This window comes from Streptomyces sp. NPDC087263 (assembly GCF_044744645.1).
Taxonomy (GTDB): Bacteria; Actinomycetota; Actinomycetes; order Streptomycetales; family Streptomycetaceae; genus Streptomyces.
On record NZ_JBIUYT010000007.1, the window covers coordinates 56,179 to 113,580 of the forward strand.

Annotated in this window: 49 protein-coding genes and 1 riboswitch (2 of these 50 cut by a window edge); of the genes, 26 read left to right on the forward strand and 23 right to left on the reverse strand. The window is 70.5% G+C overall.

Annotated features, from left to right (window positions below; all coding sequences use genetic code 11):
- The 4 genes from mmpA to ACIPC1_RS22965 form a co-directional block, all read right to left on the reverse strand.
- Positions 1-133, reverse strand: partial view of a morphogenic membrane protein MmpA gene (gene mmpA, locus ACIPC1_RS22950; RefSeq protein ID WP_402519714.1) — the 5' portion only. 14 nt of this gene lie to the left of the window's left edge; 133 of the gene's 147 nt are visible here — the first part of the coding sequence; it begins with the start codon at positions 131-133; its stop codon lies off the left edge, out of view.
- Positions 134-216: 83 nt separating this feature from the next.
- Positions 217-906, reverse strand: a complete 690-nt coding sequence (locus ACIPC1_RS22955) for an endonuclease V (protein WP_402519717.1) — start codon at positions 904-906, stop codon at positions 217-219.
- A gap of 135 nt (positions 907-1,041) precedes the next feature.
- Entirely contained in the window at positions 1,042-1,371 is a 330-nt protein-coding gene (locus tag ACIPC1_RS22960) for a plasmid stabilization protein (protein ID WP_402519719.1), read from the reverse strand.
- A gap of 91 nt (positions 1,372-1,462) precedes the next feature.
- A complete protein-coding gene (locus ACIPC1_RS22965) occupies positions 1,463-2,587 on the reverse strand; it encodes a WD40/YVTN/BNR-like repeat-containing protein (RefSeq protein ID WP_402519721.1) in 1,125 nt (374 codons plus the stop codon).
- A gap of 250 nt (positions 2,588-2,837) precedes the next feature.
- Here ACIPC1_RS22965 and ACIPC1_RS22970 point away from each other — a divergent pair, with 250 nt between their 5' ends.
- On the forward strand, positions 2,838-3,254 hold the full coding sequence (locus ACIPC1_RS22970) for an SsgA family sporulation/cell division regulator (protein ID WP_402519724.1): 417 nt from the start codon (positions 2,838-2,840) through the stop codon (positions 3,252-3,254).
- A 273-nt stretch (positions 3,255-3,527) separates the two neighbouring features.
- On the opposite strand, the gene ACIPC1_RS22975 is transcribed toward ACIPC1_RS22970, so the two are convergent.
- Entirely contained in the window at positions 3,528-4,208 is a 681-nt protein-coding gene (locus ACIPC1_RS22975; protein WP_402519726.1) for a GPP34 family phosphoprotein, read from the reverse strand.
- A 356-nt stretch (positions 4,209-4,564) separates the two neighbouring features.
- On the opposite strand from ACIPC1_RS22975, the gene ACIPC1_RS22980 reads away from it, so the two are divergent.
- The 3 genes from ACIPC1_RS22980 (at position 4,565) to ACIPC1_RS22990 (ending at position 8,352) form a co-directional block, all read left to right on the forward strand.
- A complete protein-coding gene (locus ACIPC1_RS22980) occupies positions 4,565-6,199 on the forward strand; it encodes an ABC-F family ATP-binding cassette domain-containing protein (RefSeq protein WP_402519729.1) in 1,635 nt (544 codons plus the stop codon).
- A 151-nt stretch (positions 6,200-6,350) separates the two neighbouring features.
- Positions 6,351-7,127: a dimethylargininase gene (gene ddaH, locus ACIPC1_RS22985; RefSeq protein ID WP_402519732.1), complete on the forward strand. Its 777-nt coding sequence runs from the start codon at positions 6,351-6,353 to the stop codon at positions 7,125-7,127.
- A gap of 247 nt (positions 7,128-7,374) precedes the next feature.
- Positions 7,375-8,352, forward strand: a complete 978-nt coding sequence (locus ACIPC1_RS22990) for an acyl-ACP desaturase (RefSeq protein WP_402519735.1) — start codon at positions 7,375-7,377, stop codon at positions 8,350-8,352.
- Positions 8,353-8,395: 43 nt separating this feature from the next.
- On the opposite strand, the gene ACIPC1_RS22995 is transcribed toward ACIPC1_RS22990, so the two are convergent.
- The 5 genes from ACIPC1_RS22995 to ACIPC1_RS23015 form a co-directional block, all read right to left on the reverse strand.
- Positions 8,396-8,524, reverse strand: a complete 129-nt coding sequence (locus ACIPC1_RS22995; protein ID WP_402519737.1) for a hypothetical protein — start codon at positions 8,522-8,524, stop codon at positions 8,396-8,398.
- A 140-nt stretch (positions 8,525-8,664) separates the two neighbouring features.
- Entirely contained in the window at positions 8,665-8,925 is a 261-nt protein-coding gene (locus tag ACIPC1_RS23000) for a WhiB family transcriptional regulator (protein ID WP_402519740.1), read from the reverse strand.
- A gap of 207 nt (positions 8,926-9,132) precedes the next feature.
- Complete coding sequence (locus tag ACIPC1_RS23005; protein WP_402519742.1) at positions 9,133-9,924, reverse strand: VOC family protein; 792 nt, start codon at positions 9,922-9,924, stop codon at positions 9,133-9,135.
- A 287-nt stretch (positions 9,925-10,211) separates the two neighbouring features.
- Positions 10,212-11,258: a LacI family DNA-binding transcriptional regulator gene (locus ACIPC1_RS23010; RefSeq protein WP_402519745.1), complete on the reverse strand. Its 1,047-nt coding sequence runs from the start codon at positions 11,256-11,258 to the stop codon at positions 10,212-10,214.
- A 258-nt stretch (positions 11,259-11,516) separates the two neighbouring features.
- Complete coding sequence (locus tag ACIPC1_RS23015; protein WP_402519748.1) at positions 11,517-12,470, reverse strand: multicopper oxidase domain-containing protein; 954 nt, start codon at positions 12,468-12,470, stop codon at positions 11,517-11,519.
- Positions 12,471-12,654: 184 nt separating this feature from the next.
- Between ACIPC1_RS23015 and ACIPC1_RS23020 the strand changes: the two genes are divergently transcribed.
- Complete coding sequence (locus ACIPC1_RS23020) at positions 12,655-15,174, forward strand: ThuA domain-containing protein (RefSeq protein ID WP_402519751.1); 2,520 nt, start codon at positions 12,655-12,657, stop codon at positions 15,172-15,174.
- Positions 15,174-17,390 (forward strand): OmpL47-type beta-barrel domain-containing protein, encoded by a 2,217-nt coding sequence (locus tag ACIPC1_RS23025; protein ID WP_402519754.1) that lies wholly within the window; start codon positions 15,174-15,176, stop codon positions 17,388-17,390. The genes ACIPC1_RS23020 and ACIPC1_RS23025 overlap by 1 nt, the downstream gene beginning before the upstream one ends.
- A 39-nt stretch (positions 17,391-17,429) precedes the next feature.
- Here the strand turns inward: ACIPC1_RS23025 and ligD are convergent, their stop codons facing one another.
- The gene (gene ligD, locus ACIPC1_RS23030) at positions 17,430-18,446 is read right to left on the reverse strand and encodes a non-homologous end-joining DNA ligase (protein ID WP_402519757.1); all 1,017 of its coding nucleotides are present in this window, start codon (positions 18,444-18,446) and stop codon (positions 17,430-17,432) included.
- 74 nt (positions 18,447-18,520) lie between these two features.
- On the opposite strand from ligD, the gene ACIPC1_RS23035 reads away from it, so the two are divergent.
- Both ACIPC1_RS23035 and ACIPC1_RS23040 read left to right on the forward strand, forming a co-directional pair.
- Positions 18,521-19,591: an ATP-dependent DNA ligase gene (locus ACIPC1_RS23035; RefSeq protein WP_402519760.1), complete on the forward strand. Its 1,071-nt coding sequence runs from the start codon at positions 18,521-18,523 to the stop codon at positions 19,589-19,591.
- A gap of 191 nt (positions 19,592-19,782) precedes the next feature.
- Positions 19,783-20,790 (forward strand): DUF3048 domain-containing protein, encoded by a 1,008-nt coding sequence (locus tag ACIPC1_RS23040; RefSeq protein WP_402519763.1) that lies wholly within the window; start codon positions 19,783-19,785, stop codon positions 20,788-20,790.
- A gap of 72 nt (positions 20,791-20,862) precedes the next feature.
- On the opposite strand, the gene ACIPC1_RS23045 is transcribed toward ACIPC1_RS23040, so the two are convergent.
- Positions 20,863-21,327: a MarR family winged helix-turn-helix transcriptional regulator gene (locus ACIPC1_RS23045; protein WP_402519766.1), complete on the reverse strand. Its 465-nt coding sequence runs from the start codon at positions 21,325-21,327 to the stop codon at positions 20,863-20,865.
- Between the two features lie 266 nt (positions 21,328-21,593).
- Here ACIPC1_RS23045 and ACIPC1_RS23050 point away from each other — a divergent pair, with 266 nt between their 5' ends.
- The 8 genes from ACIPC1_RS23050 to ACIPC1_RS23085 all read left to right on the forward strand — a co-directional run bounded on the left by ACIPC1_RS23050 (position 21,594) and on the right by ACIPC1_RS23085 (position 29,018).
- Positions 21,594-22,376, forward strand: coding sequence for a CoA transferase subunit A (locus ACIPC1_RS23050; protein ID WP_384387900.1), 783 nt, complete (start codon positions 21,594-21,596; stop codon positions 22,374-22,376).
- Positions 22,376-23,023, forward strand: coding sequence for a CoA transferase subunit B (locus ACIPC1_RS23055; protein ID WP_402519770.1), 648 nt, complete (start codon positions 22,376-22,378; stop codon positions 23,021-23,023). Before ACIPC1_RS23050 ends, ACIPC1_RS23055 begins: the two co-directional genes overlap by 1 nt.
- A 2-nt stretch (positions 23,024-23,025) precedes the next feature.
- Complete coding sequence (locus ACIPC1_RS23060; protein ID WP_402520569.1) at positions 23,026-24,228, forward strand: thiolase family protein; 1,203 nt, start codon at positions 23,026-23,028, stop codon at positions 24,226-24,228.
- A 10-nt stretch (positions 24,229-24,238) separates the two neighbouring features.
- Complete coding sequence (gene pcaH / locus ACIPC1_RS23065) at positions 24,239-25,009, forward strand: protocatechuate 3,4-dioxygenase subunit beta (protein ID WP_402519773.1); 771 nt, start codon at positions 24,239-24,241, stop codon at positions 25,007-25,009.
- Positions 25,010-25,011: 2 nt separating this feature from the next.
- Positions 25,012-25,575 (forward strand): protocatechuate 3,4-dioxygenase subunit alpha, encoded by a 564-nt coding sequence (pcaG, locus tag ACIPC1_RS23070; protein WP_402519775.1) that lies wholly within the window; start codon positions 25,012-25,014, stop codon positions 25,573-25,575.
- Complete coding sequence (gene pcaB / locus ACIPC1_RS23075) at positions 25,572-26,900, forward strand: 3-carboxy-cis,cis-muconate cycloisomerase (RefSeq protein ID WP_402519778.1); 1,329 nt, start codon at positions 25,572-25,574, stop codon at positions 26,898-26,900. The genes pcaG and pcaB overlap by 4 nt, the downstream gene beginning before the upstream one ends.
- Positions 26,897-28,036, forward strand: a complete 1,140-nt coding sequence (pcaD, locus tag ACIPC1_RS23080) for a 3-oxoadipate enol-lactonase (protein WP_402519781.1) — start codon at positions 26,897-26,899, stop codon at positions 28,034-28,036. The genes pcaB and pcaD overlap by 4 nt, the downstream gene beginning before the upstream one ends.
- Before the next feature lie 187 nt (positions 28,037-28,223).
- Entirely contained in the window at positions 28,224-29,018 is a 795-nt protein-coding gene (locus ACIPC1_RS23085) for an SDR family NAD(P)-dependent oxidoreductase (RefSeq protein WP_402519784.1), read from the forward strand.
- A gap of 182 nt (positions 29,019-29,200) precedes the next feature.
- Here the strand turns inward: ACIPC1_RS23085 and ACIPC1_RS23090 are convergent, their stop codons facing one another.
- On the reverse strand, positions 29,201-31,873 hold the full coding sequence (locus ACIPC1_RS23090; RefSeq protein WP_402519787.1) for an ATP-binding protein: 2,673 nt from the start codon (positions 31,871-31,873) through the stop codon (positions 29,201-29,203).
- Positions 31,874-32,133: 260 nt separating this feature from the next.
- Here ACIPC1_RS23090 and ACIPC1_RS23095 point away from each other — a divergent pair, with 260 nt between their 5' ends.
- Genes ACIPC1_RS23095 through ACIPC1_RS23105 form a run of 3 tightly spaced genes read left to right on the forward strand, consistent with a single transcriptional unit; the run spans position 32,134 to position 35,615 of the window.
- Complete coding sequence (locus ACIPC1_RS23095; protein WP_402519790.1) at positions 32,134-33,429, forward strand: MFS transporter; 1,296 nt, start codon at positions 32,134-32,136, stop codon at positions 33,427-33,429.
- A gap of 4 nt (positions 33,430-33,433) precedes the next feature.
- Positions 33,434-34,588 carry an anhydro-N-acetylmuramic acid kinase gene (locus ACIPC1_RS23100; protein WP_402519793.1) on the forward strand — a complete coding sequence of 385 codons (1,155 nt, stop codon included), beginning with the start codon at positions 33,434-33,436 and terminating at the stop codon, positions 34,586-34,588.
- A 55-nt stretch (positions 34,589-34,643) separates the two neighbouring features.
- A complete protein-coding gene (locus ACIPC1_RS23105) occupies positions 34,644-35,615 on the forward strand; it encodes a DUF2510 domain-containing protein (protein WP_402519796.1) in 972 nt (323 codons plus the stop codon).
- Between the two features lie 185 nt (positions 35,616-35,800).
- Here the strand turns inward: ACIPC1_RS23105 and ACIPC1_RS23110 are convergent, their stop codons facing one another.
- Positions 35,801-36,415 carry a TetR/AcrR family transcriptional regulator C-terminal ligand-binding domain-containing protein gene (locus tag ACIPC1_RS23110; RefSeq protein ID WP_402519798.1) on the reverse strand — a complete coding sequence of 205 codons (615 nt, stop codon included), beginning with the start codon at positions 36,413-36,415 and terminating at the stop codon, positions 35,801-35,803.
- 244 nt (positions 36,416-36,659) lie between these two features.
- Here ACIPC1_RS23110 and ACIPC1_RS23115 point away from each other — a divergent pair, with 244 nt between their 5' ends.
- Both ACIPC1_RS23115 and ACIPC1_RS23120 read left to right on the forward strand, forming a co-directional pair.
- Positions 36,660-37,532 (forward strand): phosphatase PAP2 family protein, encoded by an 873-nt coding sequence (locus tag ACIPC1_RS23115; protein WP_402519801.1) that lies wholly within the window; start codon positions 36,660-36,662, stop codon positions 37,530-37,532.
- The gene (locus tag ACIPC1_RS23120) at positions 37,529-38,470 is read left to right on the forward strand and encodes a DMT family transporter (protein ID WP_402519804.1); all 942 of its coding nucleotides are present in this window, start codon (positions 37,529-37,531) and stop codon (positions 38,468-38,470) included. Before ACIPC1_RS23115 ends, ACIPC1_RS23120 begins: the two co-directional genes overlap by 4 nt.
- 54 nt (positions 38,471-38,524) lie before the next feature.
- On the opposite strand, the gene ACIPC1_RS23125 is transcribed toward ACIPC1_RS23120, so the two are convergent.
- Complete coding sequence (locus ACIPC1_RS23125) at positions 38,525-40,576, reverse strand: phosphocholine-specific phospholipase C (RefSeq protein ID WP_402519807.1); 2,052 nt, start codon at positions 40,574-40,576, stop codon at positions 38,525-38,527.
- Positions 40,577-40,914: 338 nt separating this feature from the next.
- Positions 40,915-41,134: riboswitch (cobalamin riboswitch) on the forward strand.
- Between the two features lie 165 nt (positions 41,135-41,299).
- Between ACIPC1_RS23125 and metE the strand changes: the two genes are divergently transcribed.
- The 3 genes from metE to ACIPC1_RS23140 all read left to right on the forward strand — a co-directional run bounded on the left by metE (position 41,300) and on the right by ACIPC1_RS23140 (position 45,246).
- The gene (gene metE, locus ACIPC1_RS23130) at positions 41,300-43,618 is read left to right on the forward strand and encodes a 5-methyltetrahydropteroyltriglutamate--homocysteine S-methyltransferase (protein WP_402519810.1); all 2,319 of its coding nucleotides are present in this window, start codon (positions 41,300-41,302) and stop codon (positions 43,616-43,618) included.
- Positions 43,619-43,762: 144 nt separating this feature from the next.
- Entirely contained in the window at positions 43,763-44,353 is a 591-nt protein-coding gene (locus ACIPC1_RS23135) for a histidine phosphatase family protein (RefSeq protein ID WP_402519813.1), read from the forward strand.
- A 170-nt stretch (positions 44,354-44,523) separates the two neighbouring features.
- A complete protein-coding gene (locus ACIPC1_RS23140) occupies positions 44,524-45,246 on the forward strand; it encodes an FAD binding domain-containing protein (RefSeq protein WP_402519816.1) in 723 nt (240 codons plus the stop codon).
- A 60-nt stretch (positions 45,247-45,306) separates the two neighbouring features.
- On the opposite strand, the gene ACIPC1_RS23145 is transcribed toward ACIPC1_RS23140, so the two are convergent.
- On the reverse strand, positions 45,307-46,161 hold the full coding sequence (locus ACIPC1_RS23145; RefSeq protein WP_402519819.1) for an NAD(P)H-binding protein: 855 nt from the start codon (positions 46,159-46,161) through the stop codon (positions 45,307-45,309).
- Positions 46,158-46,583: a nuclear transport factor 2 family protein gene (locus ACIPC1_RS23150; protein WP_402519822.1), complete on the reverse strand. Its 426-nt coding sequence runs from the start codon at positions 46,581-46,583 to the stop codon at positions 46,158-46,160. The genes ACIPC1_RS23145 and ACIPC1_RS23150 overlap by 4 nt, the downstream gene beginning before the upstream one ends.
- A 94-nt stretch (positions 46,584-46,677) precedes the next feature.
- Here ACIPC1_RS23150 and ACIPC1_RS23155 point away from each other — a divergent pair, with 94 nt between their 5' ends.
- Entirely contained in the window at positions 46,678-47,274 is a 597-nt protein-coding gene (locus tag ACIPC1_RS23155) for a TetR/AcrR family transcriptional regulator (RefSeq protein ID WP_402519825.1), read from the forward strand.
- A 132-nt stretch (positions 47,275-47,406) separates the two neighbouring features.
- Here the strand turns inward: ACIPC1_RS23155 and ACIPC1_RS23160 are convergent, their stop codons facing one another.
- From ACIPC1_RS23160 to ACIPC1_RS23185, 6 genes are all read right to left on the reverse strand, one after another.
- Positions 47,407-48,264, reverse strand: a complete 858-nt coding sequence (locus ACIPC1_RS23160) for an isocitrate lyase/phosphoenolpyruvate mutase family protein (protein WP_402519828.1) — start codon at positions 48,262-48,264, stop codon at positions 47,407-47,409.
- A 48-nt stretch (positions 48,265-48,312) separates the two neighbouring features.
- Positions 48,313-48,591, reverse strand: a complete 279-nt coding sequence (locus ACIPC1_RS23165; RefSeq protein ID WP_402519831.1) for a hypothetical protein — start codon at positions 48,589-48,591, stop codon at positions 48,313-48,315.
- A 771-nt stretch (positions 48,592-49,362) separates the two neighbouring features.
- Positions 49,363-52,302: a hypothetical protein gene (locus tag ACIPC1_RS23170; RefSeq protein WP_402519833.1), complete on the reverse strand. Its 2,940-nt coding sequence runs from the start codon at positions 52,300-52,302 to the stop codon at positions 49,363-49,365.
- A gap of 2 nt (positions 52,303-52,304) precedes the next feature.
- Positions 52,305-54,152 (reverse strand): HSP90 family protein, encoded by a 1,848-nt coding sequence (locus ACIPC1_RS23175; RefSeq protein WP_402519835.1) that lies wholly within the window; start codon positions 54,150-54,152, stop codon positions 52,305-52,307.
- 46 nt (positions 54,153-54,198) lie between these two features.
- Positions 54,199-55,185, reverse strand: a complete 987-nt coding sequence (locus ACIPC1_RS23180; protein WP_402519838.1) for a hypothetical protein — start codon at positions 55,183-55,185, stop codon at positions 54,199-54,201.
- Between the two features lie 335 nt (positions 55,186-55,520).
- A complete protein-coding gene (locus ACIPC1_RS23185) occupies positions 55,521-56,096 on the reverse strand; it encodes a hypothetical protein (protein WP_402519841.1) in 576 nt (191 codons plus the stop codon).
- A gap of 538 nt (positions 56,097-56,634) precedes the next feature.
- Between ACIPC1_RS23185 and ACIPC1_RS23190 the strand changes: the two genes are divergently transcribed.
- On the forward strand, positions 56,635-57,402 hold the 5' portion of the coding sequence (locus tag ACIPC1_RS23190; protein ID WP_402519843.1) for a hypothetical protein. The gene runs 3,036 nt beyond the window's last position; only the first 768 of its 3,804 coding nucleotides appear in the window; it begins with the start codon at positions 56,635-56,637; the stop codon falls past the right edge of the window.

The following is a 57,402-nucleotide window of genomic DNA, read 5'->3' on the forward strand; positions in this document are numbered from 1 at the left end:
CGGTGACCGTGTAGACCATCCCGCCTATCCAGGCGACCCCGGCGATCACCGCGAGGAACAGCGCGGCCAGCACGGCGCGCTCGACGGACTGGGTGGGGTTGGCTGCGGGCTTCGGGGCGCGGTGCGTCGTCATGGTGCCCAGCCTGCCGATCGTGACGGTGCGCCCACATCCGTACTCGTACTCAGGAGACGTACTCAGTCATCGGTAAGCAGCTCTCAGGCAGTTGCCTCTTGGAGGGCTCGTCTACAGAGGGAGTCCGCGCGTCGAGTGGACTCCGGGAGGCGGTACTTCGGGGTGAGCGCGAGCGTGTGCGCGCACGCGTTGTCGAGGCTCACCCGGTGGCCGACGGACACGAACACCGGCTTCACGCCGTCCTGGGTGCGCAGCGCACGGCCCACCTCGTCCCCGCCCGCGACGAGCGGGGACGCGCTGCCGCGCCGGGCGCCGGGCTCCTCGTAACCGAAGGTGAAGGGGTTCTTGGCGACGCCGATCGTGGGCAGCCCGGTCAGCACGCCGAGGTGGCTGGCGAGGCCGAAGCGGCGCGGGTGGGCCAGACCGTAGCCGTCGCAGACGACGAGTCCCGGTGCGCAGGGCAGGGCGTCGAGTGCGGCCAGGACGGTCGGGATCTCGCGGAAGGCGAGGAGCCCGGGAACGTACGGGAAGGAGACCTGGCCGACGGCGGTGGCCTCGGCGACGACGTCCAGCGTCGCCGCGTCGAGCACGACGGCCGCGGCCACGACCACGTCCCGCGCGTCGTCGTACGCCACGTCGACGCCCGTCACCCGGCCCGTGCCGGGCGGCGGTCCCGCGTCTCCGAGGACCACCCGCCCCCGCAACTCGTCCTGCACGGCGCGTGCTTGCTCTTCGGTGGCGGGCCAGCCCGCGGGGATCCTCACGGTCGTCATGGTGGGCACGAGCGTACGACGAGCGAGCGAGCGGGTCGGCAGGCCGGGGGTGAGTACGTCCGGTCGGGCCGCCGTCAGTCCTCCTGGAAACGGCCCGACCGGGCAGGCGTGGACACGTCCGGTCCGACCGCCCCGTCAGTCCTTGTCGCCCAGTGCGCGGCGCAGCTGCTGCTTGTTCATGTCCGAGCGGCCGTGGACGCCGCGCCGCCTGGCCTCCTCGTACAGCTGGTCGTACGTGGGCCCCTGGGCGCCCTTGTGCGAGCGCTGACCGCCGCGCTTGGCGGACGACATGTCCTCGACAGAAGTCCGGCTCGCGGTCTTCGACTCGCCGGCGCGGGCGCGTTCCTTGTTGACGGTGCGGGCGGCGATCTCCTCTGCGCGCTTCTCGCTGTCGCCCCGGTCGCGGGCGCTCTCCTTGATGTGTTCGTACTGGCGTTCCCGCTTGGGGCTCGAACCGCGTGGCATCTCTGATCACTCGCTTTCGGGCTTCGGGGGGGGTCCGTGTCACTTCCGTTCGTGACACGGGTACCCCGCTTCCCGACGGACACCGCACAGGTCAACGCTCCAGGCGTGCCACCCGGCCCTTCTCGCCGGACGCCCAGCAACCGAGGTCGGGGGCGCAGTCCACGGTGTCGTACGAGCCGGTGTCCAGCGTGTGCCAGGTGCGGCCGCCGTCGGTCGTCAGGTCGGTGCCGGTCGGCCCCACCGCGAGCGCGGACGTACGGCTGTGCGGGAACCACGTGACGCCGGAGCGGTACGCGGGCGGCGGCTGTGCCGTAGGCGTCCAGGTGCGGCCGCCGTCGGGGGTGACCGCCGCCGCCTGCGGGGAGGGCTGGTCGGGGTTGTAGTCACCACCGACCGCGAGGCCGTGGGTACGGTCCCGGAAGGCGAGGGCGAAGACACCGCGTGCCGAGTCGCCCGCCGGTATGGGTGTGTCGGTGGCCGTCCAGGTCAGGCCCCGGTCGGCGGAGTGCAGCACACGCGCGCGTGCGCCCCCACCGGTGGCCAGCCACACGTCACGCGGCCCCGAGCTCACCAGACACTGCCCGCCCGCCGCGAAGCCCGCCTCGCCGGCCAGGGCCGCGGGCATGCCCTCGTCGGGCAGTACCGTCCAGGAGCGGCCGCCGTCGCCGGTGGACAGGATGCGGAACCTGCCGTCCACCGGGTCGCTCATCGCCAGGCCGTGGCGGCTGTCGAAGAAGGTGATGCAGTCGTAGAAAGCCCTGGCGTCGGTGTTGCGGAACGACTCGGTCCAGGTCGCGCCGCCGTCCTCGGTCCTGAACACGCGGGAGGCCTCGCCCTCACCGATGGCCAGGACCACGGCACGCCTGGCGTCGAAGGCCTCGATGTCGCGGAACTGCAGGTCCTGGGCGCCGGGTGGCGAGACGTTCCGCCAGCTCGCGCCACCGTCGCCGGTACGCAGCACGGTGCCACCGGAACCGGCCACCCAGGCGGTGTTCCTGCTGACGGCCGACAGTCCACGGAAGCGTACGTCCGTGCCGCTGTCCTTCAGCTCCCAATGGGGCGCCCTGGCCGCCACCTGTGCCGTCCCTTGTGCCTGTGCCGCCCCCTGCGCCTGTGCGGGTGCTGTCAGCGCGGCGGCGAGCGCTCCCGCGCACAGCCCCACGGTGACCATCCGGCTCGTACGTCTCGTGCGTCGCGTCTTTCCCAAGCCCCTCATGGCGGGCGAAGCTAGCCCACTCCCCCAGTGGCGTCCAGATGGCCTCTTCCGGGAACCCCGGGACCCCCACCGAGTGTCCTCTCGGTTGTCCGGAGAGCACAGGACGAGAAAAAGGATCACCACAGCGAATGAAAGCGGTGACACAGGTCACTCAGGTCTCATGTGCACGGATTGGCCTGTTCCTTCGTCTCTTCTATTGACCGGCCTCATCCGACCCGAGTTCGTTCAGCTGTCACAAGGGAGCAAGGCGTTGTCCATCGTCATCGAGCAGCCCGTAGAGGCCCGCCTCGTCGCCGCCGCGCCGAGGATGCCGAGTATTCCCGCAACCCTCCACTACGACCGAAGCGATCCCTTCGCCGTCCGCATGACCTTCCCCGCCCCCGCCACGCTCGAAGGCGTGGAGGTGTGCTGGACCTTCGCCCGCGAGCTGCTCGTGTCCGGGCTGGAGGGCGAGGTGGGCTGTGGGGACGTACGAGTGCGGCCGTACGGCTACGACCGCACCGTTCTGGAATTCCACGCCCCCGAGGGCACCGCGGTGGTGCATGTGCGCTCGGGTGAGGTGCGGAGCTTCCTGTCGCGGACGACGGAACTCGTGCCCACCGGGCTTGAGCACCTCCAGGTGGACCTGGACCACGACCTCGCGGAGCTCATGCGCGGCCCCTGCTGAGCGGCTCCCCGCCCCTCCTCGGCGACCACCACTCTTCAGCGCGTTGAACTCGGCGTGGTCGCGCCTTCGGCCGCCCGGTCGTGGGTTCCCCTGCCCTGCGGCTCCCGCGCGGCGCGAGAGACCGCGGCGTGCGCGACCTGCGCGATGCCCATACCGCGCTGGTACGGGCGCCTCCGCGCGCGGAGGCTCGCGCGATGGACTGCGCCCCTGGTGTCCCGCCCTCACGTTGAGCGCGGGCCCGTTCCGCGGCCCCCTTCGTCTTCTCCGCGCCCCTCAGCCGCCCGCGGCCGCCCCCGTCGCCGCCCCGGTGGTCACCGCCACGATGACCGCGGTACGTACCTCCTGGATGACCTTCTTCAGAGCCGGAGCCGCCGCGCCGCCGCGGTCGGTCAGCTCCTCGATGCGGTCCTTGTGGAGTTTGCGGTCCTTGCCCGGCAGGAGCGTACGCAGTTCGGCCGCGGCCGCGAGGGCGACGAGAGCCGCGTCGCGGTCGGAGACGTCGGCGACGGGCACGGGCCCGAGCAGCACCTGCCGCGCGTCCTCACGCAGTGCGTCCACGGCGGCCACCCGCTCCAGCTCGTACTCCACGGACGGGAACAGCCCGAGCACCCGCTTCTTCTCCGCCCTCAGGTATCCGTCGGCCGCAAGCTGCGCGCGTACGGCGTCCAGGGTGACGCGGGCCCGCAGCGTCACCCAGGCCTTCCACTTCCGCGGCCGGGACTCCTCGACAAGTTCCAGGAGCCCGTCCAGGACCAGGTCCCCCGTATGGGCGTCGGGGTCGACAGGGGTCGCGATGCCCTCCACGTCCGCGAGCAGTCCGCGCTGCGCGAGTTCCGTGAGTGCTCCGGCGCGTACCAGGTGGTGGAGATGGGTCGCGCCGGTGACCTTGAGCCTCGTGGTGTCCCAGGAGAGCAGGTAGAGCCGGGCGGGCAGCGAGAGCGAGCCGTCGGGCACGGGGTCTCCTTTGCGTCGTCTGAGGGCCACGCTAATTCCTTTGACAGGGATCAGGGCAGCTCCTACCGTGTGAAGCGGTCCTGTTGCCGTCGAATGGAGAAGGACGTTGCTCGTCTGAGGTCGGAGACACCGCGTCACACACAGCCAGTACGTCCTGGCTTCCGTGTGCGCAGCGTGCGACCTCGGCGTACGAGCCGTCCCTCCGGTACAGGGCCTTTTCGCTGCCCTCGGAATCGGATCCGCCTTCGGAACCGGATCCGTCCTCGGACCTGATCTGCCTCGTACCTTGATCGTCGCCACCTCGCGGTGTCCCCCACACGTGCCCCCGACCGCACCCGGCAAACCGCGAGGCCATTTTGTCTACCTTCCCCACCTCCATCACCTGCACCTCCCTCTCCTTCGCCTGGCCGGACGGCACCGCCGTCTTCGACGACCTCCAGGTCGCCTTCGGACCCGGCAGGACCGGGCTCGTCGGCGTCAACGGCTCCGGAAAATCGACCCTGTTGAAGCTGATCGCCGGAGAACTCACGCCGGCCGACGGCACCGTCCGACTGGCGGGCGAGGTCGGCTACCTGCCGCAGAGCGTCACGCTTGACACCGGCCTGCGTGTCGACGAGGCGCTCGGCGTCGCCGCCACCCGCGCCGCGCTGCACGCCATCGAGGCGGGGGACGCGACCGAGGAGCACTTCGACGTCGTAGGGGACGACTGGGACGTCGAGGAGCGAACGCTCGCGACGCTCGGCGAACTCGGGCTCGGCCACATCGACCTGGACCGCACCGTCGGCGAGGTCTCGGGCGGCGAGTCGGTGCTGCTGCGTCTGGCCGCGCTGCTGCTGCTCCGCCCCGACGTACTCCTGCTGGACGAGCCGACCAACAACCTCGACCTGTACGCCCGCCGACGGCTCTACGCGGCCGTCGAGGCCTGGTCCGGCGTCATGGTCGTGGTCAGCCACGACCGTGAACTCCTCGACCTGGTCGACCAGATCGCCGATCTGCGCTCGGGAGAGGTCACCTGGTACGGCGGCAACTTCTCCGCGTACGAGGAGGCGCTCGCCGTCGAGCAGGACGCGGCCGAGCGCATGGTGCGGGTCGCCGAGTCCGACATGAAGAAGCAGAAGCGCGAACTGGTCGACGCCCAGGTCACTTTGGCCCGACGCAAGCGGTACGGGCAGAAGATGTTCGACCAGAAGCGCGAACCGAGGGCTGTCATGCGGGTGCGCAAACGCACGGCGCAGGTGTCCGCCGGCAAGTACCGCATCCTGCACGAGGAGAAGCTCGCCGACGCCAAGGAACGCCTCGACGACGCGGTGGACGCCGTACGGGACGACGACGAGATCCGTATCGACCTGCCGTACACGGCCGTACCGCCGGGCCGCAACGTACTCACCCTCCTGGACCTGGAGTTGAAGTACGGCGCGCGCGTGGACGGCGGCTTCGACCTGCGCGGACCCGAGCGGATCGCGCTGATCGGGCGCAACGGCGCGGGTAAGACGACGCTGCTGCGCACAATCTCCGGGGAGCTGGACGCCGTGTCCGGTGAGGCGCGGGCCCATGTGCCGATGCGCTTCCTGCCACAGCGGCTCGACGTCCTCGACGACGAGCTGAGCGTCGTGGCGAACGTGGCCCGCTTCGCGCCCGCCGCCACCAACAACCGGATCCGGGCGCGGCTGGCCCGCTTCCTGTTCAAGGGGGCGAAGGCCGACCAGCTCGCGGCGACGCTCTCCGGCGGCGAACGCTTCCGCGCGGCGCTCGCCGCGCTGATGCTGGCCGAGCCCGCGCCGCAGCTCCTGATGCTCGACGAGCCGACGAACAACCTCGACATGGCGAGCGTCCGGCAGCTCACGTCCGCGCTGGAGTCGTACGAGGGAGCGCTGATCGTCGCCAGCCACGACATGCCGTTCCTGGAATCGCTCGGAATCACGCGCACATTGCTCTTGGAAGGAGGAGAACTGAAAGAAATCGGTCGGGAAGCTGTCGGGTATCCCTCCTAGCGCCAGGCAGGGCGAATCGCATAGTTTCGGTCGGAGGGACCGCCTCGCGCGGCCCCGGGACCGCCTCGCGCGGGCTCTGGGGGCTGTTGTCGGCGCGGATCGGCGCTGCATGATGTGCGCCGACGCCCCCTGCCGATTCGGAGACCCGCACGTGCCCAGCCAGAAAGCTCTCATACGTCGGCCCAGCCCCCGCCTCGCCGAGGGGCTGGTGACCCACGTCGAGCGCCAGACGGTGGATGTCGACCTGGCGGTCGAGCAGTGGGAGGCGTACGCGGAGGCACTGCGTACGCATGGCTGGGAGACCGTCGAGGTGGATCCGGCGGACGACTGCCCGGACTCGGTGTTCGTCGAGGACACCGTGGTCGTCTTCCGCAATGTCGCGCTGATCGCCCGCCCCGGCGCCGAGTCCCGGCGCGGCGAGACCGCCGGGGTCGAGGAGGCCGTGGCGCGCCTGGGCTGCTCGGTGAACTGGGTCTGGGAACCGGGCACGATGGACGGCGGTGACATCCTGAAAGTCGGCGACACCGTGTACGTGGGGCGGGGCGGACGCACCAACGCGGCCGGGGTCGAGCAGGTGCGGGCGGCGTTCGAACCGCTCGGGGCCAAGGTCGTCGCCGTACCCCTGAGCAAGGTCCTGCACCTGAAGTCCGCGGTCACGGCGCTGCCGGACGGGACGGTGGTCGGCCACCTCCCGGACGTGGACACGCCGTCGCTGTTCCCGCGCTTCCTACCCGTGCCGGAGGAGTCCGGCTCGCACGTCGTCCTGCTCGGCGGCGGAAAACTGCTGATGGCGGCGAGCGCCCCGAAGACGGCCGAGCTGTTCGCGGACCTCGGCCATGAGCCCGTCCTCGTGGACATCAGCGAGTTCGAGAAGCTCGAAGGCTGTGTGACATGCCTCTCGGTCCGACTTCGGGAGCTGTACGTCTGAATGGGTGATCACGGCACCCGTTCGGCCCCGGGACCTGGGCCTCCGGAGCGGGTTCGGACAACTGCCGAAGGCACTGGATCCACCTGGGACACCCCTGCTGATCAGGGGGTCTTTACACCGCGCTTAACCTACGGTTTCGTAACCTACGGATACGTAGCCTACGATGCCGTAGGTTGCATCTCCGCTCGCGTCCCCGCTTGCGCCCCTCTCAGTATTCGCGTTCCCGCCCCGTCCCCCTGGAGCACCTGTGACGATCACCTCTCCCCACCTCGCAAGCCCGTCCTCCGACTGGACCGACGCTCGGCTGCTTTTCGCGCTGGAGGAAGTGGTCGAGACGGAGCTCAACCGCCACCTGAAAGTGGCGAAGGACTGGATGCCCCACGAGTACGTGCCGTGGAGCGACGCCCGCAACTTCCCCGGCCTCTTCGAGGACGGCGAGGCCTGGGGCAAGGAGCAGTCCAAAGTCACCGAGCTCGGCCGCATCGCGCTCGTCGTCAACCTGCTGACCGAGGACAACCTCCCCAGCTACCACCACGAGATCGCCTCGCTCTTCGGCCGTGACGGCGCCTGGGGCACCTGGGTGCACCGCTGGACCGCGGAGGAGGGCCGGCACGGCATCGTGATGCGCGACTACCTCCTCGCCTCGCGCGCCGTCGACCCCGACCAGCTCGAAGCGTTCCGCATGATGCACATGAGTGAGGGCTTCGAGTCGGACAACCGTCACTCGATGCTGCACTCCGTCGCGTACGTCGCCTTCCAGGAGCTGGCGACCCGTGTCTCGCACCGCAACACCGGCCACCAGTCGGGCGACCCGGTCTGCGACCGCATGCTGGCCCGCATCGCGACCGACGAGAACCTGCACATGGTCTTCTACCGGAACCTGCTGAAGGCCGCGTTCGAGCTCGCCCCCGACCTGACCATGCAGGCAGTGCGTGACGTCGTCGTCAACTTCCGGATGCCCGGCCACGGCATGCCCGGCTTCGAGCGTGCCGCCGCGCAGATGGCCATCGGCGAGGTCTACAACATGCGCATCCACCACGACGACGTGCTCCAGCCGGTGCTGCGCCACCTCAAGGTCCTCGACATCGACGGCCTCGACCCGCTCGGCCTCCAGGCCCAGGAGGAGCTCGGCCTCTACATGGGCGGCCTCGACGCGGAGGCCTCCAAGTTCGACGAGAAGCTCGCGGCCCGCAAGGCCCGCATGGCGGCCCGCGCCGCCGGCTGACCCCCGGCCCTCCGGACGAGCTCCGGGGACCTGTGGAGTTGCCTCACTCGTACGCCGTCACCTGGTCCAACGCCGCGTCGCGCACGCCGGCCACCGGGTGGCGGCGCAGTGCTGTCAGCGGGCAGGAAAGAATCGGTGAGCCGTACGGCGGCCCACGGGGTGCCGCGTTCACGGGCGACGGAGTACGCCCACCCCGCCAAGGCCTTCCCGTCGAGGGCAGGCCCGGCCAGTGTGAGCCGCCGCCTCAGCAGCCCGCTCGGGTCGGCCGCGCGAACTCGCCTGAGCCGTCGCGGAGTCGAAGCGGCAGGCGGGTCACTCCCGGTCCATACGCCGGAGGCTGAGCCGTTCCTTCTCGGAGAGGCCGCCCCAGACTCCGAAGCGCTCGTCGTTGTTGAGTGCGTAGTCGAGGCAGGCCGAGCGCATCGCGCACATACCGCAGATGCGCTTCGCCTCCCGGACCGAGCTGCCCGGCTCGGGAAAGAAGAACTCGGCCCCGGTCTGCGCGCACAGCGCCTGATCCTGCCAGTCCATGTCGGACGAGGTGTCGGGGTCCGTTTCGGTGTCGGTGTGCATGGCGAAGATCGTGCCGCCTGATGAAAAACGTTCGATCAATGGCCGATCAACGCCGTGTCAATCCGGCGCCATCAGGTCCCCTTCCGGCGTCACGACCTCCGTGATGATGGCCCCCTCGGCACACGGCCCGCACGGCGGCGCGCGGCACGATCGCCGGATTGTTCCAGGCGATCGCGCCTGCCCGCCCCCAAGCCCTGGGGACAGCCGTCAGCTCTGCTGCGGCACGCTCTTGATCACCGCGAAGCGTGCCCCGTACGGGTCGGCGAGCTTGGCGATGCGGCCCACGCCCGCCACGTCCGTGGCCGGCATACGGACCTTGCCGCCCAGCACCTGGGCCTTGCTGACCGTGGCGTCGGCGTCGCTGACCTCGAAGTACGGCAGCCAGTACGCGCCCGACCCGGCCTCGACCGGGTCGTCGGCCAGTGCGACGACACCGCCGAACATGTCCTCCACCTGGGCACCCGCGGGGTTGATACAGGTGTACGTGCCGCCCGGGAACGGCGTGGCCGAGGTCTCCCAGCCGAACACGGTGTAATAGAACGCGGCAGCCGCGGGGATGTCCCGGGTGTAGAGCTCGACCCAGGTCAGCGAGCCGGGGTCGCCGGCCATGTCGATACCCTTGAGGCGGCCCGGCTGCCAGATACCGAAGGGCACCCCGGCCTCGTCGCCGAGGATCGCCATACGGCCCTCGTCCATCACGTCCATGGGCTGCATCAGCACGGAGCCCTTGGCGTGCTCGGCCGCCTTGGCCGTGGACTCCGCGTCGGGGGTCTGGAAGTACACGGTCCAGGAGGGCGGGCCCTGCTCGGGAGTGGTCTGCATGCCGCCCGCGGCGGTCTTTCCGGCGAGCTGGAAGAAGCCGTAGCCGCCGGAGTCGGGCCCCGCGGACTGGAACTGCCAGCCGAAGAGGCCTCCGTAGAAGGAGGTGGCGCCGTCGATGTCGGGTGTGCCGAGATCGATCCAGTTCGGAGCGCCGGTGACAAAACGGGTGGTGAGCATGATGCCCTCCTTTGAGGCGTCACATTGCCTGCACCGCCGAGTCTTGCACCGCCCACTGACAACCGCTGCGGGAGTCGCGACCAGATCTTCCCGGATGTTCGGGGTGCGCGCCGGAGGTGCCACCGGGATCGAGGCGGAGACGGCCGCTTTCACCTTCACTTTCGTCCACGGCTACGTCGTCAAACCGAGGTTCGAGAAGACCGTCCCGGCCCCCCACGCCACAGTGGGTCTCCGCCTCCGTCTCCGTCTCCGTCACCGCTCACCGGTTCCCGCAGAACCGCCGCGTCCTACGCCGAGGCCCGCCGCACCAGCGTCGTCGGCAGCACCACACTGGACGGCGCGCCGCCAAGGCCCTCCTCGCCGCCCCGGCGGTCAAGGCCGCGCAGCAGCAGCCGTGCCATCAACCGGCCCATCTCCTCTATGTCCTGACGGACCGTCGTGAGAGGCGGGTCCGTCTGCTCGGCGAGCGGCAGCATGTCGTCGAAGCCGATCACGGCGACGTCCTCGGGCACTCGCCGCCCGTTCTCGCGCAGGACGCGCAGCGCGCCGGAGGCCGACAGATCGTTCGCGACGAACACCGCGTCGATGTCGGGGCGGCGCTCCAGAAGCTCCCGCATCGCGCGCTCGCCGCCCGCGGGAGTGAAGTCACCCTCCGCGATGAGCCGCGGATCGCCGTCGACCATGACGTCCCGGAACCCGTCGAGCCGGTCGACCGCGGACGTCTGGTCGAGGGCTCCGGTGATGTGGGCGATGCGGGTACGCCCGAGTCCGACGAGGTGACGTACGGCCTCGCGGGCGCCGCCCCGGTTGTCGGAGTCGACGTACACGGCGGACACGGCCTTGCGCGGGCCGTCGCCCCAGCCGGGGCGCCCGCCGAAGACGGTGGGGACGCCCGCGCCGTGGATCAGGCCGGGCAGCGGGTCGTCGAGGTGCAGCGAGAAGACGAGCGCGCCGTCGACGTGGCCGCCGGCGAGATAGCGGCCGACCCGCACATGGTCGTCGCGGCCTTCCGTGAGCAACAGCACGAGCTGTGAATCGTGCGCCGTCAACTCCTTGCTGATGCCGCGGAGTTGGAGACCGAAGAAGGGGTCGGCGAAGACCCTGCTCTCCGGTTCGGCGATCACGACGGCCACCGCGTCATGGCGCCGGGTGACGAGACTGCGCGCAGCCTGGTTGGGGACGTAGCCCAGTTCCTCCACGGCTCGCTTGACGCGCTCGACGAGCGTTTCGCGAACCCCGTCGCCCCCGTTCACGACGCGTGACACGGTGGCCCGGGAGACCCCGGCCCGCGCGGCCACGGCCTCCAACGTGGGGCGGGACGCTGTCTCGGTCACCTCTGGGCACCTCCTCGACGGTTGCGGATCAGAATAGCCGCCGCGCCGCCGCCGGGTGAGAGCGCTCTCGGTTCCCGCGATCCCGTCACAGCGGGAAGCCGGACGGATCAATGACCACCGTATGACTAGGAGTATGACTAGGAGTATGACTAGGAGATAGACCCATGCGGGCCGACGGACCCGTCCCCCGTCTCCTGGGACCCGCGCGTCACGCGAGAATCCGTTCCTGGACCTGGGGCGGTCCGGCGTCGGCGCGACCTAGTGCTCGTGCGGCTCGTACCCCGGAATCGTCCCGTCCGCCTTCTTCACCAGGAACAACCCGACCATCCCCATATCGGAGTGGCTCTGGACGTGGCAGTGGTACATCCACGCCCCGGCTCCGACCCCCTCCCCCGCGATCACCTGGAAGCCGAATGAGTCGGCGGGTCCGACGATCTTGTTGTCGATGACCTGGCTCGGGTCGTCGGGACCGGTCAGCATCCCTGTGCGGTTGTCGGCCCAGCGGTGACCGTGCATATGGAAGGTGTGGTAGTACTCGCCGTGCGTGATCATCACGATCTCGACGCGATCGCCCACCGTGGCCTCGAAGTTGGGGCCCGAGTGGGCCGGCTTGTTGTTGATCAGCATGTCGTTGAAGACGATCGTGAAGGTCTTGTCGGGGAGGATGTCGCCCTTGCGGCGCACGATCACCGGGCCGTAGAGGCCTTTGCGGATGCCGCCGGTGCCGTGTTCGGTGCCGACGACGTGGTCGTGGTAATGCCAGTAACCGGCGCTGCCCGCGCGCCAGGTGCCGTCCGCCCGGCGGCCGGGCGCGTGGGCGCGCCAGGTGTAGGTGCGGGTGCCGCCCGGCTCGACGTCGCTCCTGTTCAACTTCGTTCCGTCGCTGGAGATTTCGTAGTCGAGGCCATGGACGTGCAGGCTCGCCGCGACGTCCATGGTGTTCTCGAACTCGATGTGCAGGGTGTCGCCCTCGTTGAGTTCGATCAGCGGTCCGGGAATCGAGGCCTTGCCCTTCTCGAAGCCGTAGCCCATCTGCCCGTCGGCGAACTTCTCGGCGTACAGCTTGATGTGCCGGACCTCGCCGCCGGCCGGCGCGGTCCGCGCCGGGACATCGACACTCACCGCCTGAGTGGCCGACGACAACGATGTCGCACCGGCCGCGACCGCCGCCCCGCCCAGCAGCATCCGCCGGTTGAAACCGCGCCTGTCCATGGCGAACTCCCCACCCTGGTACGGAATGTACGGAGACGAACCTGTGAGACGGTAGCCGCGCCACCCTCGTTTATCCACACTCAGGACAAAGTTCGTTCCATCCCGGTCATACCTATTGGCGAGTCGCGAAAAGAGGTCTAGCTTCCTATGCGCTGTCTGTGACCGGCGAGGAGTGGATGACCACATGCGGCTCACATCGCATCAAACACCGTCCGTTTTACGAGAGTTGAGCGCGAGAAGACGGAGCAGGCACCGCCGCGCCTGGGCTGCCGCCCTGGCCGCCGGAGCTGTCACCGCCGGAGCGCTTTCCGCGCCGTCCGCGAGTGCGCGCCCGGCTCCGGATCCGACCCTGACAACGATGTCCATCACGTCGCCTCCGGGCGGCGCCAACGTACGGGTGCTGCTCTTCCACGGCTCCGCCGCGGCCGGTGACGAGCCGCCGGTCGTCAACGCCGGGATCGAGGCGATCGAGAAGATCGGCCTGTCGGGCCCGGCCGCCCAGCGGTTCGCGGTGGAGGCGACGGACGACGCCTCGGTCTTCACCGACGAGACGGCGCTGGGCACTTTCAACGCCATCGTCTTCCTGACGGGCGGCGGGGATGTCCTCGACCCCGAGCAGGAGGCCGGCCTCGAGTCCTACATGGAGGCGGGCGGCGGATTCGTCGGCATCCATGACGCGGCCCGCGCCGAGCCCTACTCGGACTGGTTCACCGGACTCGTCGGCGCCCGCCCCGCGAGCACCAGCCCAACCGCCGTACAGCGGGCGACCGTTGAGGTGGGCGACCGGCAGCATCCCGCCGCCAAGGACCTGCCCACCGAGTGGAAACGCCCCGACCAGTGGCTCAACTGGGTGAAGAACCCGTCGGGCGACGTGCACACCGTGGCGCGGGTGCGCGAGTCGACGTATCAGCCGGGCGCGAGCAGGAATGGCGCGGACCACCCGGTGAGCTGGTGCCGTGACTACGACGGCGGGCGGTCCTTCTACACCGGCATGGGCGGCACGGTCTCCTCGTACGACGAGACCGACTTCCGTGCGCATCTGCGCGGCGCCCTGCTCTGGACGACCCGGCTGGCGCAGGCCGACTGCAAGGCGACGATCAACGCCAACTACAAGGCGGAGCGCCTGACCCAGCCCAATCAGCCGGGGCAGAACGACCAGATCGGCGAGCCGCACGGTCTGGTGACCGCGCCCGACGGACGGGTGTTCTACATCGGCCGCGGCGGCGCGGACTCCTCGCAGCCCGTGATCACCGACTGGAACAACCCGGACATCGGCAAGGGCAGGGGCGAGATCCACGTCTACGACCCGAAGACCAAGAAGGTCACCCTGGCCGGCGCGCTCACCGTGTTCGGCAACAAGGGCGGCGGCGACGAGCTGGTCAAGGTCGAAGAGGGCCTGCTCGGTATCGAGTTGGACCCGGACTTCGCGCGGAACGGCTGGGTGTATCTCCACTACACACCCCACTCCCGGATCAACCGCGACACCCGGATGGCCGAGCGCCGCGTCTCCCGCTTCACGCTCGATCCCGTCACGAACAAGCTGAACCTGAGCAGCGAGAAGGTGCTCCTCAACTGGCCGGTGCAGATCCACAGTTGCTGCCACGCGGGCGGCGGAATGGCCTGGGACTCCCAGGGCAACCTCTACATCGCGACCGGCGACAACAACTCCAGTGGCTTCAGCGACGGTTACTCGGGCAACAACCCCCAGCCCAACTACAAGGGCGTCTCGTTCGCGGACGCCCGCCGCACCGCCGGCAACACCAACAACCTCAACGGCAAGATCCTGCGCATCCACCCCGAGCCCGACGGCACCTACACACTGCCGGAAGGCAACCTCTTCACCGGCAAGGAGACCGCCGAGGGCGGCGGCAAGACCCGCGGCGAGATCTATGTGATGGGCGTCAGGAACCCCGCCCGCATCTCCGTCGACAAGAAAACCGACATCCTGTACGCCGGATGGGTCGGCCCCGACGCGAGCGCGCCCTCGACCACCTGGGGCCCGGCCAAGTACGACACCTTCGCCGTCATCACCAGGGCGAGCAACCGGGGTTGGCCGTACTGCATGGGCAACAAGCAGCCCTACCGCGACCGCAATCTGCCGGATCCGACGCAGCCGCTGGGCTGGTACGACTGCGACCACCCGAAGAACGAGTCCCCGAACAACGACGGTCTCGTCAACATCCCGCCGGTCACCGGCAACAACATCTGGTACTCACCTCAGGGCGGCGCCCCGGACTTCCCGCGCAACGCCAACGGCATCCCTTCGTACAAGAACGAGGAGGCCACCTATCTGCTGCCGTGGCTGAAGGGCGGGGGCCAGGCGGCGATGAACGGGCCGGTCTACCGGTACGACGCCGAGGTCACCAACAACGGTCAATGGCCCGCCTATTGGGACGGCAAGTGGTTCGTCGGTGACTTCTATGACGCCGACCAGCCGCGCAACGCCGTGATCACCGACCCGAAGACCGCCGGCGACGGCGGCCTCCCGGTCCACTCGGAGTCCCTGAAGAAGATCGTGCCCATCGGCAACGACGGCATCAAGAACCTCATGGACTGGAAGTTCGGACCGGACGGCGCACTGTACGTCCTCGACTACGGCCGCGGCTTCTTCACCTCGGACACCAAGTCGGCCCTGTGGAAGGTGACTTACACCGGCGGCGGACCGACCCCCGCCGTCGACGAGCTTGCCGGGAAGGCGGAGTGATGCGCGTACGAAGGCGAAGAACTGGACGTCTGTGGACGGCCCTGCTGGCGTCCCTGCTGATGGTGCTCGGGCTGACGTCGACGTCGGCGTTCGGGCGTACGGACGACGCTCCCCCGGACACCGCGGCCGCCCAGACGCTCACCTGGACAGCGGGCGACGACATCACCAAGTACACCTCCGCGCCGACCACGGCCGTGGCGGGAGCGACCACGATCGTCTTCGAGAACAGCGCGGCGACCGGCAACACGACCGGAATGCCGCACACGCTGACGTTCGTGACCTCCGACCCCGAGTTCAACAACGACGTCCAACTCAACATCCTGGCCAACCCGTTCGACGACCAGGGCGGCCTGCACACCGCCGAGGTCACGCTCACGCCCGGCCGGTACTTCTACCACTGCACGATTCCGGGCCATGGCTCGATGCAGGGCATCCTCGTGGTCACCGAGGGCAGCGGCGAGGACACGACCGCGCCCGAGACCTCGGCCTCCGTGACCGGGTCCCAGAACTCGCAGGGCGCGTACGTGGGTTCGGCGACGGTCACCGTCAGCGCGACGGACGCGGGCTCCGGCGTCGAGCGGGTCGAGTACGCGCTCGGTGACGCGGGTGCCTGGCAGCCGTACACCACGCCCGTCGTGGTCGACCAGGTCGGTGATCACAAGCTCCGCTACCGTGCGATCGACAAGGCGGGCAACACGGCGACCGAGAAGGACGTCGCGTTCACCGTGGTGGCGCCGCCGACGGAGGACACGACTCCACCGGAGACCTCGGCGACGGTGAGCGGTGAGCGCGATACCGCGGGTGCCTATATCGACATGGCGACCGTCACCGTCTCCGCATCCGACACGGGTTCCGGCGTCAACACCATCGAGTACGCGGTGGATTCCGGTGCCTGGCAGCCGTACACGGCACCCGTGATGGTGCACGCGCTCGGCGCCCACCAGGTGCGCTACCGCGCGACCGACAAGGCGGGCAACGCGGCCGCCGAGAAGAACGTCGCGTTCACCGTGGTGGCACCACCGACGGAGGACACGACACCACCGGTGACCGGGGTGACCGTCGACGGGACGAAGAACTCGAACGGCGCGTACGTGAACAGCGCCAAGGTGACCGTGAGCGCGAGTGACGAGGGTGGTTCGGGGGTCGCCGCGATCGAGTACTCGCTCGATGCCGGGCCCTATCTCGCCTACAGCGCACCGGTGTTGGTCGACCGCGTCGGTGCACACACCGTGGCCTACCGGGCGAGTGACAAGGCGGGCAACACGTCTGCCGCGCGCACCGTGAGCTTCACGGTCGCGTCGGGCGGTGGCGTACCGGCACCCAACTGCCCTGAATTCGATGAACGGTTGACGGTGATCGTCGGCACGGTCGACTCGGGCGTACCGAACCGGGTGACCAACAGCCGTTGCCGGATCAACGAGTTGATCGAGGACGAGAAGGACTGGACCTCCCATGCCCTCTTCCTCAAGCATGTGAAGACCGTCCTGGACAAGCTCTTCAAGGAAGGGGTCATCGACCAGCGCGAGTACGACACGGTCACCGAGGCGGCCAAGGAGTCCGGCATCGGCAAGCCGGGTCAGACCGAGGGCTACAGCACGATCTTCGACGGCTCTCCGGAGTCGTTCGCCAAGTGGTCGCAGGTGGGCGGCGGTTCGTTCGGTCTCAACGCCGACGGGTCGATCACCAGCGGCAGCACGGTCCAGGGCCTTGGCATGCTGTGGTTCCCGCAGCGCAAGTACGGTGACTTCTCGCTGAAGCTCCAGTGGCGTGACGACGCTCCGGGCACCGGGAACGCCAACTCCGGTGTGTTCGTGCGCTTCCCGTGGGTCCATGACCACCCGGAGGAGTCGCGTCCGGAGTGGGTCGCCATCAAGTACGGGCACGAGGTGCAGGTGTTCGACAAGCCCGACGGCGACATGTACAAGACGGGATCGGTCTACGGCTTCGACCGGGTGGGCCTCGCCGGTGCGGGTGTCACCCAGAAGGGCACCTGGAACGACTACGAGATCCGGGTGGTCGACCAGCACTACTCGGTGTTCCGCAACGGCGTGCTGATCAACGAGTTCGACAACACCGGCGGCCAGGCCTTCACCCCGCCGCGTTCGGACGACCCGGGCACGGACGGGCGGCGCTTCGCCTCCGGCTATGTCGGGCTCCAGGTACACGGCACGACGGATGTGGTCTCGTACCGGGACATCCGGATCAAGGAGTTGTAGCCGACGCTCTGTTGCGGGGAGGCTCCGGAGCCTCCCCGTTCAGTCGGCCTCGTGCCTGGCCCGGCTCGGCTGCACCCGCTTGGGCTCGCCCGGCATCTTCGGATACTCCGGCGGGTACGGCAGGTCGCCCAGTCCGTGATCCTTCTCGTCCCGGTTGGCGAGTTCCAGCAGCGCTTCAAGCGAGTAGGCGTGGTCGTCCATGTCGGCGTGCACGTCGCCGAGTTCGGAGAAGCGGGCCGGCATGGTCGCGAGATCGAAGTCGCGGGGCACGGCGTCGTCCACCTCGTCCCAGCGCAGCGGCGCGGAGACCGGGGCGTGCGGGCGGGGTCGTACGGAGTAGGCGGAGGCGATGGTCCGGTCGCGGGCGGTCTGGTTGTAGTCGACGAAGATCCGCTCCCCGCGCTCCTCCTTCCACCACTTCGTGGTCACGCCGTCGGGCATCCGGCGTTCCAGTTCGCGCCCGGCGGCGATGGCGGCCCGGCGAACCTGCGTGAACGTCCAGCGTGGCTCGATCGGCACGAAGACGTGCAGGCCCCGGCCGCCGGAGGTCTTGGGAAAGCCGCGCAGGCCGCCGAACTCGTCGAGGACGGCGCGCAGTTCGTGGGCGGCGCGGACGGCGTCGGCGTAGTCCGTGCCGGGCTGCGGGTCGAGATCGATGCGGAGTTCGTCGGGATGGTCGACGTCGTCACGGCGTACCGGCCAGGGGTGGAAGGTGAGCGTGCCGAACTGGGCCGCCCACAGGACGGCCGCGGGTTCGGTGGGGCACATCTCGTCGGCGCTGCGGCCGCTGGGGAAGGTGATGTGGGCGGTGGGGATCCAGTCGGGCATGTTCTTGGGCGCCCGCTTCTGGAAGAAGTTCTCGCCGGTCACGCCGTCGGGGTACCGCTCCAGGGTGGTGGGGCGGTTGCGCAGCGCGCGGAGGATGCCGTCGCCGACGGCGAGGTAGTACTGGGCGAGATCCAGCTTCGTGAAGCCGCGCTCAGGGAAGAAGACCTTGCCCGGGCTGGACAGACGTACGGTCCTCCCGGCTGCTTCCAGTTCCACCGCTTCTGCCATGCGAGCCACGGTAGGCCCGAGATGCCTGCCGCGCACACCGGGCGGACGGCCCGGGAACCGCGCAGAATCGAACCATGGACCTGCCGGTGATGCCACCCGTGAAGCCGATGCTCGCCAAGTCCGTGGCGAGGATCCCGCCCGACATGCACTACGAGGCGAAGTGGGACGGCTTCCGGGCGATCGTGTTCCGCGACGGCGACGAGGTCGAGATCGGCAGCCGCACCGGGAAGACGCTGACCAGGTACTTCCCCGAGCTGGTGGAGGCGCTGCGGGAGCGGCTGCCGGGGCGCTGTGTGATGGACGGCGAGATCGTGATCGCCCGGGACGGGCGGCTCGACTTCGACGCGCTCACCGAGCGGATCCACCCGGCGGACTCGCGGGTGCGGACGCTGGCCGAGCGGACGCCCGCCTCCTTCGTGGCCTTCGACCTGCTGGCGCTGGCCGACAGGGCGCTGCTCGACGTCGAGCTCGGCGACCGGCGTGCCTTGCTGGTGATGGCGCTGTCCGGCGCCACCGCTCCGGTGCATGTCGCGCCGGCGACGACGGACATCGACGTGGCGCGCCAGTGGTTCGAGCAGTACGAGGGCGCGGGTCTTGACGGCGTGGTCGCCAAGCCGATCAACCTGCTCTACCGGCAGGACGAGCGCGCCATGTTCAAGATCAAGCACGAGCGGACGGCGGATGTCGTCGTCGCCGGTTACCGCTTCCACAAGAGCGGGCCGATCGTCGGTTCACTTCTCCTTGGGCTGTACGACGACACGGGCACCCTCCAGCACGTGGGGGTGAGCGCCGCGTTCCCGATGAAACGGCGCGCGGAGCTGGTGGAGGAGCTGGAACCGCTGCGTCTTGCGGATGTCGGGGAGCATCCGTGGGCGGCCTGGGCGGACGAGTCGGCGCACGAGACGGCACGGCTGCCGGGCGCCCCCAGCCGGTGGTCGTCGAAGAAGGACCTGTCCTGGGTGCCGCTGCGGCCCGAGCGGGTGGCCGAGGTGGCGTACGACCACATGGAGAACGGCGTACGGTTCCGCCACACCGCCCGCTTCCGCCGCTGGCGCCCGGACCGCACCGCCGAGAGCTGCACGTACAGCCAGCTGGAGGAGCCGGTGGGGTACGACCTCGCGGAGGTCTTCGGCCCGCAGGACTGACCGCCCCTGACCGCCCCGGCCACTCCTGACCGCCACCTGGCGGCTCCCGTCCCCCTTCTCCCACCACCTCCGAGGCTTCCCGCTGAGCCGATCGGCCCAGTGAGCGCGCGTGATCAGAACCGAACGGGTATGTCCCCCGTTGAACGTATAAGCGGACAATCAATGACACGGGACAGGGTGGCACGGTGGGCATGCGACAGATGGCGCGGATGCGGCGCGGCGCGATGACGGCGGCGCTGCTGGCCGCCGTGGTGACAGCTCCCCTGGTGACGGGCTGCACCGTGGGTGGCAGATCGAACGACGACGGGCGCGGGCACAGTCACGCACCGAGCCCGACCCCGAGTCAGGAGAGCGAAAAGGAGCCGACACCAAGCCCCGCCGCCGTCGGTTCGGTGCTCGCCGTGAAGATCGACAACGTGGGTGCGGCCCGCCCCCAGACGGGTCTGGAAGCGGCGGACATCGTGTACGCGGAGCAGGTCGAGGGCGGTCTGAGCCGACTGATGGCGGTCTACGCGAGCAAGCTGCCGAAGGTCGTCGGCCCGGTGCGCAGCGCGCGCGAGTCGGACCTGGAGCTGCTACGCCAGTTCGACGAACCGACGCTCGCCTTCTCGGGGGCGCAGCAGAAGCTGCTGCCACTGATCGACCGGGCGCCACTGCACGCGTACTCGCCGGACACGACATCCGGTGACGCCTACTACCGCGGCACCGGGAAGGTCTCACCGCACAACCTGTTCCTGCGCCCCCAGCGGCTGACCCGCACCGCGCCGGGCTCCGCCGCCCTCACCACCGGGTTCCACTTCGGTGCGGCGCCCGCCGGCGGCAGCCCGCAGAGCTCGCAGACCGTGCGCTTCCCGGCCGCCCGCTTCACCTTCACCTGGTCCGCGAGCCGGAAGCGCTGGCTGGTGGACATGGACGGCACGCCGACCGTGACGACGGACGGAAAGACGGTGGCTCCCGCGACGGTCGTCGTGCAGTACGTGAAGGTCCGCGAGTCCAAGTTCCACGACGTCCTCGGCAACAACACGCCGTACACGGAGACGGTCGGCGCCGGGACGGCGAAGGTGCTGCGCGACGGCCGCGCCTTCAACGTGAACTGGGCGCGCGCCGGCGCCACGGACGGCACCGAGTTCACGACGGCGGGCGGTGCACCGATGAACTTCGCGAAGGGCCAGGTGTGGGTGGTCTTCGCGAAAGCGTGACCGCGAAGCCTTGTCGGGCGCGGCGCCTCGGCCGGCACCGCGCCTGGCCGGCACGACAGCGAGCCACCGTGCCTAGCGCTGGACCGCGAGCGGATCCGCCGGGTTGCGGAGCCCTTCCGCCGCGTCCGAGACCCGCTGGATGAGGTCGAAGAACAGGGCCTGCTCGTCGACGGAGAGGGGGGCCAGGAAGATCTGGTTCATACGGGCGGTGCGCACGGTCAGCTTCTTGTGCGTGCGCATCCCCTCGTCCGTGAGGCGCAGCAGGAAGCGGCGGCCGTCCTGTGGGTCGCGCACCTTGTCGAGCAGGCCGCGCCGCCCGAGCCGGCTGATGACCTCGGCGATGGTGGAGCGGTCCAGGCCCACCCGCTCCCCCACGGTGCGCTGGTCCAGACCCGGCTCCGCGACGAGTGCGTTCAGGACCGCGAACTGTGGCGAGGTGATCTCCTCGGAGACCATCGTGTTCCACAGCAGGTAGTGCGCCTGCTGCAGCCGCCGGGCCAGGTGCCCGGGGTGGGTGGAGAGGTCCACCGCGGCCATGTGCGCTCCTCGGCTCGGCCCGCGCGGCGTGACGGACACGCCGCACAGAGGAATCAAATTGGTTGGTGTACTGAACGATACCCGGCCGTGGGGTCAGCTGTCTCACCCCGCTACAAGGCACTCACCTGCACCTTTCCTACAGGTCTTGACGGAAGGAGGCCGGGGTGGCAGCGTGTTTGAAACCTCGAAGAAATACTCAGTGCCCTGACTAATTGAGGCGCTGAGCGCTCGGGGAGATGACGCTCGGGAGAGATGGGGCTTCTCGGATGGACAAGGTGGTCGCCACAGCCGCGGAGGCGGTGGCCGATGTGCCGGACGGCGCGACGCTCGCGGTCGGCGGTTTCGGCCTCAGCGGCGTACCGAACGTGCTGATCCAGGCCCTCTACGAGCGCGGAGTCAGCGGGCTCGGCGTGGTCTCGAACAACTGCGGGGCGATGGAGTCCGGCCTCGCGGTCCTGCTCGCGGCCGGGCGGATCGCCCGCGTCACCGGCTCGTACATCGGCGCGAACAAGGAGTTCGCCCGCCAGTACCTCGCCGGTGAGCTGGAGGTCGAGATGATCCCGCAGGGCACCCTCGCCGAGCGGCTGCGCGCGGGCGGCGCCGGCATCCCCGCGTTCTACACCCCCGCCGGAGTCGGCACCCAGGTCGCCGACGGCGGACTGCCCTGGCGCTACGACGGCCAGGGCGGCGTGGCCCTCTCCTCGCCCCCGAAGGAGGTGCGGGAGTTCGACGGCACGGAGTACGTGCTGGAGCGTGGCATCCGTACCGACTTCGCGCTCGTACGGGCCGCCAAGGGCGACCGGCACGGGAACCTGGTCTTCAACAAGTCCACCCGCAACTTCAACCCCCTCTCCGCCATGGCCGGCCGCATCACGATCGCCGAGGTGGAGGAGCTCGTGGAGCCGGGCGGGATCGACCCGGACGCGGTGCACCTGCCGGGCATCTTCGTGCAGCGGGTCATCGCCCTCACTCCCGAGCAGGCACAGGCCAAGATGATCGAGCAGCGGACGGTCTCGGCACCCACGGCGGACGGAACGGTGAGCAGCTGATGGCCTGGACCCGCGAACAGATGGCCGCCCGCGCCGCGCGCGAGCTTCAGGACGGCCAGTACGTCAACCTCGGCATCGGCCTGCCGACGCTGATCCCCAACTACCTCCCGCCGGGTGTGGAGGTCGTCCTGGAGTCGGAGAACGGCATCCTGGGGACCGGCCCCTACCCCACCGAGGACCAGGTCGACCCGGATCTGATCAACGCCGGCAAGGAGACCGTCACGGTCCTGCCCGGCGCCTCGTACTTCGACTCCTCGCTGTCCTTCGGAATGATCCGCGGCGGGCACATCGATGTCGCCGTGCTCGGCGCCATGCAGGTGTCCGCGGGCGGCGACCTCGCCAACTGGGCGATCCCCGGCAAGATGATCACCGGCATCGGCGGGGCGATGGACCTCGTGCACGGCGCCCGCACGGTCATCGTCGTCATGACGCACACCGCCAAGGACGGCTCCCCGAAGATTCTGGAGGAGTGCGCGCTGCCGCTCACCGGCAGAGCGTGTGTGAACCGGATCATCACCGATCTCGGTGTCCTCGACGTCACGGCGCAGGGTCTTGTGCTGTTCGAGACCGCGCCCGGCGTGGCGGCGGAGGAGATCGTGGCGAAGACCGCGGCGAAGGTTCACCTTCCCGAGGAGATCCAGTCATGAGTCTGCGCGACGTCTACATCGTCGATGCCGTACGGACCCCGATCGGCAAGTACAGCGGTGCGCTGGCCGGCGTCCGCCCGGACGACCTGGCCGCCCACGCCATCCGTGAACTCCTCGCCCGTACACCGGATTTGGACCCCGCCCGGATCGAGGACGTCTACCTCGGCAATGCCAACGGCGCCGGCGAGGAGAACCGCAACGTCGGCCGGATGGCCGCGCTGCTGGCGGGACTGCCCACCTCGGTGCCCGGTGTGACGGTCAACCGGCTCTGCGCCTCCGGGCTCGAAGCCGTCATCCAGGCCGCGCGGGCCATCGCCCTCGGCGACGCCTCCATCGCCCTGGCCGGCGGAGTCGAGTCGATGACCCGCGCTCCCTACGTGCTGCCGAAGAGCGACAAGCCCTTCCCGGCCGGGCACGCCGAGCTGTACTCCACCACGCTCGGCTGGCGCATGGTCAACCCGAGGATGGACCCGCAGTGGACGATCCCGCTCGGCGAGTCGGCCGAACTCATCGCCGACAAGCACAAGATCACGCGTGAGCAGCAGGACGAGTTCGCGCTCACCAGCCACCGGAAGGCGGCCCAGGCCCAGACGGACGGCCTGTTCGACGCGGAGATCGCTCCCGTGTCCATCCCCCAGCGCAAGGGCGAGCCGGTCGTGTTCGCCGCCGACGAATCCGTCCGCGCCTCCGCGTCCCTCGACGCCATGGCCAAGCTCAAGCCGTCCTTCCGCACCGAGAACGGCACGGTGACGGCCGGCAACGCCTCCCCGCTCAACGACGGGGCGGCGGCCCTGCTCCTCGTCGACGAGGAAGGCCTGAAGGCCACCGGCCGCGAGCCACTCGCCCGCGTCTCGGCGACCGGTGTCTCCGCGATCGAACCGCAGTACTTCGGACTGGCCCCCGTCGAAGCCGTCAAGCGTGCACTCGCCAAGGCGGGCAAGGGATTTGACGACCTGTCAACCCTTGAGCTGAACGAGGCCTTCGCCGCGCAGGTGCTCGGCTGTGTGGCCGAGTGGCCCGAGTTCGACCCGGCGATCCTCAACCCGCGGGGCGGCGCCATCGCCCTCGGCCATCCCCTCGGCGCCTCCGGAGCCCGCCTCGCCGGCACGGTCGCCCACCAGCTCAAGGCCGCCGGTTCCGGTACCGGCGTCGCCACCCTCTGCATCGGCGTGGGCCAGGGCCTCGCCCTCGTCCTCGAACGATAGGAAACCGGCCATGGCTCTCACCCAGTCGGACATCGACGTCGAGATCAAGGACCGCCAGGACGCGTACGACAAGGCGGTCGCCGGCGGCAGCCCGGTCCTGCACCACGCGCAACGCGACTACGCGCCGTACCGCAGCTCGGTGCTGCGCCACCCCAAGCAGCCGCTGGTCGCCGTGACCGGCGGTGACCCGGAGACGGTCGAGCTGTCGGGTCCGGTCTTCGGCGTCACCGACATCACCGAGATCGACAACGACCTCACCCGCCACCACCGGGGCGAGCCGATCGGCGAGCGCATGACCGTCTCGGGCCGGCTGCTCGACCGCACCGGCCGTCCCGTACGCGGCCAGCTCGTCGAGGTCTGGCAGGCCAACGCCGCCGGCCGCTACGCCCATCTGCGCGAGCAACACCCGGCGCCGCTGGACCCCAACTTCACCGGCGTGGGGCGGACCCTGACGGACGATCAGGGCCGGTACTCGTTCACCACGATCAAGCCGGGCCCCTACCCCTGGGGCAACCACACCAACGCCTGGCGGCCCGCCCACATCCACTTCTCGGTCTTCGGCACGGCGTTCACCCAGCGCCTGGTGACGCAGATGTACTTCCCGAGCGACCCGCTGTTCCCGTACGACCCGATCCTGAACTCCGTGACGGACGCGGCGGCCCGCGACCGTCTGATCGCCACCTACCACCACGATCTCTCCCAGCCCGAGTTCTCCCTGGGCTACGAGTGGGACATCGTCCTCGACGGTCCCTCCGCCACCTGGATCGAGGAAGGCCGATGAGCATGACCGAGCGATTGCTGCCCACCCCGTCCCACACCATCGGCCCCTTCTACGGGTACGCGCTCCCCTTCCCCGAAGGCGGACAGGTCGCCCCCCAGGGCCACCCGGACGCGATCACCCTGCACGGGTACGTGCTCGACGGCGCGGGCGAGCCGATCCCCGACGCCATGCTCGACTTCTGGCAGGCGGCGCCCGACGGGTCCCTGAAGGGCGCCCCCGGTTCGATGCGCCGCGACCCGTCCACGGGCGGCTTCCTCGGCCGTACCGGCCTCGACTTCACCGGCTTCGGGCGGGTCCCCACCGACACCGACGGGCACTACGCGCTCTCCACACTGGTGCCGGGCAACGCCGGGCAGCCGTACATCAGCGTGTGCCTGTTCGCGCGCGGCCTGACCAACCACCTCTACACCCGCGCGTACCTCGCCGACGGCGCCGACCCGCTGCTCGACGCGCTCCCGGCCGAACGGCGCGCCACGCTGATAGCGGCCGAGGGTACGAACCGGACGTACCGTTTCGACATCCGCCTTCAAGGCGAAGGCGAAACGGTCTTCCTGGAGTTCCAGTGACATTCGGTGATTCCGAAGCCCTGCTCGCCCCCGGGTGGGCGGGCTCCCCGGCGTCCGCCGCGACGAGCGACACCGCGTATCTGCGGGCGCTGCTCGACGCGGAGGCGGCGCTGACCCGCACCCAGGCGTCCCTGGGACTGGCTCCGGCCGAGGCGGCCACCGCCGTCGATGCCGCGGCCGAGGTGTCCCGCTTCGACACACCGTCGATCGCGCTGCGCGCCCGTGACGGCGGGAATCCGGTGATCCCGCTGGTCGCGGATCTGACGCAGGCGGTCGGCGGCGAGTACGGGGCCTACGTCCACCGGGGTGCGACGAGCCAGGACATCATGGACTCGGCCACCATGCTGGTCGCCGCACGTACGCTGGATCTGGTCCTGGGGGATCTGGACCGGACGGAAGGGGCCCTGGCCCGGCTCGCGGCGGAGCACCGGGACACGGTGATGCCGGGCCGGACGCTGACGCAGCACGCGGTGCCGACGACCTTCGGGCTGAAGGCGGCGGGATGGCGGTCGCTGGTCCTTGACGCCAGAGACAGGGTCTCGGCCGTACGGGGCTCGCTGCCCGCTCAACTGGGCGGCGCGGCGGGGACATTGGCGGCGTTCACCGCGTTCGGCGCGGCGGACACCCAGGTACTGACCGCGGCGTACGCGCGTGAACTCGGCCTCGCCGAGCCGGTGTTGCCCTGGCACACCCTGCGTACGCCGATCGCCGACCTGGCCGGAGCGCTGGCCTTCACGGCGGGGGCGCTGGGCAAGACCGCGGTCGACGTGCTCACCCTCGGGCGTACCGAGATCGCGGAGGTCTCCGAAGGCAGCGGCGGCGGTTCGTCGGCGATGCCGCACAAGGCCAACCCCGTACGGGCCACCCTCGTCGCGGCCGCCGCTCGGCGCGCACCGCAGCTCGCGGCCACGCTGTACGGGGCGATGGCGGCCGAGGACGAGCGTCCGGCCGGGGCCTGGCATGCCGAATGGGAACCCTTGCGGGACCTGCTCCGGCTCGTCGGCGGAGCGGCGCGCGCTACCGCGGAACTGACCGAGGGGCTCCGGGTGCACGCCGAGGTGATGCGCGAACACCTCGGTCTCACCCACGGGTTGATCGTCTCCGAACGGCTGGCCGTCTCGCTCGCTCCCGTGCTCGGGCGGGCCCGCGCCAAGGAGTTGCTGACGGCGACCGCCAAACGGGCGGTCGCCGAGAACCGGCCTCTACTCGATCTGCTCGGTGAGGAGCCGGAACTCAAGGATCTCGACCTCGTGGACCTCACCGATCCCGCCCGTTACACGGGCTCCGCCGGATCCCTCACCGACCGTGCCCTGGAGCGACGTTGACGACCCTTTCTCACGGCAAACTGCCGCACCACCGCGCCGAAGGGCCGGTCACGGCTCCCCCGCTGCTGCTCGGGCCCTCGCTCGGCACATCGAGCGCGTTGTGGGACAAGGTCGCGCCCGAGCTGTCCGTGACGCATCGGGTGATCCGCTGGGACCTGCCGGGCCACGGCGGCTCCCCGGCCGACCTGATCGGACCCGGCGCGACCATCGCCGACCTGGCCGCACTGGTGCTGGCCCTCGCCGACTCGCTCGGCATCGACCAGTTCGCCTACGCGGGCGTCTCGTTGGGCGGCGCGGTGGGTCTGCACCTGGCCGTGCACCACCCGGAGCGGGTGACGTCCCTGGCCCTGGTCTGTTCCTCGGCCCACTTCAACGGCTCCAAACCGTGGGAGGAGCGTGCGGAAACCGTGCGCCGCGACGGCCTTGCCGCACTCGCCGACGCCGCGAACTCCCGTTGGTTCACGCCCGGTTTCACCGTGCCGGAACTGGTCGAGGACCTCCGGACCGCCGACCCGGGAGCGTACGCCGCCTGTTGCGACGCGCTTGCGGCGTACGACCTCCGCGACCGGCTCTCCTCCGTCAGCGTGCCGACCCTGCTGATCGCCGGTCGCGAGGATCCGGCGACGCCGCCCGCGCATCTGCGGGAGATCGCGGACGCGGTACCCGGCGCCACGCTCACCGAGATTCCGGGCGCCTCGCATCTGGCCCCTGCCGAGCGCCCGGAGGCCGTACTCGCCGCACTGCGCGGACACTTCGACGGGTATCCGCCGCGCGGCATGGAGGTACGCCGCCAGGTACTCGGCGACACCCATGTGGACCGCGCGCAGGCCCGCCAGACCCCCTTCACCGCCCGCTTCCAGGACTTCATCTCCCGCTACGCCTGGGGCGAGATCTGGACGGATCCGACGCTGACCCGCCGTGAGCGCAGCATGATCACGCTCACCGCCCTTGTGGCCCACGGCCACTACGACGAGCTCGCGATGCACGTCCGCGCGGCCCGGCGCAACGGGCTCACCCCCGAGGAGATCGGCGCGGTCCTGCTCCAGACGGCCGTGTACTGCGGTGTCCCGGCGGCCAATTCGGCGTTCGCGGTGGCGCAGAGGGTGCTGGCGGAGGAGGACGGGGCGGAGGCGTGAGCGGGAGAGGCCGATGACTCATTGAGTGATGAGTGATGAGTGATGGCTCATGACTGATGACTGATGGCTGATGACTGATGGCTGATTCGGCACGGTAACTCTGCCAGGCGTAGTGACAACAGCACCAGGTAAGTGGTGCCCGCCCTTGCCTAGGCTGGACGGAGATCCCCCTGTGAACGGAGCCCCTGTGCCCACTGTCCTGATCACCGGCGCCACCTCCGGCCTCGGTCGGTACGTCGCCTTCGAGCTGGTCCGCTCCGGATACGTCGTCCTCGCGCACGGACGCGACCGCTCACGTACGCAGCAGCTTGTCGCGGAGCTCGGGGCGGAGGGCGGTGAGGCGCACGGGTTCGTCGCCGACCTGGCCTCACTGGAGGAGGCGCGACGGCTCGGCGCCGAGGTCGCCGCCGCGCATCCCCGTCTCGACGTCCTGGTCAACAACGCCGGTGTGGGCTTCGGTTCGCCCGGTTCGGGCCGCGAGGTGAGCCTCGACGGGCATGAACTGCGGCTCGCCGTGAATTACTTGGCCCCCGTCGCGCTCACCCGCGCGCTGCTTCCCGTGCTCCGTGCGAGCGCCCCGTCCCGGATCGTCAACGTCGGCTCGGCCGGTCAGGAGCCCCTGGACTTCGACGACCCCGAGCTCGCCCGGGGCTACAGCGGCCGATCGGCGTACTGGCGCAGCAAGTTCGCCCTCGCGGCGCACACCTTCGCGCTGGCCGAGGAGCTCGCGGACACCGGCGTCTCGGTGAACGTGCTGCACCCCGCGACCTACATGGACACGGCGATGGTCCGCGAGGGCGGCGTCGAGCCGTGGTCCAGCGTCGCCGACGGAGCCGCCGCTGTACTCGCCCTGGCGACAACGGAGTTGGGCACCGGCGGATACTTCGACGGCACAAGCCCCTCCCGGGCTCACACGGCGGCGTACGACCGCGAGATCTGGAAGCGTCTGACGACGACCACCGAGCAGCTGCTCGCCGGTTAGGGCCGGTGCCCGCGTCCAGGAGGTGTCGTTTGGATCACTTCGGATCAGGCCGCGGCGCATGGTGCGGTGCATCAAGGCGGAGCATGACCCGGGTACGGGGCCGTACTCGGGTGATGCGACGACGCGACCGGCTGCCGTGCCAGGCATCGCGGACCCGAGGCGATCCGAACGACGCCCCCTAGCTAGGCCCTGTCGTCCAGCGCCCGCTCCGCCTGTGCCACCAATCCGTCCGCGCCGCATGAACGCGCCAGCGTCAGGCCCTTGTTGAGCTCGGACACCGACCGGGCGGCGATGCCGTACTCGACGCGGGCCGCCGCGTGCTCGTACTGGCAGGGGGAGGCCTCCAGATAGGTGACCGCCTGGGCGGCGAGCCGTACCGCGCGCTGGCCCGATTCCAGCGCCGCCGCGCAGCGCAGGGCCTCACCGATGGCCGTGTCCGTGCCGAAACGCTCGGCCTGGCGGCGGGCTTCGGCAGCCAGCACTGCGGCGCGCGCCGGGTCCTCCGTGGCGAGAGCGCGGGCGAGGTCGACCGCCCAGGGCGCGAGCACCGTGTTGTGGTGGCCCCGTGCGGCGGCGGCCTTCTCGGCTGCCTCCAGTTCGTTGACACCTTCCTTCGTACGGCCGACGGCGCACAGCAGTCGGCCCCGTACGGAGCGGATGTCGGGGAGGACGATCGTGGAGGGGTAAGGCGGTGCGAAGCCGTACTCCTCGGCGATCTCCTCCGCCTCCAGGAGGTGGCCGCGGGCGAGCAAAGTGTCGATGAGCCCGCAGGTCGCGGACCAGTACAGGGGCAGCCCGCGCCCGACCCGCTCGGCGAGGCGCAGCGATTCACGCTGGTAGGTCTCCGCGTCGGCGAGGCGGCCCCGTCTGCGGTGCGCGAGGCCGAGGTAGGCGTTGGCCAGGGCGAGATGGCCGCCGCTCCAGCCGGCCTTCATATAGGCGTGCAGGGCCTCGCTGAACAGGCTTTCGGCGCGGTCGAGCCGGTCGGCGTAGGCGTACGCGCTGCCCAGCATCAGGAGGAGTTCGATGCCCCATTCGGTGTCGGTCCAGCCCAGTCCCGGTGCGAGGCGGCCGTTGACGAGGACGCGGTCGCAGAGTTCCGCGACCTCCTCCGCGTTCTCGCCGCGCGTCATCGCGTCGAAGCCGCGCAGTATGAGCAGCGCACGCTCGGAGTTGTCGCGACCCGTGCAGGTCCTGGCGAGTTCGACGAGACCACTGGAGCGTCCCGAGGCCTGGTCCTCGCCGGCGTGGATGCCCTCCCACATGTAGTGCACGGCCTGGAGCCGCATCCGGGCAGGGCCGGGATCGAGCCGTGCGGCCTCCGTGTCGACGGTGCGGACGGCCTCTTCCAACTGATCGTTGTGGAGGAGTGCCTGCGAAAGGCGGAAGACCGCGTCCACCCGGAGGTCGCCCTCGAGGCCGGGCCTGTCGAGTGCGGCCCGTAGATGGCCGATCGTCCTGGCGGGCGCGGTCAGGAGCGTGGCACAGCCCAGTTCGTAGAGCACGCGCGCGTGGACGTCCGGACGCGGGGGTTCGGCCAGTGCGCGCTCCAGACAGCGCCTGGCCGCGTCGGGCGCGCCGACGGCGAGGTGTTCGCGGGCGGCCTCGCGCATCTGCTCGACGAGTTCGGGGTCTTCGTCCGGGTGTACTTCAAGGAGGTGGCGGGAGGCGGCTGCGGCGCCTCGCCCGGAGTCGGTGACCGCCCACGCGGCCTGGCCGTGCATCGCGGTGCGCAGGGCGTCCGGGATCGAGCGGTAGACCGCGCTGGCGATGAGCGGGTGCACGAACTCCAGGTCGCCTTCGGGAACCCGGCCGTTCACGGGCTCGGTCCTGGTCAGGATGCGGGCGACGCCGAGCAGTTCGGCGCAGCGCACCGCCTCCTCGGCCGGCATTCCGGCGAGGTGGGCGGCCAGGTCGAGGGAGATTCCGGTGCCGAGGATCGCGGCCGCCCAGGCGAACCGGGTGGCGTCGATGCCGAGTCCTTCGAGGCGGGCGACGAGTCCACGGCCGCGGGCCGAGCGGTTCAGGGCGCGCAGTTCGGCGGCCGTGGCCTCCACCGGATCGAGCCCGCTGTCCTGGACCTTGGCGAGCAACTCGACGGTCTCGTACGGATTGCCGCCGGTGACCGCCCAGACCTCGCGGCAGAACGGGCCGTCGGCGTGCTCGCCGACCGTGGCACGGGTCAGTCCTTCGGCCGCCGACGGGGTCAGCGCGCTCAGGGTGGCGGTCGGCCGGGCCGCGGCGGCGATGGTGTCCAGGTGACCGGCGCTCACACCGCTCACACCGCCCGGGCGGCGGGCCACCACGATGAGGACGGACAGGTCGTCGAGGCGCTCGGCGAACGCGGCCAGCCAGCGCAGGGTCTCCTGGTCGGCCCAGTGCGCGTCGTCGACGAGGAGGACGAGCGGCCACTCGCGCTTGGCCAGCCGTCGCACGGCCGCGACCAGGCCGTCGCAGACGCCCTGCGGGTCGGGTGGCCGGTCGCCCGGTTCCGCTATGCCGAGCGCGGGTCCCGCGATGTCGTACCAGTCGCCCAGGTATTCGCGCGCCTCCTCGGGCAGCAGCGACACCAGGGCGGGCTGCAGGAGCTGCCGTACGACATTGAAGGGGACGGACGTGACGGTCTCGCCGCCGCGGGCCGACCACACCACGCAGCCGGCGCTCTCCGCCATCCGGCGCGCCTCGGCGAGGAGCGCCGTCTTCCCTAAGCCGGCGTCACCGCTGAACACCAGCAGGCTTCCCGGCGTGGCCGCGTCCGCGCGCAGGGCGCCTATCGCCTGTTCGAGCGTGGCGACTTCCTCGTCGCGCTCCCACAGGGGAGCCGAGGCGGCCATTCCTGGCCCAGCCTCCGTCATCCCGCTACCTCCCCAGGTCGCCCAAACGACGTACAGGCAAAGAGCGTAGCCCTCTCGGAGCCGTCATGTCGGCGGGTCCGGGCAGCTGTTGCCGAGACGAGTGACGGCGGGGTTCCGCAGGCGACGCGCCGACGCTCCGACCAGCCAGGGTGAAAATTATTGACAGTCAACCACCCCCGAACTGAAACTAATTTTCCACCATCAGTCTCCGCCGTCCCGTCGCGGCCATCCGGCCCCGGCGCGCCCCGGGAGGAACCGGCATGAGCGCCCCCGCGCACGACTCCGACCTGCGCGCCTCTCCGCCCGGGCAGTCCCGCAGAGCTCTGTTCGCGGGCTCCGTGGGGAACTTCATCGAGTGGTACGAGTTCGGGGTCTACGGCTACTTCGCCACGATCATCGCGGCGCGGTTCTTCACACCGGAGGGCGGCAGCGAGGTCGAGGCTCTGGTGAAGACCTATGCGTCCTTCGGACTCGCGTTCTTCTTCCGGCCCGTCGGCGCCGCGCTGTTCGGACGGCTCGGCGACCGGATCGGGCGCCGTCCGGTGCTGATCCTGGTGATCGTCCTGATGACGGCCGCGACGACCCTGATCGGCCTGCTGCCCACCTACGCCACTGTCGGCGCCCTCGCTCCCTGGCTGCTCACTCTCCTGCGAGTCCTCCAAGGGCTGTCCGCGGGCGGGGAGTTCGGGGGCGCGGTCTCGGTGATGACGGAGTTCGCGCCGCCGGGCAGACGCGGGCTGTACGGGTCCTGGCAGTCGTTCACGGTGGCGCTGGGGCTGCTGGCCGGCGCGGGGGTCGCGGCGCTGCTGGCCACGGTGCTCGACGCACAGGAGCTGGGTGACTGGGGCTGGCGGCTCCCCTTCTTGCTGACGCTGCCGCTCGGCCTCGGCGCGCTGGGGCTGCGACTGCGGCTGGACGAGACGCCGGCCTTCGAACGGGAGCAGCACCAAGAGCGTCCGACAGGGCGGGAGTTGGCCCGCGCGATCGCGCTCGGCGCCGGGCGCGTCATGGGCTGGGCGGCGACCGGTTACACCTTCCTGGTCGTGCTCCCCTCGTATCTCCAGAGCACCCTGAACGCCACCTTTCAGCAGGCGCTGCTCGCCACCGTCGTCGCCAACCTCGGCTTCGCGGCCACGATCATCCCGGCGGGTCTGCTCAGCGACCGGATCGGACGGCGCCCGGTGATGCTCACGGGAGCCGTTCTGGTCACCGTGCTGGCGATCCCGCTGCTCAACGTCCTTCAGGACAGCGGGACTTCGAACACCGTGAAGGGTGTCGCCGTGTTCCTTGCGGGTGCCGTGGTCGGGCTGATGGCCGGGCCCGGACCGGCGATGCTCTCCGAGATGTTCCCCACGAGCGTCCGCCACACGGGCCTGGGACTCGCCTACGCCCTGTCCAATGCGGTGTTCTCGGGCTGCGCGGGGCTCATCATCACCGAGACGATCGAACGAACGGGGAACGTGGACATTCCCGGGTACTACGCGGCGGCGACCTGCGCCGTCAGCGTTCTGGCGCTGGCCACCCTCCCCAAGGGACAGCAGCAGCAAGGGAGTTGAGAAGGTGCGGGTGATCGGCCTGATGTCCGGCACGTCGTACGACGCCATCGACGCGGCGGCCGCCGAGCTGACCCTCGACGAGGACAGCCTCGTACTGCGGCCGCTCGGGTACGTCAGTGAGCCGTACGCCCCCGAGCTGCGCGACGCGCTGGCGGCGGCGCTTCCCCCGGCCGCGACCGACCTGGCCGAGGTGTGCCGCCTGGACACCCGGATCGGACAGGCCTTCGCGGCGGCGGCCATCCGTGCCGACCGCGAACTGTGCGACGGGGACGCCGAGTTGGTCGCCTCGCACGGCCAGACCGTCTATCACTGGGTGGCGGACGGGCGGGTGCACGGGACCCTCCAGCTCGGGCAGTCGGCCTGGATCGCCGAGGCGACAGGCCTGCCGGTGGTCGCCGACTTCCGGCCACGTGACATCGCCGCCGGCGGGCAGGGCGCACCCCTGGTCAGTCTGTTCGACCTGCTGTGGCTGCGCGGCAGTCCGGGAACCCCGGTGGCGCTGAACCTCGGCGGTATCGCCAACCTCACCGCGCCGGACGGCACCGCCTTCGACACGGGGCCGGCGTGCGCGCTCCTCGACGCGGCGGCGCGGGGCTTCAGCGGCGGCCGTCTCGACCACGACGTGGACGGCGCCCTCGCCGCCCGCGGCACCGTCCACGGCCCGCTGCTGCGACGCCTGCTCGCCGAGCCGTACTACGCGCTGCCGGCGCCCAAGACGACCGGCAAGGAGCTTTTCCACCTCGGCTATCTGCGCGACGCGCTGACCGGTTTCGGGACGCTGACCGCCGAGGACGTCATCGCGACACTCACCGCGCTCACCGCCCGCACGGTCGCCGACGCCGCGCGCACGGTGCGGGCCACCGAGGTGATCGCCTCCGGCGGCGGCACCCGCAATCCCGTACTCATGGCGATGCTCGGCGCCGAACTCCCCGGCGTCACACTGCGCACCTCCGACGCGCTGGGCCTGCCCTCGGCCGCCAAGGAGGCGTACGCCTTCGCCGTACTCGGGTTTCTGACCCTGCACGGCCTCGCGGGCTCCGATCCGGCGAGCACCGGGGCCCGGCATCCCAGCGTGCTCGGGTCCCTCACGCCGGGGCGGGACGGGCTGCGGCTGCCGCCGCGAGCGGACCGGACACCTCTCCGGCTGGTCCTGAAATGAACCTTGCCCGGCCCCTCTCATCCGTCTTTCACTCAGGCCTCATACGGTGGGCACCATGACGCAGGTGACTCCTCCCGGCTGGTATCCCGACCCCGGGCAGACAGATGACATTCCCGCCACCGAGCGCTGGTGGGACGGGGAGACATGGACGGACCAGACCCGGCCCGTCGGGTCGGCCGCCGCATGGGGTCCCCCGGCGCACGCGCCGGCCACCGGCCCGTATCCGGACTATCCGCCGGGTCCGCCGCGGCGCGGGATGCGCACGGGCATAGCCGTCGCCGTGGCGATCGCGGTCCTCGCGGGCATCGGGGGTGGGGTGTACGCGCTGACGAAGAACGACAGCAGCAGCGACAACACCGCCACCACCCAGGGTCCCGGCGGGTTCCCGGGTGGTTCGGGCGGTCCTTCGGATGCTCCCAGCGGCGGCCCCAGTGGCGGACCCGGCGGCGGCTCCGGAGGCCAGACCGCGCCGCCGCGCCAGTCCCTTCCGCCGCAGACCGAGGACGGTTTCGCCACCGACCCGATCAACGGCATCAGCATCCCGGTGCCCGACGGCTGGACCGGCTCCAGCATCACGGTGGGCGCCGCGGTGACCTCGGACGACTCCTACAAGTGCCCCGGTGACACCACGGCGACGTGCACCGCCGGCGGCCTGTACTCGGCTCCGGCGGTGGCGCTGGAGCTGAAGGCCACCACGGCCGAGGCGGCGGCGAAGGAGGACATCTCCAAGAACGCCGAGGAGTCCTACGGCGGCAAGTCCTACGGCGAGATCACCTCGCACGAGGTCCTCGCCTCCAAGGCGGTCACCGTGGCCGGGCAGAAGGGCTACCTGGTCCGCTGGAAGGCGGTCACCAGCAAGGGCGAGGACGGCTATGTCGAGTCGCTCGCCTTCCCCTCCCCTCTCAGTGCCAAGCAGCTCGTCGTGATCCGCTTCGGCGTCGACGTCAGTCAGAAGCAGGACGTGATCGACGTCATCACGAAGGGCATCAAGGTGGCGTCCGGGACCGGCAGCGGTCAGGGCGTGTAGGGCCGTACCACCTGTCCGGCGGATCGCGCCGGACTCGGAAAAGGATCAGGAAGTAGTTCGGCCGGGTGGGGTGCCCCTCCGCTCAGGAGGAACCCCACCCGGCCGGGGGTTCGCGCCGCCCCCGTCCCCACGGTGCGGCGCGCGCAGGCCGACGTCCGGTCATCCCGCGGACGGCGGCCTGAGTCTCAGGTCAGGCCGAGGGCCGGAATCACGACCGCCTCCACGAACTGTGTGAGATAAGCCGCGTCCGCGTACTCCCCCTCCAGCACGGGCCGGACCCTCATCACGCCGATGACCTGCGCGGGAATGAACTCCAGCGCGGGGTGATCGGCGGGGATCTCACCTCGGTCGACCGCGCGCTGGATCATCCCCCTCAGGGCGGCGACCTCGGGCTCGACGAGCGCTTCGCGCAGGGCCCGCTGGAGCTCCTCGTCCGCCATCACGGTGTGGCCGAGCGCCTGGAGCAGCTGCGTGTCCCGGCCCGACCACTCACCGGCGGCGCGCGCCGCGGCGCGCAGATCTCCGGCGAGTGAGCCGGTGTCGATGCCCAGGAAGCGGGGGCAGCGGTTGGCGCGCAGCGCCGCCGCCACGAACTGGGGCTTCGTCTTCCACTGCCGGTAGAGCGTGGACTTGCTGCAGCGGGTGCTCGCCGCCACGCCCTCCATGGTGAAGGCGTCATAGCCGCACTCGCGGAGCTGGTCGATCACAGCGTCGTAGAACTCCTGCTCACGCTCGGGCGTGATCTTGGAGCGGCGCGAGGCGACGACCGTCTCCGGTCCGTCCGCGGCCTGCGACGTCATGCTCTTCTCCTCGCTCGGTCGGATCGACACGGTGGGGTTCGGTGGTCCGTCTCACACAGTCTAATCGATACGCCACTGTACCGGAACGGAGGCGTATCGGTACACTCTCGTATCGGTACACTGGCGTATCGATGAGCCTTGGACAGGACCCACTCCGTTGTCGAGTGGACCGGCATGGAGTGGACCTTGTCCTGGGCTCACCACGCACCACCCCACGCAAGACCGTCAGCAAGGGGGCCGGGGGATGGATTCCCGAACCGAGCCTGCAGAATCCGCAACCGAACCGGAGACCGACGCGGCGCCCGGCCGGGCCGAACCGTACGAGAAAGTGGCGCACCCGCCGAACGACACCGCCGCACGCCCGCCGCTGCTGCGCGAACTCCTGCTCGTGGTGGGCCTCTTCCTCGTCTACAAGATCGGGCGGCAACTGGCCGCCGGTCACACCGCCGAGGCCTTCCGCAACGCGGACCGCGTGTGGGACTGGGAGCGCGCCCTCCACCTGCCGAGTGAGAGCGACATACAGGGCGTGCTGCTGCACAGCGACACCCTGGTGCACATCGCGAACACCTACTACGCGACCGTCCACTTCCCGGCGACCGTGGCCTTCCTGGTCTGGCTGTATCTGAAGCGCCCGGCCCACTACGTATGGGCGCGCCGCGTCCTGGCGGTGGTCACCGGCGCCGCTCTGGTGGGGCATCTCTTCTTCCCGCTCGCGCCGCCGCGGCTGCTGAAGGCCGCGGGGCTCGTGGACACCGGACAGGTGTACGGGCCCACGGTGTACGGGGCGCACCCCGCGACCGACGCGGTGGCGAACCAGTTCGCGGCGATGCCCTCGCTGCACTTCGGCTGGGCCCTGATGGTCGCGATCGGTCTGATCGCCGCGACCAGGTCCCGGTGGCGCTGGCTGTGGCTGCTGCATCCGCTGATCACCCTGCTGGTGATCGTCGGTACGGCGAACCACTACTGGCTCGACGCCATCGTGGCGGCCGCGCTGCTCGGCATCGCCCTATCGGTGATCCACCTGCCCCACCGGACGACGACAAAGGCGGGGCGTACACAGGAACCTGCCGATGACGCCGTACGGGACATACCGGAGCTCGTGGGAGCCGGCCGATGAACGCCACGGTCGCCGCCGTCGTCCTGTCGCTGTTCTCGGCCGTCGCGTACGCCGCCGCGGCCGTGGCACAGGAGCGGCTCGCGTCCCGCAGCTCGGACTCCGGTGTGCTGCGGCTGCTGGGCAGCGGCGCCTGGTGGTGGTCGGTCGCGCTGAACGCGTCCGCCGCGCTGCTGCATGTCGCCGCGCTCAAGTTCGGCACGCTCACGCTGGTGCAGCCGCTCGGGGCGCTCACCCTGGTGGCCGCGGTGCCGCTGGGTGCGCGGGTCGCCGGGCGACGGGTCAGCGCGGTCGAGTGGCGTGGCACCGCGCTCACCCTGACCGGTCTTGCGGCGCTGCTCGTCACGGCGTCCGGTCCTGCGCCCGACAACGTGCTGAGCCTGCCGCAGGCACTGGGCGTCGCCACCACGACCGCCGTCCCGATCGGCGCTCTCGCGCGCCGGGGCGCACGGCCGGGGCTGCGGCACGCGACCGCCTCGGGATTCGCCTCCGGCGTCGCCTCGGCGCTCACCCAGACGGTGACGGTGGCCGCGACCGACCGCTCGGATTCGCTGCTCAGCGCCCAGGTGATCGTGGTGGCGGTGCTTGTGGCGGCCTTCGCGGTGGGCGGACTGTTCCTGTCGCAGACCGCGTACCGGGGCGGCCTCGGCGCGCCGCTCGCCGTGGTGACGCTCGCCAATCCGGTGGCCGCCGCGGTGATCGGTCTGTCCCTGCTCGGCGAACGGCTCCAGGATGGCGCGGCGGGTGTGCTGCTGGCCCTCGTGGGAGCGGGCATCGCGGCCTGGGGTGTGGTGACGCTGTCCCGCTCGACGCCACAGCCCCCGCTGCCGGTCGACGACCATCCGGTCGCCGCGGTGCTGGCCCTTGAACCTCAGTCGGCGGCGTACGAACCCTCGTTGCTGCCGCAGCAACCGAACGCGGGGCATCTCACCGCGCTGTAGAACCGCCATGGAACGGGCGGTCACGGAGGGGCCGTGACCGCCCGTTCCCTCCCCTCAGTCGGTCACGATCGCCGGGTCGCTCACGCCCGGCCGGCCGTTCTCCACATGTCCGGCGAACCTGCGCAGGAAGCTCGCGTCCGCGTCGGAGACGACGGTCAGGTCGTACCAGCGCTTGCTCGCCCGCAGGTCGAACATGCGCCGCACGCTCGCGCCCGACCGCACCTTGAACGACTTCGGCCGGCCGCCGTAACCGTTGCTCACCTTCAGGTTGACCGTTCCGGGGCCCTTGTTGGTGAGGGTCAGCTCGACGTTGTCGCCCACGCGCCGTGCGGTGACCTCGGGTCCGGCCTTCCTGCCCGGGCCCCTGAAGGTGCGCAGGAAGCCGTTGGGGCCGTGCACCGTCAGGTCGTACGAGCCGTTCGAGTACGCCGAGTTCCAGGTGTCGTCGACCTTCTTGCCGGCCTCGGTCGTGTAGGTCCAGGGGCCGTCGGTGCGGTTGCCGGACGTGACGAGGAAGACGGCGCCGGCCTCGGCGCCCGAGCCGAAGGTGAGCGTGTACGTGCCGGCTGCCGCGTCCGCCGAACCGTCCACCGCGGGCTCGTACTTGAGCGGGCGGGCCGGCCGCGAGCCGGGCTCCTGCTTGGGCAGGACGGGGTTCGCGGGCGGGGTCGGCACGTAGTCGGGGTGGTGGTCGTTGTCCGGCGGTTCGTAGCCGTCGGTGTCCGGCAGCGTGACCGGCGAAGCGTTCTTGTGGGCGAAGTCGAAGGCCGAGCTGAGGTCGCCGCTGATCGCCCGCCGCCAGGGCGAGATGTTGGGCTCGTGCACGCCGAAGCGGCGCTCCATGAACCGGATGATCGAGGTGTGGTCGAGCGTCTCGGAGCAGACGTAACCACCCTTGCTCCAGGGCGAGACGACGAGCATCGGCACCCGCTGGCCCAGCCCGTAGGGGCCCGCCGTGTGGCTCGCGTCGCCCGCGAAGAGGTCCGGCCCGACGTCGACGGTGGACTTGCCCTGCGCGGCGGACTGCGGCGGGAACGGCGGTACGAGGTGGTCGAAGAAGCCGTCGTTCTCGTCGTACGTGACGAACAGCGCTGTCCTTCCCCACACCTCGGGGTCGGAGGTGAGCGCGTCCAGGACCTGGGAGATGTACCAGGCTCCGTAGTTCGCGGGCCAGTTGGGGTGCTCGGTGAAGGCCTCGGGCGCGACGATCCAGGAGATCTTCGGCAGCTTCTTGCCCTGCACGTCGGCCCTGAGCTGGTCGAAGAAGCCCTCACCCTTGCGGGCGTCGGTGCCGGTGCGCGCCTTGTCGTAGAGCGGGTCGCCGGGCTTGGCGTTGCGGTACTTGTTGAAGTACAGCAGCGAGTTGTCGCCGTAGTTGCCGCGGTAGGCGTCGGGTATCCAGCCCCAGGAGCCGTTCGCGTCCAGGCCGTCGCCGATGTCCTGGTAGATCTTCCAGGAGACGCCGGCCGCTTCGAGGCGCTCGGGGTACGTCGTCCAGTCGTAGCCGACCTCGTAGTTGCCGAGGACCGGGCCGCCGCCGGTGCCGTCGTTTCCGGTGTAGCCCGTCCACATGTAGTAGCGGTTCGGGTCGGTGGAGCCGATGAACGAGCAGTGGTAGGCGTCGCAGATGGTGAACGCGTCGGCCAGTGCGTAGTGGAAGGGAATGTCCTCGCGCGTCAGGTACGCCATCGTCGTCGACGACTTACTGGGCACCCATTTGTCGCACTTGCCCTTGTTGAGGGCGGCATGTCCGTCATTCCAGTCGTGCGGGAGGTCCTGGATGAACTGCAGGCCCAGGTCGTCGGCGTCGGGCCGGAAGGGGAGCACGTCCTTGGCGCCGTCCGACTGGTGCCAGACCGACCTGCCACCCGAGGGCGTGGCCGGACGGGGGTCGCCGAAGCCGCGGACACCCCTGAGCGAGCCGAAGTAGTGGTCGAACGAACGGTTCTCCTGCATCAGGACGACGATGTGCTCGACATCGTCGATCGTGCCGGAGCCTTGGTACGCGGGCAGCGCCGCGGCCCGCTCGACGCTGTTGGACAGCGCGGTGAGCGCCGCGGTGCCGCCGGTGACCTGGAGGAAGCGGCGCCGATTCACTTGAGGCATGGGCTGGGTGACCTCTTGTCCTGACGGAAACAACGGAACTACCGAACTACGGCACCGCGGGATGACCGGGTGGCCGGGCTGCTGCTGGAACGTGTGCGATTGGAGTGTGACAAGAGCACCGAACGACAAGGAAGGGCCTCATGGCCCCTGTGTGAAACTCGGCGGTACGTGCGGCGAACGGCGACAATAGGAACGCCGATGGCCGACTCCCGCAACCAACGTCAGGCAAAACCCGCGGTGAGGCGGCGGCCCGGTCCCGACGCGGATCGCAGGGACGGCATGTCTCATCCCCCCATCCGGCATGTGGGCGTTGTCCCCGCGGTCACCCGAAGCCCTTTAGGCTGGTCCGTGCAGCTGGTTCGCCCCGTCCGCCAGGCGGGAGGCGTCGTAAGAGGGAACCCGGTGGAAATCCGGGACTGCCCCGCAGCGGTGAGTGGGAACGACCGCCGTCATACGCACTGGACCCGAGAGGGACTGGGAAGCGACGGCCAGTAGGTGTCCGCCCTTCGGAGGACGCGCCCACAAGTCCGAAGACCTGCCCGCTGCCCGTGCTCGACCCATCGTGCGCGGACATCCCGGTGACCTCGTGGGCGGGTCGGCGTACATATCCAGACGGACGACCGTGCCTTTCCGCGCGAGGATCGTCGCGTTCGGTGTGTCACCCCTTCGCGCTCTCGTCCCGTCTCCGGGATCTCAGGGATTCATCTCGCGAAGGAGATTTCCGTGACCACCAAGACCGCAGCCGCGGCAGCGCAGGCCACCGTGTACGGCTACCCGCGCCAGGGTCCGAACCGGGAGCTCAAGAAGGCGATCGAGGGTTACTGGAAGGGCCGCGTCGACGCGAAGGCTCTCCGTGCCACCGCCGCCGACCTGCGCCGGACCAACTGGCAGCAGCTGGCCGGGGCCGGCGTCCACGAGGTACCGACCGGCGACTTCTCGTACTACGACCACGTCCTGGACACCACGGTCATGGTCGGCGCGATCCCCGAACGCCACCGGACCGCCGTCGTGACCGACGCCCTGGACGGCTACTTCGCCATGGCGCGCGGCACGCAGGACGTGGCGCCGCTGGAGATGACGAAGTGGTTCGACACCAACTACCACTACCTGGTGCCCGAGCTGGGTCCGGACACCGTCTTCACCACCGACTCCGCCAAGCAGGTCGACGAGCTCCGCGAAGCCCTCGCCCTGGGCCTGACCGCCCGCCCGGTCCTGCTGGGCCCCGTCACCTATCTCCTGCTCGCCAAGCCCGCGCCCGGCGTGGCCGCGGACTTCGACCCGCTGACCCTCCTCGACCGGCTGCTGCCCGTGTACGCCGAGGTCCTCGCCGACCTGCGAGCCGCCGGCGCCACCTGGGTACAGCTCGACGAACCCGCCCTCGTCCAGGACCGTACGCCGGCCGAGCTGAACGCCGCCGAACGCGCCTACCGCGATCTGGGAGGGCTCGCCGACCGCCCGAAGCTGCTGGTCGCCTCGTACTTCGACCGGCTCGGCGACGCCCTGACCGTGCTCGCCAAGGCTCCCGTCGACGGGCTCGCCCTCGACTTCACCGACGCGGCCGCCGCCAACCTGGACGCCCTCGCCGCCGTGGGCGGTCTGCGGGGCAAGCGACTGGTCGCCGGGGTGGTCAACGGACGCAACATCTGGGTCAACAACCTGGAGAAGTCACTCGCCACGCTGGGCACCCTGCTGGGCCTGGCCGGTCAGGTCGACGTGGCCGCCTCCTGCTCGCTGCTCCACGTCCCGCTCGACGCCGCCGCCGAGCGTGACATCGACCCGCAGATCCTGGGCTGGCTCGCCTTCGCCCGGCAGAAGACCACCGAGATCGTCACCCTCGCCAAGGGCCTCACCCTCGGGACCGACGCCATCACCGCGGAACTGGCCGCCAACCGGGCCGCCCTGGCCGCCCGCGCCGACTCCCCGATCACCCGCGACCCCGCCGTACGGGCCCGCGCCGCCGCCGTCACGGAGGCCGACGCCCGCCGCAGCCGGCCGTACCCCGAGCGGGCCACCGCCCAGCGCGCCCACCTCGGCCTGCCCCTGCTGCCGACCACCACCATCGGCTCCTTCCCGCAGACCGCCGAACTGCGCACCGCGCGGGCCGACCTGCGCACGCGGCGGATCGACAGCGCCGGGTACGAGGAGCGGATCAGGGCCGAGATCGGCGAGGTGATCTCCTTCCAGGAGAAAATTGGCCTGGACGTCCTGGTGCACGGCGAGCCCGAACGCAACGACATGGTCCAGTACTTCGCCGAACAGCTCACCGGCTACCTCGCCACGCAGCACGGCTGGGTCCAGTCGTACGGCACCCGCTACGTCCGCCCGCCGATCCTGGCCGGCGACATCTCCCGACCCCAGCCGATGACGGTGCGCTGGACGACGTACGCCCAGTCCCTGACCGAGAAGCCGGTCAAGGGCATGCTCACCGGGCCGGTCACCATGCTCGCCTGGTCCTTCGTCCGCGACGACCAGCCGCTCGGCGACACCGCCCGCCAGGTCGCCCTCGCCCTGCGCGACGAGGTCAACGACCTTGAAGCGGCGGGCACTTCGGTCATCCAGGTCGACGAGCCCGCGCTGCGCGAGACGCTCCCGCTGCGGGCGGCCGACCGCCCGGCCTACCTGGCGTGGGCCACCGAGGCGTTCCGGCTCAGCACCAGCAGCGTGCGTCCGGACACACAGATCCACACCCACATGTGCTACGCCGAGTTCGGCGACATCGTCCAGGCCATCGACGATCTCGACGCCGACGTCATCAGCCTGGAAGCCGCCCGCTCACACATGCAGGTCGCCCGCGAACTGGCCGGACACGGCTACCCCCGCGAAGCCGGACCTGGCGTCTACGACATCCACTCCCCGCGCGTACCGGGCGCGGACGAGGCAGCGGCCCTGCTGCGCAAGGGACTTGAGGCCATCCCCGCCGAACGGCTGTGGGTCAACCCCGACTGCGGCCTCAAGACCCGCGGCTGGCCCGAGACCCGTGCCTCCCTGAAGAACCTGGTCGCGGCGGCCCGGACGGTCCGCGCCGAGCTCGCAGGATCCTGACTCCGCCGGGAACGGCCGAGAGGGAGTGCTCCGGCCCCCTCTCGGCCGTCCCCGGTCGGTGCTCGGCGTACCGGTGGCGCGTGACTGTGATGTCGTACCCCAAGCACGTGCCCGTCCCACGGCACGGAGAACAGGAGCGAAGTGGTGACCAGCCGCGTCACATTCATCTCACCGGCGATGAACCGGTCGTTGCGCGAGGCCCGGTTCGACGACGGCAGCCCGCTCGATGCGAGTGGCGCCGCACGCGCCGAGTCCGCCGCCGGCACGCTTCCCACTGCCGACCAGGTGCTGGTCTCCCCCACGGTGCGCTGCCGGGAAACGGCGTCGGCCCTCGGGCTCGCCGCGCGGGACGAACCCGGGCTGCGTGCTCCGGACATGGGCCGCTGGCGGGGCCGGACGCTCGACGAGGTCGGCGGCGCCGAACCGGACGCGGTGGCCCGCTGGTTGACGGACCCGGCCGTGGCACCGCCCGGCGGGGAATCGGTGCGGGACCTGTGCGAGCGGGTCGCCGGGTGGCTGGACGCGTCCGCGGAGGTCGCGGGCAGAACCCTCGCCGTGGTGGAGCCGGAGATCGTACGGGCCGTGGTGGTCACGATCCTCAAGGCACCACAGGCAGCCTTCTGGCGGCTCAACGTACCACCACTGACCGCGACCGAGGTCAGCGGACGCTCCGGACGCTGGAACCTGCGGCTCGGACAGCCGCTCGGTACGCCGCGCACCGGTGCCGACCGCTGACGCCGGTCAACGACGGCGTACCGCGGGCACGCACGCCAAGAGAGCTGCGTGCAGGAGTGAGCCCTGTACGCGCCCCCGCTGGCGCGGGGAAAATGCGCGATGCCAACGGTCATGCGGTTGAGGTAGCGCCTATCTCAACCCCCAACTTTCAGGAAGGCAGGTCGGCCACCGTGCTGTTGCGTCTGCCCACGTCCGTGTCCGAAGCACAGGAGTGCATGGCCGAAGGGGCGGTGCCGATAGGCGGGGCGACTCTGGTGTGGGCCACCTGGCAGCGGGACGGCTTCCCCGAACAGGCCCTGTCGCTGCGCGACCTGCCGGAGGCCAACGCGATCGGCCGCGACGCGCTGGGCGCGGCCGTGGTGCTGAACCGGATCGACGATCAACTGCCGGAGACACTGCGCCGAGCGGCCTCCTCCGTGGGAACCGGAGCGGTGCGCCGGACGGCCACCGTCGGCGGCAACATCGTCGGGAGCACACTGCGATGTCTGCTGCCCGCGGCACTCGTCCTGGACGCCCGCGCGACGGTCCTGGAACCGGACAGCGTCTATGAGACGGACCTGGCCGAGGTGCTGGCCAAGCGCCATCTGCTGCTCGGCCTCCACTGGCGCGAACCGATCGCCAGCGCGTACTACAAGGAACCCGGCGATGCGGGTGGGCCGCCGCCCCTCGTCGTCGCGACGGCTGTGCATGGCGACGACGACGGACGAAACCGCCTTCGCGTCGCCGTCCGCGACGGCTACGAGGTACTCAGCGACAGCGCCGTGTGTGACGCCGATACCGAAGAGGTCCTCCACACTCTGCGCCGTACGGCTGTCGGCGGACTTCACGCGGCGGCCTGGGAAGTGGTCCGCCGGCAGGTCACCGAGCTCTTGGCGCGCCCGGCCATCCGTTGACGACGGGCGATTTCTGCGGAGGTCGTCGCGGTGGCCGCCCTTGACCGTGGACCGGAGATGTCAGACCCGGAGTCGGCCCAACTCCCGTTCCGCGAAGGCGCGGAAGCTGCGCGGCGGACGGCCGGTGAGGCGCTGGACCGTGTCGGTGGTGCGGTCCTCGGCACCCTCGGCGATGGCCTGGTCCATCCCGGCGAGCATCGCGGCGAACTCGACGGGCATGTCGGCGGTCAGGCGGTCGCGCATCTGCTCGTAGGTCAGTCGGCTGTGGGTGACGGTCCGGCCGGTGACCTCGGTGAGTACGGCCGCGATACCGCTGTAGTTGAGCGCTGCCGGCCCGGTGATGAGCAGGTCGGTGTTCGGGGCCTGCGCCCCGGCCAGTGCGTGGACGGCGACCGCGGCGATGTCGTCGGCGTCGACGAATCCGACGCGGCCCTCGCCGGCTGCCGTTCGGATGGTCCCGTCCGCCCGGATGGTCCGGGCGTGCGCGTGGTCGCCGGTGAAGTTCTGCATGAACCACGAGGGCCGCAGGACGGCCCACTCGGCGAACAGGCCGGGCAGCGCCTGGTGAACCCGCCCCACGGCGGGGCCGCCGGCGGGGATCGCCGACGAACTGAGGAGCACCGCGCGGCGTACCCCCGCGGCGCGGGCCTGCCGGAGGAAGGGCAGCATGACGGCTGCCGGGTCCGGAGCACCGAGCGGCGGGATGAGATACACCCGGTCCGCGCCGGCGAGGGAGGCCTCGTAGGAGGTGGGGTCGTCCCAGTCGAACCGCACGGGAGAAGCGCCGTCCACGGGGGTGGCACGTCGGCTCGCCGCCCTGACGCGCCGGCCCTCGGCGGCCAGCCGGGCGGCGACGCGGCTGCCGGTGGTACCGGTGGCTCCGATGACCAGGGTGAACTCCTCGGCAGCATTCATCGGTTGCTCCCGGCGAAGTGGGTGGCGGGGTCCTGGACGACGAGCGGGTTCCAGTAGTCGCGGTAGCTGGTCAGGAGACCGTCCTTGACCGTGACCACGGCGATGTAGGTCATGTCGAAGGGGCTGTCGGTGTCCACGAGGCGGCCCACACCGCGCATCTCGACCACGATGGTCTCCGGGGCGAGAGTCCGGTGGATCTCGACGTCGGGGAAGTCGTGCATGTCTATGTGGTCGGGGTAGCCACGCATGTACTCGGCGATGGCCGTCCTGCCCTCCAGCCGCTTCGGCCAGCCCTCCGGCGCGAACGGGAACTCGAGGATCCCGTCCTCGTCCCACAGGCCGACCCAGGCGGGGATGTCCTTGTCCAGCAGTAGCTGCAGGCCTCGGCGGTACAGGTCCGCCGGTGCGGTGTTCGTACTCATGGGGTGCTCCGTCCCGTAGAATGCGGACCCTGGGTCCGCTTCACTGAGACCGACGATACGGACCTGCGGTCCGCTTTGCAACCGGAGGAACCACATGCCCGAACGCAAGCCACGATCGGACGCCACTCGCAACCGCGAGGCTGTCCTCGCGGCTGCCGACACCCTCTTCGCCCACTGCGAGAGCCCCGAGGCGGTGACCATGGCCGACATCGCGGCAGCGGCCGGCGTCGGCAAGGCAACGCTCTTCCGCGGCTTCGGCGACCGTACGGGCCTGATCCACGCGCTCTACGAGCTGCGGCTCGCACCCATCAGGCTCGCGGTCGAGGAGGGGCCACCACCTCTGGGGCCCGCCGCCCCGCCGGTCGAGCGCGTACCCGCCCTCCTCGACGCCGTCCTCTGCTTCAAGCTCGACCACCGCCACCTCGCCCTGGCGCTGGAGGGAACCGGCGGCGACAGCAGCCCCTACCAGGCAGAGCACTACGAGCAATGGCACAGCACACTCAAGGCCGCGCTCGACCGGATCCCCGGACTCACCGACACCGATTTCACCGCGCACGCGCTGCTCTCCGCCGTCCGCGCCGACCTCGTCGAATATCTCGTCGGCCAACAGCGGCTGACTCGCGACCAGATGCGGGCTCACCTGGCGGCCTTCACCGCCAGGATCCTGAACTCCCGTACGCCGCTTGCCTGAACCGGTCCGCCGACGCTTACGGGCAGGCCGCACGGACGCGCCCGCGTGGAGCGACCTTGAAACGACGCCCGCGCGCCGGCACAGCTCGGGGCGGTACCTGCCGCTCGCCCGGCCTCGGACGGCCTACGGGCCTCAGGGTCGCCGGAAAAGGTGGTTGAGCTCCGTCTGGGAGAGCTGGTCGTCGGCGTAGGAGAAGGTGCCCAGGTCCGCCAGTTCCCGTGCGGCGCGCAACAGGTGGTGATACATGGCGCGGGCGATGCTGCCGCCGACCGTGACCCGGCGTACGCCGAGCTCCCGCAGGTCGGCCAGTGTCTGCGTGTTTCCGGTCAGCCCCATGACCACGTTGAGCGGGCCGTCGAGTTCGCGCACCAGTGTGCCGATGGTCGCGGCATCGGCGGCGCCCGGGACGAACGCGCAGTCCGCCCCGGCCGCCAGGTAGGCGTTGGCCCGACGTACGCACTCCTCGAGCCCACCGCCGACCAGGAGCACGTCGGTGCGGCCGACCAGGACGAACGGCTCGCCGTCGGCGTCCACGGCGGCCCGGGCGGCGCGGATACGGTCCACCGCGAGCGCCTCGTCGTACAGCGGCCGGGTTCGGTCGCCGGTGAAGTCCTCGATGTTGCCGCCGACGGCGCCCGCCGCGAGCGTCAGCGAGAGGGTGGCGGCCACCGTGTCGGGCGCCTCGCCGTACCCGTCTTCGAGGTCCGCGCTCACCGGCACCGTCACGCCTTCGGCGATCTCGCGCACCCGACGCATCATCGTCTCGCGGTCGACCCTGCCGTCCGGCGCCTTCTCGTCCTCGTCGGAGAAGTCGTGGTCCGGCCGTCCGAGAGAGAACGCGACTCCCGCGCTCGTGGTCGCCAGCGCGGGGAAGCCGGCCGACTCCAGGACGCGGGCGCTGCCCACGTCCCAGGCGTTGGGCAGCAGGAAGCAGCCCTGTCGGTGCAACTCCACGAATTTCTCTGCCCGTTCACGGCGGCTGCTGTCCACGTGACCCTTCCTCGATCAACTCAAGGAAAAGCTACGCCCCCGACCCCATCAGCAGGAACCCCCGAGCGATCCGACCCACCGGTCCGGTCGTCCGGGGAATGCCCCGTGCAGGCGGGCCCTCCGGCGGGCGTGTGAGCGGCGGCCGGACAGAGGCCACAGGAGGCGGGCGGGCAGCGGTGCCTTGGTGCGAAGCGCCAGCTGCTCTTCGGGAGTTGCTCCTGCCATCAACGCGCTGAAGGTGCGCAGCAGCTGCTTCTTGTCCAGCTTCGCCAGGCTGATCTCGCCGAGTTCCTCCCCTTCGGCAACGCTCAGATATTCGGCGGCCAACGGCAGGATGGTGCTCCTCGAGCCGGTGGTGCTGTTCCTCCATGCGCGCGATCACCTCGGTCTGCCCCGCCGTCCGTTCCGCGCGCCGGGGCCAGAGGAACTCGTCCTCGCTGACGTGGGAACACCGCGTTACCCGGCGGCTCTTCCCACAGCGCGTCGATGAGGTGGTCGAGGCCGCACTGGCGTCCTTCTCCGAGCCGGCAGCCGGACCAGGACCGCACGCTGCGGCGAGCTGCCCAGCTCCGGCTCACACCCGTCATGACGGCCATTCAGTGGCCTCAGCAGCCCGAACTCCCACCCTTCCAGCGCCTGTTGCCACCTGGCAGTGTCCAGCGGCCGAACGGGCTCGTCGGACGGCTGCCGGGCGAGGGGGCCGGCGCCTGCCGAGCCCCGGGCGGGAGTGAGCACGGGCTCGATGCGACGAGCAGGCCGCGCAGCTCTCACAGCACCGCCACCGGCCTCCACCGATCGTGGCCATGCCCGCCCGGGGATCCTGGTGAGGGAATCCGGGGCGGGCTGTGGTCATGGCCGATCGTGCGGGACGAGGAGCACGGGTCAGCGGCGGCGCAGCAGCAGGATGACAGCGACGATGACAATGATGACGACGACGGTACCCAGACCTATGTACACGAGTTTCTCTTTCCCTCGGGGTGCGGCACCCATCCGTGCCGCAGAGACCCGAGTTCCCCCGTCAAGGCCTTTCAGCCCCCTCCGGCGAGTCTGTTGCCGCCGGGACATGCGTCCGTAGCTGCCGGCGGCGGCGCCACGCCGTCACTCCTCGTCGCGCAGCTGGGCCGCCAAGGAGGTCAGCGGCTCGGTCTCCTCGGTGTGGCCCAGGGCGGTCAGGCGGGAAGCCGCCGCGTCGAGACGGGTGAGGGCGGGGGCCGGGCGTTCCAGGTAGATGCCCTCCACTAGACCCGCGAGGCGGATGCACTCGGCCCACTCGCCGACGCGGGCGTCCTGCCGTCCCGGCTCGCCGAGCAGGGCGAGGGCCTTGTCGAGGGCGGTCAGGGCGTCCTCGTACTCACGGGCGTAGGCGTTGACCCGCCCGTGTTCGTAGGCCAGGGCCGTGTCCAGCGCGCGGCCGCGCGCCTCGTACTCGGCGGCGCGGGCCTCGTCGGCGATCCGGCCGGCGTCGGCGAGGAAGGCGAGGGCGTCGGGCAGGCCGTCGGGGCCCTGCTGCTGGGCCTGGAGGCGGGCGAGTTCGCGCAGGCAGTTGCTGAGCTGCTCGTACTGCGGGGCCCGGGCGTGGGCGGCGAGTGCCTGGTCCGCGACTTCGCGGGCCCGGCCGAACTCGCCTGACTCGCTGAGAAGTACGGCGGTCTCCGCGGCGATCAGGGCGTGGCTCCCCGGGTCGTCCTCCCAGCCGGACGACTCGGCCGCCAGGGTGACGAACTCCGCCGTGGCGGCCTTGAGGTCCTCTCCCGTGTGCAGCGCGCGGGCGCGGGTCAGGCGCAGCTGTGCGACGAGCCGGTCGTCCACCTTTCCGGCGGCGACGTCCGGTTCGGCCAGCAGGGAGTCGAGCAGAGCGATGCAGTCCTCGACGCGGCCGAGGTCGAGGCTGAGCTGGGCGGCGTTGCTGTAGGTGCAGAACGCGTCCGTCCGGCTGCCGCGGCGAAGATCCAGCTCCGCCGAGCGCGTCAGGTGTCGCAGTGCCTCGTCGGGGCGGCCCAGGCGGATGGAGGCCTCGGCCAGATCACCGTGGAGGCGGATGGTACTCACCGCGTCGGTCGGCCAGTCGGCTGCCAGGCGCAAGCTCTCGGTGAGGTCCGTGTGCGCGGCCTGGGCGTCCTGGAGACCGAGTTGGAGCCGGCCGCGCAGTCCGAGCACGCGGGGCAGGTGCCAGGCGGGGCCCTGCGCCTTCAGCCGGTCGAGGAGGGCGTCGATCTCGGTGACCGCGGCGGGCACGTCACCGGAGATGGCGTAGGTGCTGGCGCGCAGCAGCAAGGATCCGGAGATCTGCCCGACGACATCGTGGCGGGTGGCGAAAGCGTGCAGCAGGTCCACCTCGGCGAGGACCGGCGCGACGTGCTCGTCGCTCCCTGAGGTCTGTAGGCGCAGGCCGAGCATGGTCGCCCGTATCCGCATCAGTCGGGCCTCCTGGAACGGAGGGAGTCCGGGCGTCTCCTCGTGCAGGCGGACCATGGACGCGTGAGCGGCGGTCAGCGCGGCGGCCTTAGCCTCGGCTCCGTCGGCGCCCTCCACGGGGATCTCGGCGGTGGCGAGCAGCGCGCAGCCTCGCGAGAGCGCCGCGTGACCCGGCTCTCCGGCATCGTCGTACAGGCCCGCCGCCTCCTCGTGGAGGGCGGCGGCGTCGGCGAACTCGTCCTTCTCTCCCTCCCGGCTCGCCTCTTCGGCCAGCAGGTCCGCGCGCAGCCGCACGAGCGGGCCCACGGCCGGATCGTCGGGGTGGGTGTAGTCGCGGGCAGTCACGAGCGTGCGCAGCCGTGCCCAGCAGACCTGTGCGTCCGGGTGCCCCTGCTCGTCCAACGTCCTTGCCCGGAGGATGAGTTCGGGGAGGGATTCGGGGAGGGCGTCGGTCGTACGGGCGGCGGGCTCGGCAACCGGGGCGGCCGGGGCCACGTCGTCGAGGCTGCGGGTGCGCAGGGTCAGGTCCAGCGTGTCCAGGAGCGGGGCACGGTCGAGGCGGGCGGTGCGGCGGTCGGAGTGGGCCGCGGTTCCGTTGCGGGCGTCGAAACGGGCGGCAAGGCCGTCGGCGCGCTTGCGCACCTCGGCGCGCAGGCCGGCCACCGTCCAGGTGCGGCCCGCGTACCCGGCGGCGGGCAGTTCGCCGTGGCCGAGGAGCTCGACGCGCTGGAGGAGGACCTCCACGCCGGTGAGGAAGCCGAGCAGGTCCAGCGGCGATTCGACCTCGTCGAACAGGTTCCGGTTCTCGGCGAGCAGTTCCAGACCGCGTGCTTCGTTGCCGGTCAGCGCGCAGAACTCCAGGTGCCGGCCGACTGCCGTGGACATCCCGGGGTTGCGGCGGCAGCCGCGGTAGCCGACGAGGTGCAGTTCGCGTGCCCGGTCGGCGCCGCCGGTGCGCAGCAGGGGCAGCAGCGCGTACGAAAGGGAGCGGGTCGGCTCCTCCTGGCAGGAATCCTTACCGGCCAGGACGGGCTCCCAGGTGCGCAGCGCCCGCTCGTCGTCGCCCGCGGCGAGGTGGTACAGGGCGCGTTCGCAGATCTCGCAGGCCTCGCAGTCGCTGAGCCTGGTGCGGGTGCGGCCCGCCCACAGCTCGTAGGCGAGGGTGGTGTCCTCGCCGAGGTGGGCGGCGAGCTGGTACGCCTGTCCGTAGTAGGGCTGGAGGCCGAGGCCGGCCTTCTCGTAGCGGTCGCGCATCTCCGTCAGCCACTGGCGCAGGCTGACCAGCGGTATCTCGGGCATCGCGCGCAGGGCGTTGGACACCCACTTGAACCGCCAGAACAGCATGTGGTGCAGGCGCTCGTCGAAGACGTCGGGCTGCTCGTCGAAGAGGGTGAGCAGTCGGGCGAAGACGACGGGCGACTTCCGGGGTTCGGAGCCGTAGGTGTACGCCTCCTGGAGTTCGAGGAGTGCATGGATGAGCGGGACGGGTTCCTCGAGCTGCTCCGCTGCGTCGACGATTTCCTCGGCGGCGACGGTGCGGGTACGGCCGTAGGGGCGCCGGTCGTTCTCCTGGAGCGCCTGGAACAGCTCGGCCGTGTTCTGGGGATGGGGTGCGGTCGGCATCGTCAGCTGTCCTTGCGGAGGGCGTGGGCGAGAAGGTCGAGGAAGGAGCGGTTGATCAGGCTTGATTCGGCGGGCCTGAGCGGGCGCCGGGACAGCATCGCGGCCTGCCCGTAGAGGGCTTCGGCGCTGGTGCGGGCCAGCTCGGGCTCGTCGATGGCGACGGCGGTGCGGACCAGTGGGTTGAGCTGGTTGAGGATCAGCTGGGCCCGCGGTGCCTCCTGGCGCAGGGCGCCGAGGATGTCGCCCCACAGGCCGCCGTCCTGCTCACGGGCGAGCTGGGAGCGGGTGCGCTCGTGCCGGGCCTCGCGGCTGTCCACCAGGAGTGCGGGGGCGTGGGCGGGCTGGAAGGTGCGCAGCGCGACGTCGCAGTCGAAGACGGCGAGGGCGTCACGGGCCTGGGCGAGGTAGGCCGCGGCAGCCAGTTCCGTGTCCCGGTCGACGGGGTCGAGGTGGGCGGTGAGGGTGGCCGGATCGAGGTCGGCGACGCTGACCTCGGGCCTGATCTCGGGCAGCCGGTGGACCAGTTCGCGGTCGTAGGTGTAGCCGCCGTTGACGACGCCGAGCCCGGCGGCCGAGGCGATCGCCGCGACCTGCCGGAACTCCTCCACGCTGGACGTCACGAGCACGGTGCGGTGGGTGCGCGCGAACTCGTCCAGGGTGGAGTGCCCGTCGGTGGTCTCGAACGGCAGCCAGGGCAGCAGCATCCGCAGGATTTCGTCGTCGTGCACCGCGAGCGACTTCACGGCCAGGTGGTGGGCCTGGAGGAAGCGGGAGAGCAGGTCCGGGTCGCTGGCGGCGGCCCGGGCGATCCACCCGCGCAGCCGCTCGGCGAGGGCGTCACGGACGGCGGCGAGCGTGTCGTCCTCGTACAGGGACTCGCGGGACGCCGTCGGGCGCAGGCTCTCGGCGTCGACGACGCAGCGGACGAAGAAGGCCCACTCGGGCAGGATCTCCTCGGCCTGCTCGGACAGCAGCATGCCCTTGACGTGCACGCGGTGGCCGTGACGGCGCCCGGCCGGCACCGCCTCGGGCAGCACGCACGCGATGCCCTTCAGGCCCACGGCCGGCAGGTCCAGCTCGATGGTGTCCAGCGGCGTGAACCCGAGGACATCCTCGCCGTACGCGGCCAGCGCACGGGAGCGGGCGCCCGGCGTGGGGTACGTACGCGTCCAGGGGGCCGGCTCCGGGTTGACGGGCGCGCCCTGGCCGCCCGTGCCGTCGTCGAAGGTCACCGGGTGGCGCAGCAGGGAGCCGAAGTGCCGGGCCAGGGCGTGCACTTGGGCCGGGCGGGTCCACTCGCCCGCGTCGGCGCGCGGTGTCAGCGTGACGGTGGTGCCGGGCCGGGGGCGGGTGGAGGCGGGCAGGGTGCGGACGGTGTAGCTGCCGTCGCCGCGTCCGCGCCACTCCACGGCGGGCGCGTCGGGATGGCCGGCGGAGCGGCTCAGGACGTGGATCTCGTCCGCGACCAGGAAGCAGGAGAGCAGGCCGATGCCGAACTGGCCGATGAAGTCACCGCGTTGCTCGGCGATCTTCTCCGCGCGCTTGCTGCTGCGGCCGATCGTGGCGAGGAAGGTGTGCACGTCGGCCTCGGTGAGACCGACGCCGTCGTCCTCGACGCGTACCACCGAACCGTCGGCGTACAGGCGGATGCCGAACGCGTCGGCGGGTGCGGCGGGTTCGAGGCGGCGCCGGGCGGTCAGCGCGTCCACCGCGTTCTGCATCAGTTCACGCAGGTAGACGCGGGGGCTGGAGTAGAGGTGATGGGAGAGGAGGTCGACGAGGCCACGCAGATCGACCTGGAAGGTGCGGTCGGCGGCGGCCGGGCTCAGAGGGCTGTCGGGCAGAGTCATCAGGCAGTCCGGGGTGAGTGATCGGTGGCAGGCGGGGCGGGCGGAGTCAGGCGTGGCGCCGGAAGCGGGCGTACGCCTTCTCCGGCTGTGCCATGTACTTCCAGGGCCATGGGGTGTAGGCGCCGCCCAGCTCGTGGAAGACGCGCGGGGCCACGATGCTCTCGGTCGACAGGGCGAGGGCCATGGCGAAGATGTTGAAGTCCTCCTGCCAGCCGGGGCGCCGCTCGTAGGCGGGGTGGAGGATGCTGCGTTGGGCCGCCTCCCTCAGCTCGTCCTGGGTCCCGGGTGTGTCGAGATGGTCCTGGTTGTCCGACTCCACCCACTCCTCGATGTGGGCCATGGCGATCACGCAGCCGAGACGATGCCCGTCGGGCGCATCGGCAAAGGCTTCGCGGGCGAACGTCATCGCCCGGCCCGGCTCACCGCTCCAGCGGGGCTGCAACTGCGACACCCACTCGATGTGCGTCTCCAGGTCGAGCGGGTCGCGGCGCAATGCGGCGTCCCGCCGGGTCTCGGTGATGGCGGGGCCCAGCGACATGCCGCGCCCGGAGGTGAGGAGACGGCGCCACGGCGTGATCCATTCGGGCCGCAACTCGGCGGCCTCCAGAAGCTGTTCCTCGGCGATGTGGAGGCGCTGGTGGAAGATCCGCCACTGCTCCTGCGTGACGTTCACGGCACGTTCGGCGGTGCGCGCCTCCCAGCCCCAGTTGATGTGGCGCGTCCCGGATATCAGCAGGGCCGTCGCCCGGTGCTCCTTGTCCTCCTCGACGGCCCGCCCGATCCAGTCCTGTACCCCGTCCAACTCGGCCAGTTCAGCGAGGACTTGGTGGTCGCGGCCGAGATCGAAGGGGACCAGCGCCGCCTTGACCGCCTCCCAGTCACCCGCGTCGGCCGCCTCGACCAGCGCGAGCACCCGCGTGTCCCCGAGCGCGCGCAGCGTGTACGTCCCGTTCTTCTGCCTGCGTGGTACGGGAAGGGCGTGCGGATCCGCCACCGGTCTCTCCGCGCCCCTGCCGAACAGCTTCCCCAACATGCCGCACCCTCCCCTGGCCCCACATGATCATCGTGTGCAGCATAAACGGCCCCACCGACACCACTCCCACCTCCGCAGGGCCCTTGCCGACGATGAAGAGGTGGGCGAGTTCCCGCACGAGAAGACCGACGGCGCCGAATGCGTGGGCGAGACCTCCACCGGACCCGCAGGCACACCGAAGCTCCGGACGGTGCAGGCGACTGGTCAGGTCACCGGCATCGACCGGAGCTTCGTTGCGCATGGACCAGGCCCACCGGACATCGTCATACCGCCGTGAACCTGCGCACTTGTTCACTCGCCAGGACTACGCAACTTCCCTGAGCGGGCGCCTGCGGTCAGGAGACGCAGGTAAGACTCACATCGTCGATTCGGACGAACTGCTCGACTCCGTTGTCGTTCCCGTAGATCGCCTGGACGTACACGGTGCTGAGTCCGTTCAGGTTCAGCGGCGCGGTGGTGATCTGCTGATAGCTGCCGGCGCTGACGCCCTGTGCGGTGCTGGTCAGTTTCACCCATCCGTTGGCCCCGTTGGGGTCCCAGATCTCAAGGCCGACTCCGGCGCCGTAGCTGACGGGGTTGGCGTAGATGCTTGCGGAGCAGTTGGATCGGTTTCCCCATGAACCGATCGACACCGCGATCTTCTCGGCAGCCCAGCCGTTGCCGGTGTAGAGCCATCCGTTGTTGACGCCGGTGCGGGCGACGACCGGGTTCCCGTTGACGTCAGCGCCCGCCACACCGTCGCCGCTCTGGAGACCCTGCCAGTCGTTCCAGGGGTTTCCCTCGAAGCTGTTGGTGAACCGGACGGTGGTAGCCGGTGCCGCCTGCGCCGGCACCGCGATTCCGATTGCGGTCACTGCCACTGCCGCGGCGACAGCGATGAGCCGAAGCAGACTGCGCTCGTTCTTGGCCATGCGTTCACTCCCTGTTTCTTCCGTGCGGAGATCTCGGCGTTGCACTGAGACGGCGCGAAGCCGCTGACCTGGCCGGTCCGGTGTGCTGTCTCATGCCTGTTGTCTACCGGGTTGCCGTTGTCCGGCTCCGGCGGCGGGACGCCGGACAAACAAACACCGGACAATGAGCGTGATCGACGTCCGGCTGTCCGGTGGGGACGGGAAGCCGGTCGGCTCGGCGAAAGGATCCGGCGGTAGTCGACTGCGGGATCCCGATCCCCCCACGCCGATGCAGGGCGTCATCGAGGCCACGCGGGCCCAGCAGCGCTGCCACGGCCGACGCTCCCATGACGGCCTTTCGCATAGATTTTCTCCTTTTCGGGAACGCCCACTATCGGGATTACGGGGCCGGAAATTCGAATACCGCGGGAAATTGGCACCCTTGACCGCGGGGCCTCCGCGTGGCATCCGGTCCGCTGAGCGGAACCGGGGATGGACAACGGACAGCAGGTTCCGGAGAATCCGTGCTGTCGTCATCTCATGGGGGGGGAGAGCTGGCATGCCACGTTCCGAGAGTCCGCTTGACCAGACGGATAGCCCGCTTGTCCGATTCGCAGCCGAGCTGAGGCAGTTGAGGAAGGCTGCGGGCACGCCTCCATACCGGAAACTCGCCAAGCGTGCTCATTACTCGGCCACAACACTCTCGGACGCCGCGGGAGGTCACTCTCTGCCAAGCCTTGCGGTGACCTTGGCGTATGCCGAGGCGTGCAACGGGGATCGCGAGGAATGGGAAAAGCGATGGCACGCCACCGTGGCCGATATCGCCTCGGTGAACGGCGGCATACGCAGACCGGTTCACCGTGACGAATCCGCCGCACCATATGTGGGATTGGCTGCTTTTCAGCCTGATGACGCGTACCGGTTCTTCGGCCGGGACAGGCTCGTCGGGGAGTTGGTGGCAAAGGTGAGCCGGCAGCGACTGACGGCCGTTTTCGGTCCGTCGGGGTGCGGGAAATCCTCGTTATTGAGGGCGGGCCTGGTCGCCGTGGCGAAAAAGACGGGGCTGGACGACGCACCCCTGCCCATCCTTCTGCTCTCCCCAGGCACCAGCCCGCTGGAGGAATGCGCCGTCGGACTGGCGGCGCTCACCGGTGATTCCCCGGGCATGCTCAAGGCGGAGTTCCTCGACGATCCCGGCAATCTCCATCTGCGCATCAGGCAAGCCCTGGCCGACTGGCCCGACGAGGCCGACCTGCTGATCGTGGTCGATCAGTTCGAGGAAGTCTTCACCCTGTGCTCCAGCCATGCCGAACGCGACCGGTTCATC

Excerpts from the sequence above, each read along its gene's own strand:
- ACIPC1_RS22955 (WP_402519717.1), bottom strand. The coding sequence starts at position 906 with ATGACGACCGTGAGGATCCCCGCGGGCTGGCCCGCCACCGAAGAGCAA.
- ACIPC1_RS22960 (WP_402519719.1), bottom strand. The coding sequence starts at position 1,371 with ATGCCACGCGGTTCGAGCCCCAAGCGGGAACGCCAGTACGAACACATC.
- ACIPC1_RS22965 (WP_402519721.1), bottom strand. The coding sequence starts at position 2,587 with ATGAGGGGCTTGGGAAAGACGCGACGCACGAGACGTACGAGCCGGATG.
- ACIPC1_RS23000 (WP_402519740.1), bottom strand. The coding sequence starts at position 8,925 with ATGCACACCGACACCGAAACGGACCCCGACACCTCGTCCGACATGGAC.
- ACIPC1_RS23005 (WP_402519742.1), bottom strand. The coding sequence starts at position 9,924 with ATGCTCACCACCCGTTTTGTCACCGGCGCTCCGAACTGGATCGATCTC.
- ACIPC1_RS23015 (WP_402519748.1), bottom strand. The coding sequence starts at position 12,470 with ATGGACAGGCGCGGTTTCAACCGGCGGATGCTGCTGGGCGGGGCGGCG.
- ACIPC1_RS23020 (WP_402519751.1), top strand. The coding sequence starts at position 12,655 with ATGCGGCTCACATCGCATCAAACACCGTCCGTTTTACGAGAGTTGAGC.
- ACIPC1_RS23025 (WP_402519754.1), top strand. The coding sequence starts at position 15,174 with ATGCGCGTACGAAGGCGAAGAACTGGACGTCTGTGGACGGCCCTGCTG.
- ligD (WP_402519757.1), bottom strand. The coding sequence starts at position 18,446 with ATGGCAGAAGCGGTGGAACTGGAAGCAGCCGGGAGGACCGTACGTCTG.
- ACIPC1_RS23035 (WP_402519760.1), top strand. The coding sequence starts at position 18,521 with ATGGACCTGCCGGTGATGCCACCCGTGAAGCCGATGCTCGCCAAGTCC.
- ACIPC1_RS23040 (WP_402519763.1), top strand. The coding sequence starts at position 19,783 with ATGCGACAGATGGCGCGGATGCGGCGCGGCGCGATGACGGCGGCGCTG.
- ACIPC1_RS23045 (WP_402519766.1), bottom strand. The coding sequence starts at position 21,327 with ATGGCCGCGGTGGACCTCTCCACCCACCCCGGGCACCTGGCCCGGCGG.
- ACIPC1_RS23050 (WP_384387900.1), top strand. The coding sequence starts at position 21,594 with ATGGACAAGGTGGTCGCCACAGCCGCGGAGGCGGTGGCCGATGTGCCG.
- ACIPC1_RS23055 (WP_402519770.1), top strand. The coding sequence starts at position 22,376 with ATGGCCTGGACCCGCGAACAGATGGCCGCCCGCGCCGCGCGCGAGCTT.
- pcaH (WP_402519773.1), top strand. The coding sequence starts at position 24,239 with ATGGCTCTCACCCAGTCGGACATCGACGTCGAGATCAAGGACCGCCAG.
- pcaG (WP_402519775.1), top strand. The coding sequence starts at position 25,012 with ATGACCGAGCGATTGCTGCCCACCCCGTCCCACACCATCGGCCCCTTC.
- ACIPC1_RS23090 (WP_402519787.1), bottom strand. The coding sequence starts at position 31,873 with ATGACGGAGGCTGGGCCAGGAATGGCCGCCTCGGCTCCCCTGTGGGAG.
- ACIPC1_RS23095 (WP_402519790.1), top strand. The coding sequence starts at position 32,134 with ATGAGCGCCCCCGCGCACGACTCCGACCTGCGCGCCTCTCCGCCCGGG.
- ACIPC1_RS23105 (WP_402519796.1), top strand. The coding sequence starts at position 34,644 with ATGACGCAGGTGACTCCTCCCGGCTGGTATCCCGACCCCGGGCAGACA.
- ACIPC1_RS23110 (WP_402519798.1), bottom strand. The coding sequence starts at position 36,415 with ATGACGTCGCAGGCCGCGGACGGACCGGAGACGGTCGTCGCCTCGCGC.
- ACIPC1_RS23115 (WP_402519801.1), top strand. The coding sequence starts at position 36,660 with ATGGATTCCCGAACCGAGCCTGCAGAATCCGCAACCGAACCGGAGACC.
- ACIPC1_RS23120 (WP_402519804.1), top strand. The coding sequence starts at position 37,529 with ATGAACGCCACGGTCGCCGCCGTCGTCCTGTCGCTGTTCTCGGCCGTC.
- ACIPC1_RS23125 (WP_402519807.1), bottom strand. The coding sequence starts at position 40,576 with ATGCCTCAAGTGAATCGGCGCCGCTTCCTCCAGGTCACCGGCGGCACC.
- ACIPC1_RS23145 (WP_402519819.1), bottom strand. The coding sequence starts at position 46,161 with ATGAATGCTGCCGAGGAGTTCACCCTGGTCATCGGAGCCACCGGTACC.
- ACIPC1_RS23150 (WP_402519822.1), bottom strand. The coding sequence starts at position 46,583 with ATGAGTACGAACACCGCACCGGCGGACCTGTACCGCCGAGGCCTGCAG.
- ACIPC1_RS23155 (WP_402519825.1), top strand. The coding sequence starts at position 46,678 with ATGCCCGAACGCAAGCCACGATCGGACGCCACTCGCAACCGCGAGGCT.
- ACIPC1_RS23170 (WP_402519833.1), bottom strand. The coding sequence starts at position 52,302 with ATGCCGACCGCACCCCATCCCCAGAACACGGCCGAGCTGTTCCAGGCG.
- ACIPC1_RS23175 (WP_402519835.1), bottom strand. The coding sequence starts at position 54,152 with ATGACTCTGCCCGACAGCCCTCTGAGCCCGGCCGCCGCCGACCGCACC.
- ACIPC1_RS23180 (WP_402519838.1), bottom strand. The coding sequence starts at position 55,185 with ATGTTGGGGAAGCTGTTCGGCAGGGGCGCGGAGAGACCGGTGGCGGAT.
- ACIPC1_RS23185 (WP_402519841.1), bottom strand. The coding sequence starts at position 56,096 with ATGGCCAAGAACGAGCGCAGTCTGCTTCGGCTCATCGCTGTCGCCGCG.